Raw genomic sequence first — 56,925 nt, 5'->3', positions numbered from 1 at the left:
GATGCGTACCGTATGCCCGCGTTCCAGAGCCGCTTCTTCAAGGCGTTTGGTGGAATACAGCGAGCGATTGCGAGACAAGATAGCGATATGCATGGTACGTCTCCTGCAAATGGACGCCTGTCAGGGCGAGCCATGGAGAAAAGAAGCGCCGGGCGCCACTAAAAGACGGCGCATGGCGCGCCGGCCCAATAACATTGGGTGCCGCATGTCCTGACGGTCGACCAGGGTCAGTTCGATATCGTAGGAAAGCTCGCCCAATTCCATCAGAGTGCGAATAACGCAGCGATTTTCGCTGTGGCCATTCGAGCTTTTAACCTGACGTCGATCGTAAAGCGGCAGTTCGAAATGGCGAGATGCGCCTTCTCCATCGCCGCTCCAGCTGTCGAAACGGACATACCAATGGCCATTGCGTTCAAACGGCGTAATGTTTTCGGCATGGAGCGCCGAGGTGCGTGCACCGGTATCGACCTTACAGGGTAGGCGAAGCTCAAGCTCGGGGAGCGTGACTATTTCCCTGCGTCCAACAATGGCACGGGGCTCATAGGGCAGTGAAGTCATGGCGATCTCACATCGTCAATTGATCAAGTCGGCGTGCCAGCAAAGAGTCATCTGGTGCGTTTTTCAGCATCATTAACAGCGGTAAGCGAAGTCTTGGCAGTAGAGCAAGCGATTTGAGCCACTGTGCCATATCCAGTGTAGACGACTTGCTCAACTGGTCGAGGAACCGGTGAAGTCTCGTCTCATGCTCAAGATGATGCCAGCCGCGTACGGCAAAGACAGCGAGTGTTTCATCGTCTACTGACGTTTTCTCGAGCAGGTCATTGGCCCACTCGGCCGCCTCGGGTCGTGCGCTTGCAAGTCCCGCTCGGAGACAGCTCTGTCTTACTTCCGAAGACGAGGCGCTGACGCTTTGCTGCTTCAAGGCCTCGATCAGTTCGCCGCTTAGTGGGGGGCAAAATTCGAGACAGGCATTGAGCGCAACCAGTGCCGGGTCGGGTAGAGTATCGAGGCGGGTCGCGAGGTGACGTTCACTGGCGCCGTCTCGGCGTATGACGTAATCAGCCACGCCCTGCCAACCCAAGACTTCCCAGTGCCTATCGGGCATAGAGCCGTTAAAATAGGCCTCGGCCATTTCACAGTGACTACTGGCTGGGCGGTGTTGCGCTCGGGCAACCAGCGCATGAAAGAGGGCAAGCGATAGGTCGCTGGGCTCGAAGGCAAGTGGGTTGTCTTTCATCAGCGGCACGACCTCCTCGGAGGCGGCCAGCGTATCCAGCGGCTGCTGGCCAAGAGTATGCAGCAGACGGTGGATAAACCCATCGCGCATCGCCGGGTCGAGAAAGCCTTGCTCATCCAGCGGAAACGCCAGGAACCAGACCACGGTAGTTGACGCAGTGGCGCCTTCAAGCTCGAAGACGATGCCAAGATGAGCGCGCTGTTGCCAGGGTGAGGGCCAGGGGGCCTGTTGGGTCTCGAACGCTTCAAACGTTGCGTGATCGCATCGGCTGATCTCGCGGCCCAGGTGAATGTAGAGCGGCTCGATGCCAGCCTGGTCGAACAGGCTGCCAAGCGTCACAGGGGCGGAACTCATGATGCATGCTCCTGTAGTGATGAAGCGCCGGTCGCGGCGTTCATTGAGTGTTTAAAAAATGACCAGATCGCGCCAAGGGCCATCAGAACTCGCCTGAGACCGGTTTTCCCCGAGTTATCCACACGCTCATTCAGGATAACTGTGAATGGTTCATGACAGTGCATAACTTTCTATTTAAAGGACAATGATGACTCAACAGGATTCAATGAAGCAGGCCGTTGAGACGCTTGAAGCGGCTATGAAGGCAGCTGATCTATGGCGTCTTGAGCAACCTGCTGCACAGGCGTTCGCAAGCCAGACACCGTTTTGCGTCGACACCATGTCGCTGCCGCAATGGCTTCGTTTTGTACTGATTCCAAAGCTCAATGCGCTGTTGGACGCCAACGCCGCGCTTCCGGCCTCATCAAGCATTGCGCCTGCAGCGGAACTGTACCTCAAGGAGTACCGCTACAGTACTCGTATTTCATTGATTCAGGCGTTGGAGCGTATCGACGGTGTCATGAACGGCACGCATTAACGGTATTCAGGGCCACCCTAGGCCCGTTTCTGTAGAGCCAGGCCCAGGCCAATACCGATAAGTGCGGGAAGAAGCCATACGGTCTGATCGTCGCTCAATGGCAGTGCCTCATACATCGAGGCCAGCCCAAGCGTTGAAAGCTTGCCTGCAGCGTGAAGGCCTTCCAGGACACCGAAGGGCAATGTGATCGCCAGCGCCGCGTTAAACATCCGAGCGGGGTGCGATAGCCATGGGCGAATCAGAGACAGCGCAATAACGACGATGGCCAGTGGATAGAGTGCGCTCAATACCGGAACCGACACCTGAATCAAGGTGCCAAGCCCCTGGAGTGCCACTGCGATACCCGAAATTCCCAGCGCAACGATAATGACACGGTAGGGCACGGCAGGAATCAACCGATTGAAGTACTCGCCACAGGCCGTTAGAAGGCCGATCGCGGTTGTCAGGCAGGCCAGTGTAATCACTACCGCCAGGATAATGCCGCCAGTAGGGCCAAGCAGCGCGTCGACGTAGGCGGGAATCAGGGCGCCGCTTTCTGCGTTGGGGGCCACCTCATGGCTGGTTGCGCCCATGAATGCGAGCGGCAGATAAACCGCGGCCAGGCACACGCCTGCGATCGCGCCGGCCGAGAGGGTATACCGTGTTATCCGAGCCGGCGCTTCAATGCCCTTGTTTCGAATGGCATTGGTGATCAGGATACCGAACACCATGGAGGCCAGCATATCCATGGTCAGATAACCGCTTTGTACCCCCTTGGCAAATGGACTTCTATGCCAGTCGGGAGAGGGCAAGCCGAAATCACCCTGTGGGAAGAGAAGCGTGGCACCGGCGAGAATTGCGAGAAGCGCAATCAGAATAGGTGTTATCCATTTGCCGACGACGTCTACCAATCGCCCGGGCATCAGGGAGAGTGAAACCGCGATCAGGAAGAAAACGCCGACGTACAAAGGCTGGACGTAAGCTGAAGGATCTTCCAGAAAAGGGGCTGCGCCCATGTTATAGGCAACGGTTGCTGTGCGTGGCATGGCGAACATTGGGCCGATGCTTAAATAAATGCACAGCCCGAAAAGCGTAGCTGCCGCCTTGGGGATGGGTGACAGAATACGATCAAGCCCACCGCCGGCCACAGCGACGGCTACGATGCCAAGCACGGGCAGGCCGACACCGGTGGTTAAAAAGCCAAGCGCGGCTGGCCAGAAGTCTGTACCGGCCTGTTGGCCGACCTGGGGTGGAAAGATAAGATTTCCAGCCCCGAGAAACAGGGCAAACGTCATTAACCCCAGGGCTAGAGTATCTGTTGGTTTTAGAGCGGTTTTCAAAGCAGTATCAGGCATATCGGTAATCGTTCATGCGCCTAAGGTCGTAGGGGCCGCGATTATTTCAGATTGCCGTAACGCTGACAAAAAAGGCGCTGATATTCAGCGCCTCATAACATGCAATGCCGTCTTAAAAGCGGTAGCTGACCCCACCCATGACGACGATCGGATCAATATTTACCGTTGTGTCATAGCTCTGGCCGCCGATGGTTGCGGTTGTATCGGAGTCAATGTCCAAATACCAGGCTGCGGCGTTGAAGGCCCAGTGCTCGTTGACCAGCAAATCGACGCCGACCTGAGCTGCGTATCCCCAGGAGTCGTCCATGTCCAGATCGCCGCCCTCGAGCTTCTCGCTTGAGAACCGTGTGTAATTGACGCCTCCACCGACATAGGGCTGAACGCGTGCATCTGTGCCACCAAGCGGGTAGTACTGAAGCGTCAGCGTTGGCGGCAAGTGTTTGGTAGAGCCGACCTTGTCGCCATTTAAGTTGATGTCGTGCTCGAAGCGCTCTGCAGCCAGAAGTTCCACGCCCCATTTATCAAGGAATCGATAGCCAAGTGTGAAGGCAAAGCCGGATTCATCGTCGACATCCAGGTCGCTGCCGGGCGCCAGTTCATTGAAGTTACCGTTATCGCTTTTAGGTGACACCTTGGCCACACCGACGCGCGTGTAAAGATCACCCTGGCCATAGGCCATGACAGGCTGAGATACGACGGCTGCGCCAATGGTCACGGCCAGAGCCGGTACGATAGAACCGATTTTCACAATATATTCCCCTTGAATGACAGGCCATTTTTTAAGAACGCTGTTCAAAAATAACCTTACTGTTTAGGGGGAATTATGTCGTGAGGCATTTTGTCGCATTTTTCTAAATTAAATTTAATTAAGATAGTTGAGCATTCTACTCAAGCTTTTTCTCTGAGCAAGTCCCGGTCAAAATATACGCATAAAAAAAGGCTGCCCAAGGGCAGCCTTTGATCGATAACCGATGTGACCGGCTTAGAAGCGGTAAGTAACACCGCCGCCAACGGTAACCGGGTCGATGTCGATGTGGTTGCCAGTGCTGCTGGCAGTCGCATCTACGTCTGTGTACTGAGCGAAACCGTTCAGAGCCCAGTTGTTGGTGATGTTGAGGTCAACACCTGCCTGACCAGTCCAGCCCCACTCGGAGTCGTCCAGAGCAGCCTGGCCATTTTCTTCGCCGTTAAAGCGAACGTATGTGGCGCCGCCACCAACATAAGGCTGAACCTTGGCATCAGTGCCGCCAAGCGGATAGTACTGAACCAGCAGGCTATAAGGACGCGCCTTGAAGCTGGAACCGCTTTCCTTGTTCTCGAACTTGGTGCGGTCGCTGGTGCTCAGAGCCACGCCCAGTTTGTCCATCGGCATGTAGCCGATTGAACCTGTCCAGCCGGTGTCGTCTTCGTAGTTACCAGTTGCAGTTGCGTCGGTCTTGGAAACATCACCACGAACAAAGATGTCGCCTGCGCCGTAGGCGAGTGCTGATTGCGCAGCAACGGTAGATGCACCGGCGAGGATGGTTACAGAAATAATTTTAGAAAGTTTCATGTCGTTCTCCTTGAATGCTGGTCACCGTCATCGTGTTTGCGAACGGTGTTTCCAAACGATGTGTGCATCATAGGAAACAGTGTTCGTGCTGTCACGTATTATTTCTAAGATTTTGACTATCAGGTTGATAGCTTTTGATGATCGAGGTTATTTCTTACGTTTACGTGCCAAGCGCGCGTCGAGTTTCTGGCGCCACTGGGGCCCTTCGGGCCCGGCGTAATGCTCGAAAAAGCGCTGCCACTCGTTTTCTTGCCATTGATCAAGGCGGCGAGCGAACACATCAAGATCACGTACACGCTCTGCTGAGCGCCGAAAGAAGGGCCTGGATTTCTCGAGGTCGATGAAGCGGGCGAACCAGCCTGAGGGTGTTTGCGTCAAGAACACATGCTTGGCGTAAAGGCTGCCATGCAGCAAGCCGCTGTCATGAAGAGTGCGCAGCAGAGTTGCACTGGCATCGATGATACCGTGTTGGGTCTCATTGGAGAGCGTTTGCCAGCGCGCGTTCAAATCGATGAGATCTTCATGCCCATCCAGGGCAGGTGTGATCAGAATGGCACGCCAGGATTTGCCCGAGCGGCGCTCACCGAACCAGGCCGCATCCAGCGCCGGGATGCCCCGCTTTTGAAAGAGTTGAATGTTTCTAAATTCACGCGCGAAGGTCGGTTCGCCAAAAGGGCGCTGAACGCTTCGACCGAGATGGTTTGTTTGGCGCTTGACGAAAAAACGCTGATTCTCAAGCGTCAGCAAGCATACTTCAGAGTGGCCGCCACGCTCGAGGTTGGGAGCATCGACCGGTGTGAGAGACAGTGCCCACAAGGCTTCGAAATCGTCGAGTTTATGGCGCTGAAACAGGTCGGCGTAGGCCGGGGAATGGTAATCGTTCATGAGGGCAATCTAGTAAGGTAGATAATAAGGGGTGGCTAAATCATGAGCCTTGACCATCGCGCGGTAAGCAAGGTTACGTGCCTGCCGCGCTGTCACCTAACGCCAGGGGGCTGACCTAAAGCCAGGTGGAGATGGTCAATGAGCCGAACTTGTCGCTGTCGTCCTGCGCTTCAAACTCATGTGTCCGCCAGACGGCAGTGAAGGCGACATTCCAGCGGTCGTAGGTTAACGCGACCCCGGTCAATGCGTCACCTACCCAGGGACGGCGGTCGACCTCGGCACTGTCTTGAAAGGTATTGCCGTCGAGCAGCATGTTATGCGCAACATAGCGCCCCGTGAGCCCGGCAAAGGCGTACCAGCCGCCTCGGTTTGGGGTAAAGAACGTGCGCCCGCTCTGTGACGGTGAAACGTTTGGCATACCATAGACATCGGATAACCCACGCCCGACACGAACCATGTAGCCGGTTTCGGCAAAATCGTACAGATTGCCCAGTGTGACACCCACGTTGGGGCCATATTCGGTTTCAAGGTTACCTATCGAGCCACGGTGCCACCAGGCGCGGTTCCAGCCAACGGCAAGCGTTGGCTCGTTGTTCAATTGGTTATGCCAGCCTTCCGCTCTATCGCTGTCGATCAAATGATGGAAGTTATTTTGAATGAATTTACCGCCTGCTGCCGGCCCGACCACACCGATATCGATGTAGAGCGAATCGCTTTGACGAAGGGTGTCATCACGCTCGTCCTGAAAAAGCGATAGTCCTGCATACAAGTAACCTGCGTAAGGGCGGTCGCTTTCGATCAGTTGGTGCGCGCTGGTGTTCTCAGGGGTATAGATTTGTTGGCCGAATCGGTAACTCGCCATATCAAGCGTGCCGCGCGACCATACAGGAAGGGACTCTGACAATGAGCGGGTCCAGTGGTCGGCAGCGGGCCGAAAGGTCCATTGGCCTTCCAGCCCATTGGTGTAATGACCGTCATCGCCACTGGCAAATATATCGTTATCGATTTTCAGGGTGAGAATGCCGTCGGCAAGAGCCGATGGGGAGGCTGCAAGGAGCAGCAGAGCTAAAGTCTTTGCGCGCATGGGGAGTCCTTTTCCTGCGTGGGCTGATCGTTATGGTTAGGTGGCTAACCAGTATAGGACAAGCCCTACGCAGTCCGCATGTTCCTCAGGCGAAGTTACACCTTGACCCTGATTATTCGGGGGCGACTGAAAGATCGTTCCCGGAGCCGATCAAGCGTACGCGCTGGCCAACTGAATAGGGATGATCCGCCTTTTGGACGACCACGACCTGCTCGCCGTTATCCTGCTGGATCTGGATTTCGTAGGCGTTGACCTGATTGGCAGACTGCTCGATCTTCGAGCCGGCTACTGCGCCGCCGACCGCGCCGACGGCCGATGTTAAAAGGCGTCCGCTGCCGCCACCGAACTGACTTCCAAGCACGCCCCCAAGCAGGGCGCCGCCTATACCGCCAAACCCGCTGTCATTCTGGTTGCCTGCTTGAATCTTGACCGGACGTACCTGCGATACAGTGCCGTAGTGCACATACCGTGCAGTTTTCGCGTCCTGGCCGCTGTATACATCGCCGGAATAAATGTCGCTATTGGCGCAACCGCCGAGTGCGGCAAGACTGATGACAAGGGCTGTAGTCGCCAAGTGTTTCATGAGGTGTGCTCCAGGTCGGATATAAACGATGCATCAGAAGTTAGACGCATCGATTGCTCAATCGTTCACTTCGACAGCGTAGACCATGGTTCGATGCGCTATGCCTGCCTCCAAAAACTCATCGCCGGTCGCGACAAACCCGAGGTGTTCGTAGAAGCCAAGCGCATGCGTCTGTGCTGACAGAACGAGCCTTGAGTGAAGGCGCATTCCATGGTCCATGACGTTATGCATTAAACGGTGACCTAGCCCTCGGCCTCGGCTGTTTTTCAAAAGGGCCACGCGCCCGATGTGACCATCGGGCAACAGGCGCGCCGTGCCGAGTGCTTCGCCCTGATCGAACAAAACGAAATGAACAGCGTTGTGATCGTCGTCATCCCATTCCTCGGCAGGCGGTATCTTTTGCTCATCAACGAATACCGCAGTGCGAATCGGCCGACACCAGTGGCCAAGGGTTGCCCAATCGCCGTGATCGATCGTGACGGTGTCAGGCATCATCGTCATCGGGCCAGTGCAGCGAACCTCGGTTAATCAGTGCGGCCAGAAGCTCGGCAGTTCCATGATCCATTGGCACCAGGTCTTGAGTCAGTGGGTTAGTCGAGGCAACTGCTTCAGCAAGCGTACGATCGCATTCGATCGCATCACCATCGGCAAAAAGCGTTGCGCGCGTCGAATCAAGACCATGAAAGGCGAAGCGTGAGCCAAGACTGCGCTCGATTTCCTCGCCTTGTTCCAGGCGCTTTAGAAGCGTGTCGGCCGTTGTAGTCGTTTCCGGCTCGGCAAGCTGATCCGGGTAGCGGGCCTGGGTCATGTAGCGCCCGAACCAAGCGGCAAGCGTTGACGGCTCATCCAGTGCAGTAAGGATGACCTCGCGGGCGCGAGCGAGGGCCTGTTCATCGATTTCACCGCTGTGCGAGGGCGCCGTGAGGTCAGCATCACCGTAACGCTGTTCCTCGCTGAGCTGCTCGCCTCGAAAATCGGCATAGGAGGTGATCATTTCATCGGCGGAAGGTGCGCGAAAGCCGACTGAAATGGTCATGCAGTCACTGCTTTCGCTGACACCATGATGAGCAAGCCTCGGTGGCAGATACAGCATATCGCCGGGCTCAAGCACCCAGTCCTGTCCTGCGCTTACCTCAAAGTGCTCGAGCATCTTGAGGTCGATGCCCTGAATTACGGGCGCGTTTTCATCGCAGAATTCGCCCAGCTGCCAGCGCCGGGTGCCGCTGGCCTGAAGCAGGAAGACATCGTAATTGTCGACGTGAGGGCCAACGTTGCCGCCTGGTGGCGCGTAGCTGATCATGATGTCATCGAGGCGCCAGGCGGGAATGAACCGGAAATCCGCCATCAACTCGGCAACGTCCGGCACGTAGTGGTCCACGGCCTGTACCAGCAGCGACCAGTCGCGCTCGCCCAGGCGGCTGAACGTGTTCTCATCGAACGGGCCGTGGGAGAGTTGCCACGTCTTGTCCGGGCCGAATTGTTCTACCAGTCGAGCCTCGATGCCATCCTCACAGGCAAGCCCTGCCAGCTCATCGGGAGAGAGCGGGGCCTGAAAATCGGGGTAGGCGCCTCGAATAAGAAGCGGCTTTTTCTGCCAGTACTCGCTCAAGAATTCAGCAGGTGAGCGGTTTCCAAGCAGGGTCAATGGCGCGGTGGCGTCGTACGTCATGGTTTTCGATCGCGTGAAGCCGGGCCTTGATGACCCGGCGGGGTGAAACGTTAAAGCGCTTTTGCCTGGGCAATGGCATTGCCGATATAGCGCTCTGGCGTCAGCGCTTTCAGTTCAAGCTTGACGTCATCAGGCAGCTCGAGCGTATCGATGAAGGCGGCAAAGCCTGCCTGATCGATGCGCTTGCCACGGGTCAGCTCCTTGAGCTTTTCGTAGGGCTTTTCGATGCCGTAGCGCCGCATGACGGTCTGAATCGGTTCGGCCAGTACTTCCCAGCTGTTGTTGAGATCTTCGTTCAGGCGCGCCGGATTGGCTTCGAGCTTGCCGATGCCCTTAAGCGTCGCCTGATAGGCAATCAGACCATGGGCCAGGCCGACCCCGAGGTTTCTGAGGACCGTGGAATCGGTCAGGTCGCGCTGCCAGCGTGAAATGGGCAGTTTTTGCGCCAGATGGCCCAGGATGGCGTTGGAAAGCCCCAGGTTGCCCTCGGAGTTTTCGAAGTCGATGGGGTTGACCTTGTGCGGCATGGTCGAGGAGCCGATTTCGCCTTCGACGGTGCGCTGCTTGAAATAACCGAGTGAAATATAGCCCCAGACGTCCCGATCGAAGTCGATCAAAATGGTGTTGAAGCGGCAGATGCTGTCGAATAGCTCTGCAATGTAATCGTGTGGTTCGATCTGGGTCGTATACGGGTTGAAGGTTAGCCCGAGCGACGTCACGAACGTTTCGGCATTGGCGGCCCAGTCTACATCGGGGTAGGTGGTCAAGTGCGCGTTGTAGTTGCCGACGGCGCCGTTGATCTTGCCGAGCATGCGGATCGACTCGATCTGCTCGAGCTGACGGGCAAGGCGGGCCGCCACGTTGGCCATTTCCTTGCCAAGCGTGGTAGGGCTTGCCGTCTGGCCATGGGTTCTTGAAAGCATTGGCTGTTCGGCGTGCTCATGCGCGAGCGCCTTGATGCGCGTGTAGGTTTCACGCATCGAGGGCAGCAGCACGCTGTCGAGTCCGCCTCTCAGCATGAGTGCGTGCGAGAGGTTATTGATGTCTTCGCTGGTGCAGGCGAAATGGACGAACTCGCTGATGCGTGCGAGTTCATCGTGTTCGGCCAGACGGTCTTTGAGGAAGTACTCGACTGCCTTGACGTCATGATTGGTCGTACGTTCGATGCCCTTGATGCGCGCGGCGGACTCTTCGTCGAACTCTTCGATCAAGCGATTCAAGAAGGCACGGGCATCGTCGGACAGGGGGGTTACCTCGGGGATGTCCGGATGATCGGCCAGTCGTTCGAGCCAGCGTACTTCGACGATGACGCGGGCTCGAATCAAGCCGAACTCGCTGAAATGTTGGCGAAGCGCCTCGGTCTTATCGCCGTAGCGGCCATCGATGGGAGAGAGGGCCGTCAGAGATGAAAGGTGCATGTCTGTTCCATGTCTTGAAAAACGAAAGTCGGCTGGCGCAGTCAATGACTGTCCAGCGCATCGAGTGCGCGCTTGAGCTTGCCACGCTGAAAAAGAAGCGACCAGCGACGTCCGCCGCGCTGATGCCATAAAAGAGCAAATCGAATGCCGGACAGCAGTACCGCGCGCACCCGCTCGGGCATCATGCGACTTTGCAGCAGACTGGGGTCGCCTTGAACAACGATGCGGTAGCTCAGCGTCGACAGGGTTTCCTTGTAAAGCTCCCCAAGGCTTGCCACCACGTTTTCATGGGTCAGCCCGAAGTGGTCGGCCTGACCGCGAATGCGTTCCAGGCGCTGGCCGACCTGATTCATCATTTCGGGGTGCTTTTGAAATTTCTGCATCAGCAGCACCATCGAGAAGGCGTAACGCATCACGTTGGGCGACTGTGGCGCGCGGGTGAAGGCTTCTGACAGCGTTTTGATGCCAAGTCTCAAATTGTTGTGATTACCGCCGTAGACGTCCTCGAACGTATTGGGGTCGGTATTGAGTGTAGCGGTCAGTAGCGTATGCCAGGCGCGCTCGTCGCAGTGCCCGGTCCGGGCCAGTTCGTCGGCGACGGCGGCGGCCTGGAAAACACCGGCAAGCGCCAGAGCCTGTTCTTCGGTAGTCGTCATGCCGCTTGGGTCTCGAGTTTGTACGCGCTCTGGATTACGCCACCACCGAGGCACTGCTCGCCTTGATAAAGCACGAGGGATTGGCCCGGTGTGACCGCACGTTGGGGGGCATCAAATACAACAGTTAAAGTGTTGTCGTCATGGACGCTTACGCGGCAAGGCTGGTCGGTTTGACGGTACCGAACCTTGGCGGTGGCTTCGAAGTTCTCAGAAGGCGCGTGACCTGCAACCCAGTCGATGGATTCGGTGACGATGAGCTGGGTGTACAGCAGGTCATGGTGCTTGCCTTGAACGGCAACAAGCACATTGCGTTCCAGGTCCTTGGCCGCCACGTACCACGGGTCTTCGTTGTACTTGGCGAGTCCGCCGATCCCGAGTCCCTGGCGCTGGCCGAGGGTGTAATACATCAAGCCCATGTGTTCGCCGATGCGATCACCGGTGTCGGTTTCGATAACGCCGGGCTGGGCCGGCAGGTACTGGCTTAAAAAGTCACGAAAGCGCCGCTCGCCGATGAAGCAGATACCGGTCGAGTCCTTTTTGCGAGCGGTGGCCAGACCCTGCTCTTCGGCAATGCGACGAACCTCCGGCTTTTCGAGCTCGCCCACGGGAAAGAGCGTGCGTGCGATGGCGTCACTGCCAACGGCGTGCAGAAAATAGCTTTGATCCTTGTTGGCATCGAGCCCCTTGAGCAGTGCGGCTTGGCCGCCTGCCTCGCCACGGCGGACATAGTGCCCCGTCGCGATCAGGTCCGCGCCCAGAATTTCTGCGTACTCGAGAAAGACCTTGAACTTGATTTCCTTATTGCAAAGGATGTCCGGGTTCGGCGTGCGTCCGGCCTTGTATTCGGCAAGAAAATGCTCGAAGACGTTATCCCAGTAATCGGCCGCAAAATTGGCCGTGTGCAGCGTGATGTCGAGGGTGTCGCACACGCGCTGAGCATCGGCCAAATCTTCCTTGGCAGTGCAGTACTCGGTGCCGTCGTCTTCATCCCAGTTCTTCATGAACAGCCCCTCGACCTGATACCCCTGTTCGAGCAGGAGCCAGGCCGATACGGACGAATCGACGCCGCCGGACATGCCTACGATCACTTTGGTGTGGGCCGGATGAGATGAGGAGCTAGAAGTCATGAGGCACAGATACTCTCGGGTTCGAACGCGAAGTTGGGGCGATTATACCCGATGGCGCGTACGGGCTTAACCCCTCGTCGGCGCGTAGGGCGGTTCATTGATGAGATCCAGCGGATACCGTTTGCCGGCGAGGGCGTCTTGAATGCGCCTCAAGACGAGCGGGCTTCGCAGTCGCCCTTGTTGGTGAAGGGTTTGAATGTCCTGAGGTGTAAACCAGTGTACGCCAACAATGACCGAGTCCAGCGTGTGTGTTTCAACGGCCCTTGGCGTCGCCAGAAAGCTATGGCTGTGGTAGGTAACGCCGTTTGGCGCCTCGTTGATATAAAGCCCGAGATAATGATCGATATCGATCGACCAGCCACTTTCCTCAAGCGTTTCCCGGTGAACGGCGCCGATGAGGGTTTCACCGGCCTCAAGATGCCCGGCCGGCTGATTGAAAACGGTGGGCGCGCCCTGTCGCTCCTCGACCAGAAGAAACCGGCCATCCTGCTCGATGACGGCGGCAACCGTTGTGTTGGGGCGCCAGCGAGTCATCGTTTGGGCCCTTTTTTAGGCGTGTGGGCGCCTCGTTTGGGGGTGGTTGGCATGTGCAGTGTTTCACTGCGCCAGGCGCCCGATGCGAGGCCCTTGATCGACCACGGGCCGATACGGGTTCGAACAAGGCGCAGAGTCGGATGGCCAATCGCAGCTGTCATGCGGCGAACCTGCCGGTTGCGCCCCTCGGTAATGGTGATTTCAAGCCAGGAGGTCGGGATGCTCGCCCGATGGCGGACCGGCGGGTGTCGATCGCCGACCTCGGGGGCAATCAATCGCCGGACCTTGGCTGGGCGCGTCGGCCCGTCCTTCAAAGTCACGCCGTGCTTGAGGGCTTTGAGGGCATGATCGTCGGGCTCACCTTCGACCTGAACCCAATAGGTTTTTTCCTGCTTCTGATCGGGGTGAGTGATGCGATGGTTGAGCTGACCGTCGGCTGTGAGCAGTAAAAGCCCTTCACTGTCGAAATCCAGGCGCCCGGCCGGATAGATGCCAGGCACATCGATCAGCCCGGCAAGTGTTGGTCGGCCTGAGTCGTCAGTAAACTGGCACAGTACCTGAAATGGCTTGTGTAAAAGATAAAGAGTGCTCACTGGTGCGTCCGAATGAAACGGTCCCTTGATAACGTGGTCAAACTGAGTGTTGATCCAGCTTATGTAACGTGTGGGTGTGTGATAAAACGAGCGTCAATCGCGACGAACAAGATCAAGCCTTCGATGTTTATTTCACTCAGAGCAGTTGCATCTTGCAGTGTAGGCCACCATCTTTTAGACAACGCCTGGCAGGATCGACGAATAGGTGCAGCTGAGCGTCATCGGTGCTTGTGTTCAACGATTTTGCCTCTTATGTTCAAAGAAGATACGTTCAAATGCATGACTTTAAAGTTAAGGGCGCTACCTACGCTGCCATGACGACACCCCCTACACCCGGCGGCAACGAAGAAGAGGATGTTGCAGAGCAGTTAAGTGATCCAGAGCTTAAGGAGCCACCGCTTTATAAAGTTGTGTTGCACAATGACGATTATACTCCCATGGAGTTCGTGGTTGAGGTGTTACAGACTTTTTTTGCCATGGATCATGAAAAAGCGGTTCAGATCATGCTGGCCGTCCATACCCAAGGCCAGGCGACCTGCGGAATCTACACGCGCGATGTCGCGGAAACCAAATGTCATCAGGTCAACGAATACGCTCGAGAATGTCAACATCCACTATTGTGCGATGTCGAACAGGTCGAATGAAGCGCCGAGTGCGGCAAGAAGGGGACTGCCATGTTGAGCAAAGAACTTGAACTGACCCTGAATACGGCCTTTACCGTGGCGCGCTCAAAGCGCCATGAGTTCATGACCGTGGAACACCTCCTGCTGGCATTGCTTGATAATGCCTCTGCGTCCGATGTGCTCCGAGCCTGTGGGGCCAACATCGATAAGCTCCGCACGGATTTGCAGGATTTCATCAACTCCACCACGCCGCTGATTCCTGAGGGTCAGGATGACCGTGAAACTCAACCAACGCTTGGGTTTCAACGTGTGTTGCAGCGAGCGGTATTTCACGTCCAGTCGTCTGGCAAGACTGAAGTCACTGGCGCCAACGTTCTAGTGGCCATCTTTTCCGAACAGGAAAGCCAGGCGGTCTACTTCCTCAAGCACCAGAGTGTGGCTCGCGTCGATGCGGTCAACTACCTGGCGCACGGGATTTCCAAGGTTTCCGATCAGGAACAGCCTCAGCCGGGGTCAACTGAATCCAGCGACGACGGTGAAGAAAGCGGCTCCGACAGCAGTTCACATCCGCTGAAAGGGTACGCAACCAACCTCAATGAGCAGGCGAGGCTTGGAAAGATTGATCCGTTGATTGGTCGAGATCACGAGCTTGAGCGTGTCGTGCAGATTCTTGCGCGCCGCCGCAAGAATAACCCGCTGTTGGTGGGTGAAGCTGGTGTCGGAAAAACGGCCATTGCCGAAGGGCTTGCCAAGCGCATCGTTGAAGAAGACGTGCCGGAAGTCATCGCTGATGCTGTGGTGTATTCGCTCGACATGGGCGCACTGCTTGCGGGCACGAAATACCGTGGCGACTTCGAAAAACGCTTGAAAGCCCTGCTCAATGAACTCAAGAAAGAACCAAATTCGATTCTGTTCATTGATGAGATTCATACCGTGATCGGTGCAGGTGCCGCCTCTGGCGGTGTCATGGACGCTTCGAATCTTCTGAAACCGCTATTGTCCTCTGGGGAGCTTCGTTGCCTCGGGTCGACCACGTTCCAGGAATTTCGAGGTATTTTCGAAAAAGACCGTGCACTGGCGCGACGTTTCCAGAAGGTGGATGTACTCGAGCCCTCGGTCGAGGATGCCATTCGTATCCTGAAAGGGTTGCGTGGCCGCTTCGAAGAGCACCATCAGATCAAGTACACCGATGAGTCCATCGAGACAGCCGTGCGTCTGGCGGATCGCTACATCAATGAGCGGCATTTGCCCGATAAGGCCATTGATGTCATCGACGAGGCTGGTGCGCATCAGCGTTTGCTGCCCCAGGAAGCACGCGTCGATACTATTGGCGTAGAACAGGTTGAATCGATCGTTGCCTCGATTGCGCGTATTCCGCCGAAAAGCGTCACCAGCTCCGATCGCAAGCTTCTGGCCAACATTGAGCGTGACCTCAAGATGCTGGTGTTCGGTCAGGATGAGGCCATTACGAGCCTGTCTTCCGCAATCAAGCTGTCTCGTGCGGGCTTGAGCTCACCCGATAAACCCGTAGGCAGCTTCCTGTTTGCAGGGCCTACCGGGGTGGGTAAAACGGAAGTGGCGCGTCAGTTGTCTCATCTGATGGGCATCGAGCTAGTCCGGTTTGACATGTCTGAGTATATGGAGCGCCACGCGGTATCGCGTTTGATCGGTGCCCCGCCTGGGTATGTTGGATACGATCAGGGCGGTTTGCTGACCGAGGCCGTCACGAAAACACCGCATTGTGTGCTTTTGCTCGATGAAATCGAAAAGGCGCACCCGGAAGTTTTCAACCTGCTTCTGCAGGTCATGGACCACGGTAAGCTGACGGACAACAACGGGCGTGAGGCCGATTTCCGTAACGTGATCGTGATCATGACGTCGAATGCCGGAGCCGAAGAATCGTCTCGACGTTCTATTGGTTTCCAGACCCAGGATCATCGAACCGACGCCATGGAAGTAATTCGACGCACCTTTACGCCGGAATTCCGTAACCGTCTGGATGGCATCATTCAGTTCCACGCACTTGATCTGGCCGTGGTTCGTAACGTGGTCGACAAGTTCCTGGTTGAACTGCAGGCGCAGCTCGATGAGAAACGGGTTCAGCTTGATGTGTCGGACGAAGCGCGCTCCTGGCTTGCCGAGCACGGCTATGATCCTGAAATGGGGGCGCGACCCATGGCGCGTCTGATTCAAGACAAGCTGAAAAAGCCTCTGGCAGAAATGATTCTGTTCGGAGAGCTTGCCGACCATGGCGGTACCGTTCATGTAACGGTCGACGACGAAGGGTTGAATCTATCGTCCGAGGTCGAGGTTGCCTGACGCGAAAAAAAGTAGCAGTAAACGACAAAGCGCCCTGTCATTGACGGGGCGCTTTTGCATGCTTTGAAAAAAATGTCAGGCTGCGCCCGGGGCCGGGCTTCGGCGGGGCTTAGCGGGAGCGGTAGACGATGCGGCCCTTGGACAGGTCGTAGGGAGTCAGTTCGACCTTGACCTTATCGCCGGTCAGGATGCGGATGTAGTTCTTGCGCATTTTTCCCGAAATATGAGCCGTTACAACGTGGCCATTTTCCAGTTCGACACGAAACATGGTGTTTGGCAACATGTCGACAACGACACCTTCCATTTCAATATGATCTTCGCGTGCCATGTTTGGCATTTCCTCCAGTAATTGCGTTCATAGTATAGACGCAGCAAACGCTTCATTAAATGAAGAGTATTGAATTATCGTGCGGTATTTTGCCTGATGAGATCAGGTTAGGCAAAAAAGGGGTCAGGTTTCGAGCAATTTTCTCCAGCGCCCACCGTCAAGATACTCAAGCGGCGTGAACTTTTTCTTGTACGCCATTTTGCGGCTTTGCTCTATCCAGTAGCCCAGATAGACGTAGGGGAGCCCCTGGCGTTGCGCCTCATGTATCTGCCAGAGAATGGCGTAGGTGCCAAGTGAGCGCGCTGCATACGCAGGGTCCGGTGTATAGAACGTATAGATCGCAGATAACCCATGCGACAGGCAGTCCATGGCAGCGACCGCTACAAGCACGCCACGATCGCGAAACTCGATGAATGCCGAAAAGGTATGCTCTCGCGCCAAAAAGGAACAGTACTGTTCCACTGACGGTGGAAACATATCGCCGTTGAAATGCTTTTCGCGAATGTACTGATTGTAAAGCGCGTAATGTTCGTTGGTGAACTTTGCCTCGCAAAACTGGACGGTCAGATCCTTGTTGCGACTGATGATCTTTCGCTGCGTGCGATTCGGTGAAAACTCATCGACCGGAACACGCACGGACACACATCCCTGGCAGTTGGCGCAGTGGGGCCGATACAAATGTTGGCCGCTTCGTCGAAAGCCCATCAGAGTCAGGGCGCTATACACGTCCTTGTTGATGGCGTGCTCGGGGTCCATGAACAGCGTGGTCGCTTCCTGCTCGGCCACATAGCTGCAGCTATGGGGTACCGTCAGGAAAAACCGCAGATCGTGAGGTTTGAGTGTGCGGGTAGAATCGGTCACAAGTCGTTGTCCCCTGATCGGCCACTATTGTTGTTGTGATGCCGTGGCAAGAGTTGAGAGCCAGCACGCAGGTCTTTTGGAGGGCGTGCATGAATCAAGGTATCTCAAAAACTCTGGCCGTGCGATTTGGCGTGCGCCCAGCGAGGCCAGGTGGGCGGTATGCATTTGACAGTCGATCAGTTCGAGTCCGTGTGTTTGCCCTTCCTGGGTCAAGTAGGCCAGTGCGATCTTGGAGGCATCTGGCTTGAGCGAAAACATGGATTCGCCGAAAAAACACGTTCCGAGTGCAATGCCATACAGTCCACCAACGAGGCGATCGCCGTCCCATGTCTCAATGCTTGCCGCGATGCCCAGGGTATGAAGCTGCTTGTAGGCAAGGCGCATTTCATCGGTGATCCACGTACCTTCGTTGTCATTTCGGCTTGCGGCGCATGCATCGATGACTTGATTAAACGCTGTATTTATTCGTACCTCGAAGCCTGAATTGCGAATGCGCTTGGCTAGACTGCGTCGAAGCCGAAACTCGCTGGGAAACAGGACCGTTCTAGGCGTGGGTGACCACCACAGGATCGGCTGCCCGTCACTGAACCAGGGAAAGATGCCTTGGCTATAAGCCTCTGTGAGCCAGGCCGGTGTCAGTGCACCGCCTGCGGCCAGTAGCCCATCGGGGTCATCGAGCGCTTGTTCAACCGGCGGAAATTCGATGATGTCCGAATCGAGCCATGGCAACATTGAAACCTCCAGCGTAAGAGACGCCCGGGGCGTCCTCAGTAGTTGTCGGGTGCGTCAACTATTGATAACAGTGTGTATTTATTGCAATAAACCATGTAACCGTTGGGTTGGCAAAGTGAATCAAGCCTGTGCCGTGCGCGGTTGGCTCGGTATCATGACGGTATGAAGACGTTTACGATCCGTTTGATGCATCGTGGTGTAAAGGGGGATGGCCAGGTTGAGCGCCAAGAAACGACAGCAGTCCAGTACCAATCAACGCACGTCGAGCGCGAAGACCCGGGAACGATCGGCGCGCGCACGACAAAAGGCTGAGCGACTTACAGCGCATCTGCACGGGGCAACCAAGGAAGGCATTGTCATTTTATTGCTGTTGGCCTGTGTCTTTCTGCTGTTGTCGTTTTTCAGTTATGCACAGACTGACCCCAGCTGGTCCTACAGCGGAAACGCCGACGACGTCCAGAACTGGATGGGTCACATTGGCGCCTGGCTTTCGGATGTGCTTTATAGCCTGTTTGGCCTGAGTGCTCTCTGGTGGCCGGGTATGCTGGGCTACGCTGCCTGGCGTCTGCTTCGAACGGAGCAGGCACGCATTACCTGGGATCCAACGGCGCTGGCCGCACGAGGGGCGGGGCTTCTGCTGGTGCTTTTGGCCACCTGCACGTTGAGCGCCGTTCACTTCAATACGCTGGAAGCCGATCTGCCCAATGGTGCGGGTGGCATTATCGGTACAGGGCTATCCCAGGGGCTCTACGATCTGGTCGGCCATTATGGCACCACCCTTATCGCAATCGGGTTTTTTCTAGGCGGGTTTCCGCTGTTTACCGGCTTGTCCTGGTGGACCATCATCGATGAAACCGGCAAAAAAAGCATGGCGGTCACTCGGTGGTCCCGGACAAAGCTTGGGCTTTTACAGCAGCGCGCGGCCGAGAAGCGCGAAGCGCGTCGGCTCAAACGCGAAGAGGAAGAGCTTCGTTACGCAAGCTATGCCGAGCGAGATTTCCATGAGGAACTCGAGGAAGCGTACGATCAGATTGACGAGGAAGACGAGCCGGATCTGGCGCCCACCAAGCCTTCTCTATGGCAGCGATTAATACCGCGCCGGGCTGTTCCAAATCTTTATCAGGCTGATGATGGCCACGCCGGTCCTACTCGTGACGAGGCCTTGGCCGATTCGAGTACGACGATGCACGGCGATGATCGCGCTCTGAGCGCGGCGGCAAGCGATTTTGCACAGGAGAGCGCACGAGAGGGCGAGTCCACCCGTGCAAAAGACCTCCAAGACGATATTCCCTGGGATGCGCCGCTTCAAACGCCCTCCGTGCGTCGGGGTGAGCGCGTGGAATCTGTTCACGCACGTTCCGAGAAAGAAGAGGGGCATCCCGATGTTCGCCTGACGGCAACGCGTGATGAGCGTGACACGGCGGTGTTCGACGCACCGATAACCGCACATCGTCATGATCCGGATGGCGCCGAACCGTCAGCCTCGCCGGTTTCGGTTGGCGCACGTGATTCTGACCGCGAACTCAACGCCGAGCCGCCCCGAGAGTCAGCATATACGCTTGATTCAGACCGCAGCGAAGTTGAACGCGCAGAGCCTGAATCCACAGAAGCTCGTGATGTAAAAAGCGATGCCTTCAATGCGTCGCCTGATGAGCCGAACACGTCTTCCTCGGACGCGAGCGCTTCCAGTGACGCGCCTGTCATTCGCCCTCGTCGCGAGCCTGATGCCGATGTGGCGCGCCGGCGTATTCCCGAGGCCATGCTCGCATCGGCGCCAAGCGATGCCAGAGGCAATGAGACAAGCGAGCGCACAGCGGCTGATGAGATCGAGACTGAGGCCGAGAAAGAAGAGCCGCAGGCAAAGACGGCCTCTACTTCTATGTCGCCTGAGCCAGCCCCAGTACCGCCACCCTCAGAGGTGCCCGCTCACCCCGTTGAGCCTCAAGGCGCCGCGAAGGTCGTCGACGAAGACGACTTTACGCATTTCGAGAGTGCGGTACAGGTGTCTGATGACGACGAGGCTTCCTCGATGGTTTCAATGAGTGCCTCTGACGATGAGCCCGAGTTCGCGCCGTTTTCGGTATCGAAAGACGAGGCCGATGAGCCCGGCGACCACCGAATTTCAGTCAGTGCTGCCGATGACGAGGCATCCTCGCCGTTTGAAGCCTCAGCGTCACGCGACCAAGACTTGGCTAAGCCACAGCCACAGCCACAGCCACAGCCACAGCCACAGCCACAGCCACAGCCACAGCCTTTCGAAGAAACACCTCGCGCGGTTGAGCCTGAGCGTGAACCGCTCGATGATCAGCCAACGCTTTGGACGGTCGAGCATCTTCAAAGCCAGCGGCCTACGGTCGATGGGCTGCCTGAACCGACCGGCAAGCTGCCGTCCTATCAGCTTTTGACCACACCGGACAGCCACGAGCCGACCTATACCCCCGAACAGCTTGATGACATGGCCGAGCTTCTTGAGGTAAGGCTCAAGGAGTACGGCGTCAAGGCTGAGGTGGTCGATACGTGGCCGGGCCCGGTAATCACGCGATTCGAGATTCGTCCGGCGGCAGGAGTGAAGGTTTCGAAAATCAGTAACCTTGCCAAGGATCTTGCGCGCTCTTTGATGGTCAAAAGCGTGCGCGTGGTGGAAGTGATCCCGGGGCGTCCGACGGTGGGCATCGAGATTCCGAATCCGAACCGGGCGATGATCCGGCTTCGCGAGGTCATCAATTCCGAGGTTTATACCGACGCGTCGTCGCCGGTCACCATGGCGCTGGGTCAGGATATCGGCGGCGCCTCGGTCGTGACGGATCTTAACAAGATGCCTCACGTGCTGGTGGCCGGTACCACGGGCTCGGGTAAGTCGGTCGGGGTCAATGCCATGTTGATTTCGATGCTTTTGAAGGCCACGCCTGAAGAAGTCCGCATGATCATGGTTGACCCCAAGATGCTCGAGCTGTCGGTTTACGACGGCATTCCGCATCTGCTGGCACCGGTGGTGACCGATATGAAGGAAGCCGCCAACGCGCTGCGCTGGTGCGTTGCCGAAATGGAACGGCGCTACAAACTGATGGCGGCCATGGGCGTACGTAACATTTCAGGCTTCAATGCGAAGCTTGATGAGGCGGAAGCGCATGGCGCCCAGGTCAAGGACCCCTTGTGGGAGCCGCAGCCGTGGGAAATGCACCAGACGCCGCCCACGCTTGAAAAGCTGCCCTACATCGTGGTTGTAATCGATGAATTTGCCGACATGTTCATGATCGTTGGCAAGAAAGTGGAAGAGCTGATCGCACGACTGGCGCAAAAAGCGCGCGCCGCCGGGATTCATTTGATTCTTGCCACCCAGCGCCCGTCGGTGGACGTGGTAACGGGTCTGATCAAGGCGAACATCCCGACTCGAATCGCGTTTCAGGTCTCGTCTCGAATCGACTCGCGTACGATTCTTGATCAGGGCGGCGCCGAGCACCTGCTGGGCCATGGTGACATGCTGTATCTGCCAGCCGGTGCAGGCATGCCCGTTCGTGTCCACGGCGCCTTCGTGGACGATGACGAGGTTCACCGTGTTGTCGAGGACTGGAAGCGCCGAGGCGAACCTGAGTACATCGACGAGATTCTTTCCGGCGGAGTAACGGCCGATGCGCTGACCGGGCTTGAAGCCGACGGTGACAGCGATGACGCCGAGCAGGATGCGCTGTACGACGAGGCGGTCGCGTATGTGATCGAGTCGCGCCGGGCCTCCATCTCGGCGGTTCAGCGCAAGTTAAAGATTGGCTATAACCGCGCCGCTAGACTGGTCGAGGCCATGGAAATGGCGGGCGTTGTTTCGTCGATGGGCACCAACGGCAGCCGTGAAGTACTGTCGCCACCGTCCAGCGGCCACTAAACAATACAAGGAGTGAGAGTTTGAAGCGTACTTTGACCATGGCCGCAGCAGCGGGCCTGATGATGATGTCGTCCGCCTCTTTTGCCGACGACAGCGCTGCCGAGCGTCTGACCACACTGCTCAAACCACTCAACAGCTACTCGGCGGACTTCGAGCAGCATATCGTGAACGAACAAGGCGCGAGCCAGCAGGACTCGTCAGGCCACATGTGGCTGTCCCGCCCGGGTCGGTTCCGCTGGGAGGTCAATTCCCCCTACCGCCAGGTGGTCGTATCCAATGGCCAGAAGGTCTACATGTACGACCCGGACCTGGAGCAGGTCACTATACGTCCGCTTGACGAGCGTGTGACCCATACGCCGGCGCTGTTGCTCTCGGGGCAGGCAAGTGAACTGACCGAAAACTACAGCGTGTCCAGACGCCAGCAGGGCGGCACTGAAATCTTTTCGCTGACGCCGAAATCGAACGATAGCCTGTTCGAAGGCATGGAACTCACTTTCCGTGGCGATACGCTGTCGGGGCTTGATCTTTCAGACAGCACTGGGCAGCGCACCGACATCACCTTCAGCAATCAGACGCCCAATGAGCGCATCTCGCCGGATACGTTCAATTTCAAGGTGCCGGATGGGGCTGATGTGATCCGCGAGGGGCAATGAGCGATCTGTTCGCCGATGCACCGACACCGGGTCAGCCACTGGCGGCCCGGTTGCGCCCGATGCATCTCGATGCCTACATCGGGCAGACCCACCTTCTGGGCGAGGGCAAGCCGCTAAAGCGCGCTCTCGAGCAGGATCAGCTCTATTCCATGATTCTCTGGGGGCCACCCGGCGTCGGCAAGACCACGCTTGCCCGCTTAATGGCCCACTACACACGTGCGCACTTCGAGACCTTGTCCGCCGTTTCCTCCGGGGTCAAGGAAATCCGCCAAGCCGCCGAACAGGCGCAGCAGCGTCGTTATCAAGGTTCACGCACGCTCCTGTTTGTCGATGAAGTCCACCGCTTTAACAAGGCTCAGCAGGACGCGTTTCTTCCCTGGATTGAGGAGGGCGTGTTCATCTTTGTGGGGGCGACCACTGAAAATCCGTCGTTCGAGCTCAATAATGCCCTGCTGTCCCGGGCGCGTGTTCATGTTCTTAAGGCGCTGACACAAGATGAACTGCGGCATGTGATTGACCGCGCTCTTGATGACGACCCCGATCTGGTCGCCGCAGCGGTCGAGGCGTCTGATGATGTTCGTAATGCGCTGGCTCAGGCCGCCGATGGCGACGCCCGACGTGCGCTCAATCTGCTCGAGATCAGCGTCGACATGGCGCGCAGTGAGGCCGGCGCGTCCGTCATCGATCAGTCGGTGCTCGAGGAAGTGCTCAGTGAAAGCACGCGTCGGCTCGACCGTGGCGGAGATCTTTTTTACGACCAGATTTCAGCGCTTCACAAATCGGTGCGCGGAAGCGCCCCTGACGCCGCACTTTATTGGTTTTGCCGAATGCTCGATGGCGGCGCCGACCCCTTGTACATCGCCCGTCGCGTGGTGCGCATGGCCAGCGAGGAGATCGGCAATGCCGATCCTCGAGCACTGACGCTTGCGCTCAATGCTTGGGACGTTCAGGAGCGCTTGGGCAGCCCCGAGGGTGAGCTCACTGTCGCCCAGGCCATTTTGTATCTGGCCTGTGCGCCCAAGAGCAACGCTGCCTACACCGCCTTCAATCAGGCGAAAGCGCACGTGGCGTCCACGAGCGGCTTTGACGTGCCAGCGCATCTTCGAAATGCGCCGACCAAGCTCATGAGCACACTCGGTCACGGCGAGGAGTATCGCTACGCCCACGATGAGCCGGACGCCTATGCAGCAGGGGAGCGCTACCTGCCGCCTGAGCTCTACGGTACCCGGTATTATCAGCCGGTGGATCGGGGGCTTGAAAAGCGCATTCGCGACAAGTTGGCCTGGCTTGAAACGCTTGACAGTCAAAGCCCAAGGCAGCGAACGTCTTAATTAAAAATGATGAGAAAACTCATAACACCCTGTCAGAAAGACTAACGTTAGCCGCCCCTACTAAAAGATAGGGAGCTGTCATGTAGTTTTCATTTTTTCTGGCCTAGACTGGTTCGGACGCCATTAGCCAGGAGACGCTGACATGCTTACGCAACTGCGCCGAGACCACGCCAACATGGCACGCCTGCTTCGCGTGTTATCGATGAAGCAAAAGAAATTGGCCCGCGGTGAACGTCCGGATTTTCGACTGATCAGGGAAGTGGTGGACTACATCCTCGATTATATGAGCGAATTCACAAGCCCCTTGGAAAGCCTTTGCAGTGAACACATCAAGGGATTGAATGCGTCGACCGAAGCCTTGGCAAGTGACATGGCCGATGACTACAAACGCATGTATCGCCATCTTCGCCGCTTAAGCGACGACCTCGACATGATCTTGATGGACGCGGTCATGCCGATGGATAAATTTTCAGACGACCTGAAAGCCTACCTGCAGGAACATCGAAATTACCTGAGTCGTGAGCGTCACGAACTCTTCCCGCTGATCATCGAGCAGCTCGACGAAGCCGATTACGAGCGCCTTCGTGATGCCCTGCCGGAAAACGCCCATCGTTACCTCGAAAAGCTGCAGCAGGACTACCCCGAGCTCTATCACGAGTTCAAGGAAGCGCCCGAGCCCGCCTGATGAATGCTTGAGCCCAGTGGCACTTTCACAATTAAGTGATCATAAAAAAGGCCAGCGATTCGCTGGCCTTTTTCGTGAATACGTAGCTTCGACCGCGCCCCGGGCAGGGCGCATCAGCATTCAGACGCTTAGAGTTGCTCGTAGGCGTACCCTTTGTTGCCGTAGATCGCAAGGGTCGACAGGGCCGCCGGGGCGATGATGACGTTGGAATCGATTTGATCGTCGTCAAGGCGCAGATGATTGAGGGTCTGGCCGCAGACGATCACCTTGATACCGGCATCGGTCAGTGCCTTGATCAAGCCGGTATTGGGGTTTTTCGCGCCTTCACGGGCTTCATAGGTGTCGGCATTGAAGATCGACGGTGCGGCCTTGCTATGCACGATGACCACGAAATCGAGGTGGTCGAGCGGAACGCCGGCGTCGCCGAAGATATTGACCGCACGCGCCACACGTTCCAGGCCACCATGAGGCTTGGTCGCGTCCTTGACGGGGCTGACCACATCAAAAATGACCTTGTAGGTCTTGTCGAGTTCGGGTTGTTCGGCTGCATCCGGGCGCGGGAAGGTGCCGCCGTAGTGTTCGATCAATGAATGACTGAGTTTCGGCGGCTCGTGTGAGGTGCTCGCGTGCTCGACATTCGCTGCGGCAATGATGGCCAGAACGGCCAGAACGGCCATCGCGATGATGATGGCGTATTTTTTCAGAAAGGTCATGCCTGGTCCCTGTAGTCGTGACGGTCGGTGTGCGGCAAACGCGGTGGGTTTGCCGGCGCGCTATCTTGTCACTGCTTGAAAGGCGTACTTGTGCCGTTGTGTGCAGCGCAGCGACAATAGTAGCGCGGATCGAGAACTTTCACCGCCCGGGCGTGGTCGAGGCCCGCATTTCTTTGACTTCTTACGTGACGCGATCGGAACATGGCCAATATCTTGGTGTTCGACTCCGGCATGGGCGGGTGGTCCGTGCTGGAAGCCTGCCGGGCGCACGTGCCGGGCCAGCATTGGCACTACCTCTGCGATAACGCCGCACTGCCCTATGGCACGAAGCCGGACGCCTGGCTTACCGAGCGTATTCTGGCAGTGGTCGGCACCGCCTGTGCTGAGCTTCGAGTCGAGCTGGTGGTCGTTGCCTGTAATACCGCAAGTACACTGGCGCTTGAGTTGCTCAGGGCGAGGCTTTCAGTGCCCGTGATCGGAACCGTGCCTGCGATCAAACCCGCAGCCGAGCAAGTCCACGGGAAACCGCTTGCGCTTTTGGCAACGTCTGCCACACTGTCGCGCCGCTACACCCAGACCCTGATCGAGCGCTTTGCCAGTGACTCGGTCGTGCATCTGATCAATGGCGATGCGCTGGTGTCTGAAGCCGAGGCGTTCATGGCCGGTGCCGCTGTTTCCGCACACACGTTAAAGGCCGTGCTCGCGCCCCTGCAGGCTATCGAGGATTTGCAGGGCGTTGTTCTCGGCTGTACGCATTTCCCGCTGTTAACGCCCCGACTTCGTCTGTTCCTGGATAACCACATTATCTGGTATGACAGCGGGGCCGCGATCGCCCGGCGCGTCGAGGCTTTGCTGCCGCTTTGCCCGCGCGTTGGCGCTGAACGCGTGTCGGTGTATGCAACCGACACTGAGCGCTCGACCGTAAAGGCCGTCTGTCGTCGGTCCGGTCTGGCGCCCCCGTGTGCTCTGAGGCTTTCTGAACCCTGTTTGACGTTTTTCGATTGAGGTTATTGTCCGTGCCCCTTCCCCAAGTTGATCCCGGCCGCTACGAACAGCAGCTCGCTGAAAAAGCGGCGCGCATCGAGGCCCTGTTCCAGCCGTTCGACCCGCCCGAGCTCGAGGTTTTTGCCTCCCCCGATGCTGAGTACCGGATGCGCGCCGAATTTCGGATGTGGCACGAAGGCGACGACCTGTATTACGCCATGTTCGAGGTTGACCCGCTGGACCGCAGTAACAAGACGGTCGTACGAATGGATCAATATCCGGTCGCGAGTCGACGCATCAATGAACTGATGCCGCAGCTTGTCGATGCCGTGCGCGACAATCCGGTGCTGCGGCGCAAGCTGTTTCAGGTCGAATTCCTGACCACGCTCGACGGTGAGGCGTTGATTACGCTGGTCTATCATCGAAAGCTCGAGGATGACTGGACAGAGCAGGCTCGAGCGCTCGAGCAAACCCTCGATGCCGCAATCATTGGTCGCTCTCGCAAGCAGCGCCTGGTGCTGACGCGCGATTATGTGACCGAGCACCTCACCGTCGATGGCAAGACCTTTCACTACCAGCAGGTCGAGAACAGCTTTACGCAACCCAACGCCCGCATCTGCGAGCGAATGCTTGAATGGGCGCGTTCGGTGACGACGTGTGAGCACGGCGCCGACGCAAACGGCGATCTGGTCGAGCTTTACTGCGGCAACGGCAACTTCACGGTGGCGCTTGCCGATAAGTTCAGGCGCGTGCTGGGCACTGAAATTTCGCGCACCTCGGTGGCCTCGGCCCAGGTCAATATTGCGGATAACGGGTGTGAGAACGTGTACGTGGCCCGTATGTCGAGCGAGGACTTCGCCCAGGCGCTTTCCGGTGAGAAGACCGGGCGTCGTGTCAGCGAGATGGCGCTCGATACCTATCAGTTCACCACGGTGTTAGTCGACCCCCCGCGCGCGGGCCTTGACGAGGCAAGCTGTCAGGAAATCGCCCGGTTCGAGCGCATCGTTTATATCTCCTGCAATCCCGACACCCTGCGCGATAACCTGGAGGTGCTTTCAAAAACGCACCGCATCGAACGGATGGCGCTGTTCGATCAGTTTCCCTATACCGATCACTGCGAATGTGGCGTTGCGCTGATTCGGCGCTAGAGCCCATGTCGCCTTGTTATAGGCCATGATAAATCGAATCAATGGTGGGGCTTGACGCCGGTCTGTATTAGGCTGAGGGGCATCGCGTGTTACACGCACCCACAAGCCCTATCGAGGTGACTGATGCAGCATGTCCTGGGGAAAGACAAGGAAGAGTTTTTCAAGGATCTCGAGTCGCGTATTCGGGAGCGACTCCCGGCCGACAAGGCCGAGGATGTCGTTTCCTTCGCTCGGGATTATTACGCCACCATGCCGCTCGACGATCTGTCCGAGCGGCGGATGGACGACATCTACGGTGCGACCGTCTCGCTTTGGCATTTCATTCGGGCCAACGACCCGAATGCGCCGAAGGTTCGCGTTTATAACCCGAACTTCGAAAGCCATGGCTGGCAATCGACCCATACGGTCATCGAGATTCTGCAGCACGACATGCCGTTTCTGGTCGACTCGGTACGCATTGAACTCAATCACCGCAACATCACGGTACACGCCATCCACAACGCGGTGCTCGATGTCGAGCGTGACGCGCACGGCAAGCTCGAGTCACTGACCCGGGCCACGCGCGAAGAGGCAGAAGAGGGTGTGTCGCGGGAATCGGTCATCTACATCGAGATCGACCGCCACAGCAATCACGAAACGCTTGATGATCTGGCGGAAAGCCTCGAAGCCGCGCTCGATGAAGTGCACTGCGCCGTCGATGGCTTCGGCGCCATGCGTGAGCAGGTGAACAAGGCGATCGAGGAAACGCGTGACCGCCACCCAAGCGACATCGACCAAAAAGACGCCGACGAAGCCTGTGCCTTTCTCGAGTGGCTGCTCGATGACCGGTTCACGTTCTTGGGGTATGAAGCCTATGACGTGGTGCGCGATGACCCCGATGCCCCCCACCTTGAAAAGGTTGAAGGCTCCGAGCTCGGCGTTCTGACGCTGGATAAGCCGCATTACAGCGAAGCCCCGCCCAAGGACCCGGACATCGATCAGCGAAGCGCTGAATACGTGCTGATTCCGGAGCTGGTCTCGTTTGCCAAGAGCGCCTTCCACGCCCGCATTCATCGTCCGACCTACCCCGATTACATCACCATCGAGCGCTTCGACGACCAGGGCCGGGTAATCGGTCAGCACCGTTTTCTGGGCCTTTATACGCTCTCGGTCTACAACGAATCGCCGCGCAACATTCCGGTGCTTCGCCGCAAGCTCGATACCGTCATGCGCGAAGCGGGCGTCAATCCCAAGGGCCATAACGGCAAGCAGCTTCTTCAGATTCTTGAAATCTTCCCGCGTGATGACCTGTTCCAGATGTCGGTGCCCGAGCTCTGCGAAACGGCCATGGGCATTCTGAGCATTCGCGAGCGCCGTCGAGTCCGGCTCTTTCTCCGTGAAGACCGCTTCGGCAAGTTCTATTCCTGCCTGGTGTTCGTGCCGCGTGACGTGTTCTCCACCGACCTTCGCGTCAAGATTCAGGAAATGCTGTGCGAGCACCTCGACGCCTCGTTCGGTGATTTCAATACCTACCTGTCGGAGTCGGTCCTGGCGCGCATTCAGCTGATACTGCGCTTCAATGGCGACGAGCCGGCCGAGTACGACATCAGGCAGCTCGAGCAGAAGGTGGTCGACCTGGCCCACAGCTGGCGTGACGAGCTCTATAGCGCCATGGTCGAAAGCATGGGCGAAGAGCAGGCCAACGAGATGATGGGCCTGTATCAGGATGCGTTCCCGCCGGGCTATCGCGACGACTTCAGCCCGCGCGCTGCCGTACTCGACATCAACTACATCAGTGAAGTCGAAGAGGGTGCGCCGGTCGCGATGAGCATCTATCGCCAAGCCGAGGAAGACAATCAGGGCGTCAACCTGAAGCTCTACAACAAGGCGCACCGGGTGCCGCTGTCGGACGTGCTTCCGCTGCTTGAAGACATGGGCCTTCGCGTGCTGGGCGAGCGACCCTACGGCATCGAACGCACCGATCACCCCTATTGGATTCACGATTTCGATCTCGAACGGCCCAAGGATACGCCGGTCGATCTGCACAAGATGCGCGACACCTTCAAGGATGCGTTCACCCGTGTCTGGACCGGTGAAGCCGAAAGCGACCCGTTCAATCGATTGATCATCGCCGCCGAGCTCAACTGGCGGGAAGTGGCGCTTTTGCGCGCGTACGCCCGCTATCTGAAGCAGGTGCGTTTCGGGCTGTCCCAGCTTTACATCGCCAACACCTTGACCAACTACCCGGGCATTACTCGCAAGCTGGTGGCGCTTTTTCAGGTGCGTTTCGACCCTGAAGTCGAGGACCGGGATGAAGTCTCGCTGGTCGAGGACATCGAAGGCATGCTCGACGACGTCGCAAGCCTCAACGATGACCGATTGTTCCGGCGCTATATCGAGCTGATCCAGGCCTCGCTTCGCACCAACTTCTATCAGACCACCGAGGACGGGCAGGCCAAGGATTACATCTCCTTCAAGCTTGAAACACGCAAACTGACCGATGTACCGAAACCGCGGCCGCAGTTCGAGATCTTCGTCTACTCACCGCGAATGGAAGGGGTTCACCTGCGCGGTGGCAAGGTCGCTCGTGGCGGCATGCGCTGGTCGGACCGCTTCGAGGATTTCCGTACCGAAATCCTGGGCCTAGTTAAAGCCCAGCAGGTCAAGAACGCGGTCATCGTACCGGTGGGCGCCAAGGGCGGGTTTGTCTGCAAGCGGCTGCCGGACAGTGGCGACCGCGACGCGATCCAGAAGGAAGGCATCGCCTGCTACAAGACGCTGATTCGAGGCATGCTCGACATCACCGACAACCTGGTCGATCAAAAGGTCACACCGCCCAAGCAGGTCGTGCGCCACGACGATGACGACCCGTATCTGGTTGTCGCGGCGGACAAGGGCACGGCCACGTTCTCCGACATCGCCAACTCGATCTCCGAGGAGTATGGCTTCTGGATGGGCGACGCGTTTGCCTCCGGCGGCGAGCATGGCTACGACCACAAGGCGATGGCGATCACCGCGCGTGGCGCGTGGGAATCGGTCAAGCGTCACTTCCGTGAGCTCGGGCATGACACCCAGTCCAGCCCGTTCAGCGTGCTTGGCATCGGTGATATGGCCGGCGACGTATTCGGCAACGGTATGCTGCTGTCGGATCAGATCGAGCTGGTGGCGGCGTTTAACCACCGCAACATCTTCATCGACCCGAACCCGGACGTCAGCGCCTCGTTCAAGGAGCGCAAGCGCCTGTTCGAACTGGCCCGGTCGAGCTGGGACGACTATGACACCGATCTGATCTCGGACGGCGGCGGCGTGTTCTCGCGTGACGCCAAGTCGATCACGATTACCGAAGAAATGAAGGAACGCTTTGGCATCGAGGCCGACCGGCTTTCCCCGGTGGAGCTGATCAAGGCGCTGCTCAAGGCTCAGATCGACCTGATCTGGAACGGCGGCATCGGCACCTACATCAAATCCAGCGCGGAAACGCATGCCGACGTGGGCGACAAGGCCAACGACGCGCTTCGCGTCAACGGCAACGAGCTCGGCTGTCGCGTGATCGGTGAAGGGGGCAATCTCGGCGTGACGCAGCTTGGCCGTCGTGAGGCCGCCATGCATGGTGTGCGGGTCAATACCGATTTCATCGACAACGCCGGCGGTGTGAACTGCTCTGACCATGAGGTCAACGTCAAGATTCTGCTCGATGACATCGTGGCCTCCGGCGACATGACCGACAAACAGCGCAACTCGCTGCTTGAGGACATGACGGAAGAAGTCGCGGATCTGGTCATTCTGGACAACTATCGCCAGACCCAGGCGCTGTCGCTTGCCAGCAAGATGAGCCGCGACAATCTGGCCCCGTACAAGCGCTTTATTCACGCGCTTGAACGCGAGGGCCTGCTTGATCGTGAGCTTGAAGGGCTGCCAAGTGACGAGATGCTGGATGAACGTGCGGCGCAGGAAGAGGGGCTGACCCATCCGGAGCTGTCGGTGCTGATTTCCTACGCCAAGAGCGATCTGAAAAGCGCACTCAACAAGACCGACATCGCCGAAGACCCCTACATCGAAACGTTTGTTGAGAACGCGTTCCCGGCAACGCTCAAGGAGCGCTATCCGGATCAGATGTACGCCCACCGCCTCAAGAAGGAGATCGTGGCGACGCAGGTGGCCAACGATGTGGTCGATCACATGGGCATCGCCTTCGTGCGTCGGATGATGGAAAGCACCAGCAGCGGCGCCGACGATGTGGTCAAGGCCTACGTCATGGCGCGCGATGGCTTTGAACTGCCTGAGCTGTGGGAAAGCATCGAAGCGCTCGATTATGACGTCTCCAGCGAGATCCAGTACGACGCCATGCGGGATCTGATGGAACTGGTTCGCCGGTCCACGCGCTGGTTCCTCCAGCACGGCAACAGCGGTTTGCCGGTGCAGGATGTAGTCAAGCGCACCTCCTCGAAGCTCAAGGAGCTGCGTCAGGAAGTCGGCGATCATCTGCGCGGCGACGCGCTCGAGCAGTTCGAGCAAAAACGCGAACGCTGCCTCGACAACGGTCTGCCCGAAGAAGTGGCGTCAACGATCGCGGCGATCGATCACCTTTATGCAGGGCTTGGCATCATCGAGGCCTCGCGCCAGAACGACAGCTCCCTCGATCGAGTGGCACGGGCGTACTACCTCATCGGTGAGCGGCTCGAGCTGCCCTGGATGATCGAGCAGGTCCAGAACCTCGAGGTCGAGGATGGCTGGGAAGCCCTCGCCCGCGAAGTGCTGCGTGACGACATGGATCGCCAGCAGCTGACGCTGACCAAGAGCGTGCTGAGTGCTGACGACGCGCCTGAAAACGTCGAGGAGCGGGTGAAGTACTGGATGGAGCGCCATCAGCGCCACGTCCAGCGCTGGTGTCATCTGCTCGAGGAGGTCAAGGCGGGCACCCAGCTTAACTTCGCACTGTTCGCCGTGGCGCTTCGCGCCCTGACGGCGCTGGCTGAAGACAAGTAATCTCCTGGCCCAAAGCGTGAATCGCGTTCGGTATACTGAGCGTCGGTTTACGGAGTGAACAACGGCGCTCATGTGAGCGCCGTTTTTATTGAACGGGAAAATGAGGCGGGTATGGCGGAGGTAGCGGCACTTTATATCTATCCGGTGAAGTCGATGGCGGGCGTAGCGCTTGAATCGGCCGAGCTTACCTGGGAGGGGTTGGCGCTCGACCGACGCTGGATGGTTATTTCTGAGACGTCGGGTCAGTTCATGTCCCAGCGGGTCTGTCCGGCAATGGCCACTCTCACGGCGTCCGTTGGGGGTGAGTGCCTTGTGCTTTCCGACGCCCGAGGCGAAACGGTTGAGCTTTCGACGACAGCCCATGGCCCAACGGTCGAGGCGATGCTCTTCAAGGAGCGGGTGACAGGCATCGACCAAGGCGATGAGGTAGCGCGCTGGCTGACCGAGCGGCTGGGGGCGCACAAGGGGGAAGCGCTCAGGCTCATTCGGGTGCCTGAGAACAATCAACGCCGGGTTGAGCCCGATGTTTTGAAGGCCGACGAAGTGCACCGTACCGGGTTCGCCGATGGCTTTCCCTTTCTGGTGGCGTTCGAGTCCTCGCTCGAGGCACTCAACGCGCGCATCAACGCAGAATCACCCCTTTCGATGAACCGCTTTCGGCCCAACATCGTGCTGAAGGGCGATGAGCTGGCCGCCTGGAGTGAACACGGCGTGACTGGCGTTGCCGCCTGCCACGGCCAGTACGCCCTCAGGCTTTGCAAGCCGTGCAAACGCTGCAAGATCACAACGGTTGATCAGGCGCGCGGTGTGGTTGCTGGAAAGGAACCACTCAAGACGCTCGCGACAATGGGCAACGTCGACCAGCCCGGGGCCTTTTTCGGTGAAAATGCTGTGCTCGAACACGGCGCGGGTGAGGTGATCAACGTGGGCGACGCCATTGTGCTTGATGGGGGAGGCCAGTAAGGTGTCGGCAACGTCATCTGCGGGTGTACGATAAAAACGCCAACCCTTTGGCCCGAACAGTGAGGAAGTCATGAACGTGCGTTATTTTCCATGGATGCTGGGCGCCGGCATGTGCGTATTGAGTGCGACGACACCGGTGTTTGCCGACAGTCCGGCCCTTGAGCGAACCGAGCATGCCGCGAGTCAGGTCGATGTCTCGGGCTATTTGAAACCGTCCAGTGACGCCATGAGTCAGACCATCTTTCTGGGCAATCGCCCCGTGGATCACGACTTCGACGTTGCCAAGGCCGGAGACTACCGAATCAGCAGTCAAAGCTTTCCTGGCGAAAACGGCAACTACCGTATTTCGGCGGTGCTCAAGAACGCAGAGGGCGAGGTGCTGGCCCGCGATGAGGGTTCCGATGACTCAAGCGGTTTCGACATCGCGCATCACCTGACGCCCGGCAAATATACCGTCACGGTCACCGGCAAGCGCTTTAGCCCTGCCCGTGATGGCAATCAGTCGGTCACGGTGTGGGTCCGCAACATGGCGTCAAACGATGGGCGCACTCAGGGGCTTTCCGACAGTAATCGGGTCACGCGTCTGGCGCCGGCGGCTACAGCGGCTTCGTCTGCGGCCGTGGCGTCTTCCAGTTCAATGTCTGAACGCTCTGGTGAGGCGGGCGCGCCGTCAGCAAGTGCCGCCGAGGCCGCCTCCGTTGAGCGCGAGCGCGCGAGTGCCCCTGTTCAGTCAGAAGGTGCGCAGCCTGCGAATGCCCAGGCAGAGCCCGCGCAGCGCACCATCGTTCGCGAAGTGCCGATTCGAACCAACGGCGATGTGCTCAAGTTCGAAGTCGTCAAGGCCGGTCAGGTGCACGTCGAAAGCGCCACGTTCGGCGGTTACCGTGGCACTTACCGCCTCAAGGTGCGTCTGCTCGACCAAGACGGTCGCGTGGTGGCCGAGGATGCAGGTACCGGGGGCGATGGCGATTTCGATCTGACGACCCGTCTCGAGCCCGGTGTCTATACCGTTCACGTCGAGGGCCAGAAGTACGGCTCGGCGCAATCCGGCACCAACTCCTTCACATTGCGCATTCGTCAACAAGACGCGTCCTGACAGGGCGTACCCGGGGCCGGCTCGATGATGACGTCGGGCGTTCGGCCCCGTATACTCCAGCGCTCGTTCAATGAACCGAGAGTTTCCCGCCATGTATTCGCTGGCACGCCCCTGGCTATTTCGTCTGGACCCTGAAGTCGCGCACGGTCTGACCCTGTCGATGCTCGATCAGGCGCATCGTTTCAACATGAGTCACCGTCTGGCAGGCGTCGAATCTGACGGTACGCCGGTCGAACTCATGGGACTGCGCTTTCCGAACCGAGTCGGGCTGGCCGCTGGCCTCGACAAGAATGCCGATCATCTGGACGGCCTCGGCGCGCTCGGCTTCGGGTTCGTCGAAGTTGGCACGGTGACGCCCAGACCGCAGGCGGGCAACTCGAAACCCCGGCTGTTTCGGCTGCCAGAGCGTCAGGCGATCATCAATCGAATGGGGTTCAATAACGCAGGCGTTGCGCATCTGGTGCGCCAGGTCGATGCCAGCCGCTACGACGGCGTCATCGGCATCAACATCGGCAAGAACCTCACCACCGAGGTCGAGGACGCTGTCCACGATTATTTGACCGCCTTGAACGCGGTTCATGGCAGCGCCGATTACGTTACGGTCAATATCTCATCGCCCAATACGCCCGGGCTTCGAACACTTCAGTTCGGCGATCATCTGGACCGCTTGCTGGGTCAGCTGCGCGAGCAGTGTGCTCGACTGGACCAGGCGGCCGGCCGGCGAGTGCCGCTGGTGGTCAAGATCGCGCCGGATATGACTGACGAGGAAGTGGTACTGGTTGCACAGTGTCTCAAGGCGCAGGCGATCGATGGGTTGATCGCGACCAATACCACCGTCGATAAAAGCACGGTGGCAGCGCTTGAGCACGGCAGTGAGCAGGGTGGGCTGTCTGGTGCTCCGGTGCGCGAAGCATCAACGCGGATCATTGAACGATTTCGCTCGGAGTTGCCTGACATGCCGATCATCGGTGTGGGTGGGATTCTCTCAGGCGCAGACGCGCTCGAAAAGCGTCGGGCCGGGGCCGATCTCGTCCAGCTTTATTCGGGGTTGATCTATCGTGGGCCGGAGCTGGTCGGAGAGTGTCGTCGCGCACTGGGTGAGTGATCAGCGCGATTAATGACGCAGGTCAGGCCGTGCTGTGCAAGTGCGCTTAAGGCTTTGCAAGTGCACTCAACAAGAAAGGGCCCGCTGACAGGCGGACCCTTGTTTGGCGTTCACTTGCGTGCCGGTGTACGGGTAGAGGTTCAGGGAATCAATACGCCATCGGGGTTTTATGAATACCGGAAATACCGGTCATGCCGGACCACTGGTCACCTCGGCCCTCACGCCAACCGCTCATCCACTGCTCGCGAATGTTGACGTCCTGGCTCGGGCAATAATCTTTAGACCGTCCGGTCACACCGACCTTGTAGCCCTGGAAAAAAGCACGCTGTAGCCGATCTCGTTTCTGACGTTTCATCGGATAACCTCTTGTGTCACCAAGAAAGTGATCGCCTCAGGGCGATCGCGTGGTTCGTCGCGACTTGCGTTTGGGTAGCTACCTCTTTCATCTTTAGCGAAAATGATAACCAGTGTCGAACATTAAATTGTCATATGAATATGCCCGTTTACTTCTTTTTGTAATATACGTGCGGTCGACATCGATAAACTCTTTCTCAGCCGGTAACTTAGCACCATGACATCAGACGCCTCGATCGACTCTAACACTTACTGCGTGACCTGCCCCTGGGGGTTGGAATCACTGCTGTCCGATGAACTGACTGCATTGGGCGCAACCGTTGAGCGTACAGCTCCTGCGGCGGTCTTTGCCCAGATGGCGCAGGCAACGCTCTACAGGGCGCTGCTCGGCTCATACCTGGCCAACCGAATCATTTTGGTGCTTGTCCATGGCGACGCCGTGACCGGTGATGACCTGACAGCGCTCAGCAGTCAGATTCCATGGGAAAACGTCCTGCTGCCCGGACGGCGAATTCGCGTCGATTTTCATGGCAAGAGTGATGAAGTTCGACACACCATGTTCGGCGCACAAAAGATCAAGGACGGCGTCAATGACCGCTGGAGCGCGCATTTCGACGAGCGCCTTGAGGTCGATCCAAAGCATGCCGACAGCCGAATCTACGCCCATTTTCATCGCGAGCGTCTGATGATCGGCCTCGATATGGCCGGAGACAGCCTGCACCTTCGCGGCTACCGACTTGATGGTGGCCAGGCCCCGCTCAAGGAGAATCTGGCAGCAGCGCTTCTAGTGCGGGCGGGTTGGCCGACGCGAAGCGAGGAAGACACCTTGCTCGACCCGCTGTGTGGTTCGGGGACGCTGGTGATCGAGGCTGCGCTGATGGCGGCCCGAGCCGCCCCCAATGCGTTTCGAGAGCGGTTTGGCTGTCTTGAGTGGGCAGGCCATGACGCGACGCTCTGGACCGAGATCGTGACTGAAACGCGGGCCAGCACCTCGCGTAATTTAAAGCGTTCCCGATTTACACTGCACGGCGCGGATCGCGATCCTCGTGCGGTCGAGGCCGCCCGTACAAACGCCAAGCGCGCCGGGGTCAGTCACCTGGTAGCGTTCGAGCGCGGCGCGCTTGCCGATTGGACTCCGGATCGGCTCGAGGAACGCAGTGGCTGGATAATGACCAACCCGCCTTACGGCGAGCGTATCGGTGACGTGCCCGAGCTGATTCCGCTGTATGAAACACTGGGGCAGTTGGCCAAGGCGCTCGGAGAGCACTGGCGGCTGGCAGTCTTTACCGGCAATCCTGAGCTTGGCCACCGCATGGGGCTCAAGGCCGACAAGCGCTACAGCTTTCGAAACGGCGCGCTCGAGTGCAAGCTGCTGCTGTGCTCCGTGCGCCCGCAGCCTGTTCAGACAGACGGCGAGGCTCAAGAAACCGAGACGCCACGCCTGCGTCTGAGCGAGCAGGCGCAGATGTTTGCCAATCGGCTGATCAAGAATCGCAAGCAGCTTTCGAAGTGGGTTCGCACGAAGGAGATCGGCTGCTACCGGCTGTATGACGCCGATATGCCCGAATTCGCGGTGGCCGTGGATATCTACGGCGATCACGTGCACATCCAGGAGTACGCCCCGCCCAAGAGCATTGATGCGGCTCAGGCCGAGCGCCGGTTGCTGGACGCCGTCAGCGCCGTGACGCAGGTACTCGAGGTGGCGCCTGAAAACGTCCACTTGAAGACCCGCAAACCCCAGAAAGGCCGCGAGCAGTATGAGCGTCAGGGAAAGAGCCGTCACAGTGTGATTGCAACCGAAGGCCCTGCGCGATTCAAGCTCAACTTGAAGGACTTTCTGGATACAGGGCTTTTTCTGGACCACCGTCCGGCCAGGCGCTGGCTGCGCGAGCACGCCGACGGCGCGCGCGTGTTGAACCTGTTCTGCTATACGGCTACCGCGACTGTGCATGCCGCGCTCGGCGGTGCCCGGTCGTCGGTCAGCGTCGACATGTCCAACACCTACCTGAGTTGGGCGGAAGAGAACTACCGCCTGAACCGATTGGATTTGAGGCGCCACGTGCTCGAGCGCGCTGACTGCTTCGAGTGGCTCTCAAGTGCCCGGGCTCAATTCGATGTGATCTTCATGGATCCGCCGACGTTTTCGAATTCCAAGAAAATGGCCGGGGTGCTCGATATTCAGCGCGATCACGGTGAGCTGATCAAGCGGGCGATGGCGCGGCTGGCGCCGGGCGGCGTGCTGCTGTTTTCAAACAACCTTCGCCGCTTCAAGCTCGATGACGCCATCGAGCAGCAATACTCGGTGACGCCCGGTGGGGCTTCAATGCTCGACCCGGACTTCAAGCGCCGGTCGAACATTCATCACGTGTTCTTCATTCGTCATGGGTCGAGCAGTGAGAGCTGACGCATGGCGTCCTGCGCTTCCGGTGTGTGGTCCTGGGTTTCCAGGACCTTCTTGAAGTGGCGCGACAGCTGAATATGATCGATGTCTTCCACCCACAGCATGGCCTGATCGTAGCCGTCGGCGAGCATGTGCTTCAGGCCGCCGAACTGCGTGCCGATCTGGCCCCAGGCGCGGGTGACGATCCAGTCGCCGAACATGTCCTGATGGACATGCACCAGTACGTAGTCATGTTCATTTTCCCAGCGAATAATCACCCAAGTCACTCCACAGGGGCGGGCCGTCAGCGGGTCGCCATCGTCGTTTTGATTATAACCGTCTGAATTGTAACTTCATTGTCGGTCACTCTAAACCCTGAGCTGCCGGCACACCGATTGAAAACCTGCGCATGCAAAGGATGACTTCATGAACATCATTGCCGATCAGAACATGCCCGGCATCGAAGCGACCTTCGGGCGCCATGGTCATGTGACTCGTGTGGATGGTCGCCACGTGAGCCGAGACCAGCTTTTACACGCCGATGTGCTGCTGGTGCGTTCGGTGACGCAGGTCGATCCGGCGCTGCTTGAGGGGACGCCGGTTCGGTTTGTCGGTTCGGCCACGATCGGCACCGACCATCTTGACCTCGAGGGCTTGCACGCCGCCGGTATCCCTGCGGTGCACGCGCCGGGCTGCAACGCGGAAGGTGTGGTGGACTACGTGCTCTCGAGTCTGTTGCTTGCGTGTCAGCGCGAGCAGTGCCAGATCAGCGACAAGACCATCGGGGTGGTCGGCGTCGGGCAGGTCGGTGGGCGGCTGGTGGCGCGCCTTGAAGCGCTTGGGCTTTCCGTGCTGGCCTGCGACCCGCCGAGGGCCGAGCGGGAAGGCGATACGGAACACTTTGTGGCGCTTGATGAGCTTTTGGCGCGCAGCTCGGTGATTTGCTGTCATACGCCACTTGTTCGTGATGGTGCCCATCCGACCCATCATCTGCTGGACGCGGCGCGCATCGAGGCGCTTTCGCCTGGAACCTGGCTTTTGAACGCAGGGCGGGGCAGTTGCATCGATACGGCCGCGCTTGGTGCGCGTCTTGAGCGCGCGGGAGATCTAACGGTCATGCTGGATGTGTGGGAAAACGAGCCCGACATCGATGACGCACTGCGTCAACGGGTCGATCTGGCCACGCCGCACATCGCGGGCTACAGCCTCGAAGGCCGTCTTCGTGGCACGATGATGCTGTATGAGGCGTTTACGGAGTGGGCGGGTGTCACGGCCGAGGTAGAACTTGCCGATGTACTGGCGCCCCCCGTGGTGGCCACTCTGGGCGTCGGACAGGCGGAGGCGTCGCCCCAGAGGCTATGGCAGGCGCTTTCACACGCCATCTTTGATGTGCGCCGGGATGCGGATCTTTTTGACCGCTACTGCCGACGCTTTGGTGTGGCTACAGGCTTTGATCGCTATCGCAAGGAGTATCCAGAGCGTCGCGAGTTCGGATCTACCGTTGTCTATGGATCGCGTGAGCAGGCGGACTCGATTCGTGCGCTCGGGTTTCAATGGGTGGAAGACGGCCTATAAAAACGACCTATAAAAAAAGCGCCCCGAAGGGCGCTTTTTCACGAGGCGTGTTGCCGGATTACTGACGGTATGCGGACTCTTTCAGCGCGTTGATGCGCTGATCCAGCGGCGGGTGGCTGGCAAAAAGCTGCTCCATCAGTTTACGGGTCTGACCGGTTGTAATGGCAAACGCGGTCAGGCTTTCCGGCATCTGGTCGGGCAGCTCGTGTTCACGCTTCAGGCGCGAAAGGGCGTTGATCATCGCGCCGGAGCCGGCCAGACGGGCACCGGCGGCATCGGCGCGGTATTCACGCCAGCGCGAGAACCAGGCAACGATGATCGAGGCGGCGATGCCGAACACGATCTCGAGCACGAACACCACCGCCATATAGCCGAAAAAGCCCAGACCACCGCCTTCGTCGTCACGACGCAGGAAGCTGTCGATCAGGTGGGCGGCAATACGTGCGAAGAACATCACGAAGGTGTTCAAAACGCCCTGAATCAGCGAGAGGGTCACCATGTCGCCGTTGGCGACGTGGCCGATTTCATGGCCGATAACCGCGCGCACTTCTTCCTGTCGCATGTTGTTGAGAAGGCCCGCCGAGACGCACACCAGCGCGTCGTTCTTGTTCCAGCCGGTGGCAAAGGCGTTTGACTGCTGCGCCGGGAAGATGCCGACTTCGGGCGGTTTGATGCCCGCGCCCTGGGAAAGCTCGGCCACGGTATCGACCAGCCACTGTTCGGTGGCGTTTTGCGGTTGGGTGATGATGTGGGCGCCGGTGCTGCGCTTGGCCATCCACTTCGACATCAGAAGTGAAATCAGCGAGCCGGCCATGCCGAAGACAAAACAGAAGATAAGCAGGCTTGTCAGGTTGATGCCCGAGCCTTGCAGATAGCTTTGAACACCCAGCAGCTGGAGTGTCACGCTAGCAACCAGCACGACAGCCAGGTTGGTGGCCAGAAACAGTACAATCCTCATCATGGCGAGGAGCTCCTTTCGATCACGGTCAAGGACGAAGGCGTGTGCGCGCCTTGTATCAGACTATCCATCCAGTAAGACTATCTGTTTAGATAAGGCGCGTCACAAAAGGTTTCAAGCGGTCATTAAGCACCGCTTTAGGCGTCAGCGACGGCGGGCAAGAAAACGTCCGAGGCGGTCGATGGCCTCTTCAAGCTGATCCACCCAGGGCAGGGTCACGATTCGAAGGTGATCCGGCGAGGGCCAGTTGAATGCAGTGCCCTGAACCAGCAGCATCTTCTCTTCAAGCAGCAGGTCGAGCACCAGCTTCTGGTCGTCTTCGATGGCGTAAACCTCGGGATCAAGCCGTGGGAACATGTAGAGCGCGCCCTTGGGCTTGACGCAGGTGACGCCTGGAATGGCGGTCAGTTTTTCCCACGCCATGTCACGCTGTGCAAGCAGCCGCCCGCCGGGCAGTACCAGATCATTGATCGACTGATAGCCGCCAAGTGCGGTCTGGATCGCGTTTTGTGCCGGCACGTTGGCACACAGGCGCATCGAGGCCAGCATGTTGAGGCCTTCGATGAAATCCTGGGCGTGGCGGCGCTCGCCGGAAAGGATCATCCAGCCGGAGCGAAACCCGGCGCAGCGATAGCTCTTCGAGAGCCCATTCATGGTGATCACGAACACATCGTTTGCCAGAGACGCCGTCGAGGTGTGTTCGGTGCCGTCGTAGAGAATCTTGTCGTAGATTTCATCGGAGAACACGATCAGACCGAACTCACGGGCAACGGCCAGAATGTTTTTAAGTACGTGGTCGCTGTAGACCGCGCCGGTCGGGTTATTGGGGTTGATCACCACAAGCGCCTTGGTGCGCGAGGTGATCTTGGCACGAATGTCCTCGACGTCCGGCTCCCAGTCGTTTTCTTCCCGGCAGGCGTAGTGCACGGCGTGGCCGCTGGCCATATTGGTGGCGGCGGTCCAGAGCGGGTAATCCGGCATCGGCACCAGCACTTCGTCGCCGTCATCCAGAAGCGCCTGCAGCGAGATCGTGATCAGCTCCGAGACGCCGTTGCCGATGAAGATGTCCTCGACCCCGACGCCTTTAATGTTCTTGCGCTGACATTCCTGCATGACCGCCTTGCGCGCCGAATAAAGCCCTTTTGAGTCGCTGTAGCCCTGCGCCGTCGGCAGGTTTCGCATTACGTCCTGAAGGATTTCCTCGGGCGCTTCGAAACCGAACGGTGCCGGGTTGCCGATATTGAGCTTGAGGATTCGATGGCCCTCATCTTCGAGCCGTTTGGCGTGCTCAAGGACGGGCCCCCGAATGTCGTAGCAGACGTTGTCGAGCTTATGGGACTTGCGGATCGGGGTTGGCATGGAATGTCGTTCACAAGTTGATGGCTGGAATCGAACGCGCGGTACGCGTTAAGTCAGCATACCGCGATCATTTGCGCCAAAAAAAGAGTCAGTCGCGCTTCTGTGCCGCGTCGCCCTGTTCGGCGGCCTTGGCGGCTTCCCGCTCGGCTCGAAGCTCCTCGAGCGACCGAATGTCTTCCGGGCCCTCAAGCGTCAAGCGCCCGAGCGTGCCATGGCGAAGCTCGTGCAGGAGCACCTCGGCGCCGCGGTGCAGATCGAGTTCACCGCCGCCCTTGAGCCCACCGCGCCTTCGCGCGATGGCGGCCACCACCGCATCGCCACTTTCAAGCTCTGCGTCCTTGAGTTTGTAGCGGGCCTTGAGGGCCTCGGGGTAACGCTTCAAGAGCTCGCCGGCCGTTACCGTGCCGACTTCGACGTAATCAAGTGCGGTATCTCGAATGGCGCCGCTGGCGGCCAGGCGAAAGGCGCTGTCCTGATCCTCGATCTTGGGCCACAGCACCCCCGGCGTATCGGTAAGCGCGATGCGATTGCCGATGCGAATTTTCTGCTGGCGCTTGGTCACGGCAGGCTCATTGCCGACCTTGGCGATCTTGCGCCCGGCGAGGCCGTTGATCAGGGTGGACTTACCAACGTTTGGAATGCCCATCACCATCACGCGCACATCGCGGTCTTCGCGAATGTGGCCGGCAAGTTCGGTGCAAAGCTTGGCAATTGGCTTCAGCTCGCGGGTCTGGGTGGTCGTGATGGCCAGCGCCCGGGTGTCCGGCTGGGCATCGAAATAATCGGTCCATTCGCGGGTGCGCGCAGGGTCGGCGAGATCGGCGCGGGAAAGGATCTTGAGTACCGGCTTGTGCACCGTCAGTTCGGCAAGCATCGGGTTGGCGCTGGAGTAGGGCAGGCGCGCATCGAGGACTTCGATGACAACGTCGATTTCAGGCAGCGCCTCCTTGATCTGGCGGCGCGCTTTGTTCATGTGTCCGGGGAACCAGCCCAGCATAACGTGTCCTTTGAATTGCTCATTGAAAAGGGCAGATCGATGCCGGGCATGGTACCAGAGTTTCGCGAGCCGCCGGATTATTCCAGCGGCCGATCCCTATTCTGCCGGGTGGACCTCATTCCGCCGGATGATAGTCGAGTGCGACCGAATTGATGCAGTAGCGAAGGCCGGTGGTGTCGTGCGGCCCATCTGGAAATACATGCCCCAGATGCGCGTCACAGCGCCGACAGGTCACCTCGATACGGCGCATGCCGTGAGAGGTGTCGTGGTGTTCCTCGACGGCGGCATCGGCCAGTGGCCGGTCGAAGCTCGGCCAGCCGCAGTGCGATTCGAACTTGTGCTCGTTTTCAAAAAGCGGAGCGCCGCAGCAGATGCAGTGATAGATGCCGTGGCCCGGCGTGACCTGATAGTCGCCGGTGTAGGGGCGCTCGGTGCCGGCTTCGCGGGTGACGTGGTACTGGGCATCACTCAACTGCTCACGCCACTGTTGTTCGGTTTTCTTGACCTTATCCATGCAAAAGACCTCATGTGGTGCGTCGGAGATGATGGTCGAGCCGTGACGAAAAAGGCGTAGGTACCGGGCGGTGCGGCCGGTTGCCAACGTCAGGCGCGTTCGCTGTTGGTGTCAGCCGCGCTGGCTCTTGGTGTAAGAGGAGTATGGTCACTGATTTGAAAGACTTAAAGTGATGAAAGTGTTGACACCAGAGCGGCCCGTGGGTAATATGCGCGCCACTCGATGAGCCGAGAGCCACGTCCCATTCGTCTAGTGGTCTAGGACACCGCCCTTTCACGGCGGTAACAGGGGTTCGAACCCCCTATGGGACGCCAACTTGAAGCTTGAGAGTTTGGATCTGCGGGAATAGCTCAGTGGTAGAGCATCGCCTTGCCAAGGCGAGGGTCGGGAGTTCGAATCTCCTTTCCCGCTCCATGTGTCCCATTCGTCTAGTGGTCTAGGACACCGCCCTTTCACGGCGGTAACAGGGGTTCGAACCCCCTATGGGACGCCATCCAGATCCAGGTCAAAACAAGCGGGAATAGCTCAGTGGTAGAGCATCGCCTTGCCAAGGCGAGGGTCGGGAGTTCGAATCTCCTTTCCCGCTCCAATGCGTCCCATTCGTCTAGTGGTCTAGGACACCGCCCTTTCACGGCGGTAACAGGGGTTCGAACCCCCTATGGGACGCCATCTTGACCAGCGCCAGTTCGACCAGCTTAAGCATGCGGGAATAGCTCAGTGGTAGAGCATCGCCTTGCCAAGGCGAGGGTCGGGAGTTCGAATCTCCTTTCCCGCTCCAGCCGGTCACCCCTCTTGTACTGTGCGAAAGCATGCGTAAGAAAGGCACCCGCCCTCAAGCCGGGAATTCTTTGTCCCCATAGTTTTGATCTCATCATGGTTTTGATCTGATTGGCAGATACCGAAACCGCGCCTTTTAAAGCTTGGTTTGCGTGCTATCCTTTGCACCCATCGTATTTCGATAGGCTATCCGTCACGCGCAGTCAATCAAGGGAGAACGTTTCAGCGTAGGCTGCCCACCTTATCCTCCCCGGCGTGTGATGTGCGCTCGACTGAACAATAGGATGCTTTCATGGCCGAACCGGCACTTTCCATCCGTGGACTGACCAAGGTCTACGGAAATGACTTTCATGCGCTGAAAGGCATCGATTTAAACGTTCCCCAGGGCGATTTCTTCGCCTTGCTCGGCCCCAACGGCGCCGGAAAGTCCACGACGCTTGGCATTGTTTGCTCGCTGGTCAACAAGACCGCAGGGCAGGTCAAGGTGTTCGGGGTCGACATCGACACCAACTTTTCGCTGGCCAAATACCACCTGGGCGTCGTGCCTCAGGAGTTCAACTTCAATCAGTTCGAGAAGGTCTATGACATCGTGCTGACTCAGGCCGGCTACTACGGCATGCCGATGCGCGAAGCGCGCCCGCGGGCGCGTCAGCTTCTTGAAGACCTGGGGCTCTGGGACAAGCGCGACAATGTCGCCCGGATGCTCTCCGGTGGGATGAAGCGACGCCTGATGATTGCGCGCGCGCTGATCCATCGCCCCAAACTCCTGATTCTCGATGAGCCCACCGCCGGGGTCGACATCGAGCTTCGTCGAAGCATGTGGGAGTACATGCGTCGGATCAATCGGGAAGAGGGCACCACCATCATCCTGACCACACATTATCTGGAAGAAGCCGAGAATCTGTGTCGCAACATCGCGATCATCAATCACGGTGAAATCGTCAAGAACACCACCATGCGCGAGCTTCTGGCCGAACTCGACACCGAAACCTTCATTCTCGATGTCTCCGGGCCGGTCGAGGCGCTGCCGGATATAGAAGGGCTCGAGCGGGTGGCTCACGACGACAGCCAGCTGCAGCTCTCGGTCAAGAAAGGTCAGCGTTTGAACGACGTGTTCAAGGCGCTCAACGACGCACACGTTGACGTTGTGTCGATGCGCAACCGAGCCAACCGGCTCGAGGAATTGTTCGTCAATCTGGTCGCCGAACAGAATCAGGCAGGGGAGATTCGCTCATGAGCATGCGACAGATCTGGGTCGCGTTCTTTACCATCGTGACCAAGGAAATCCGCCGATTCATGCGGATCTGGCCACAGACGCTTCTGCCGCCATCGATCACCATGACAATGTACTTCATTATCTTCGGCAACCTGATCGGTGCCCGCGTTGGCGAAATGGACGGCGTGCCCTACATCGATTACATCGTGCCGGGGCTGATCATGATGTCGGTCATTACCAACAGCTACTCGAACGTCGCGTCCTCGTTTTTCTCGAACAAGTTCCAGCGAAGCGTCGAGGAAATGGTGGTGTCGCCGATGCCGGACTGGGTGATCCTGCTGGGCTTTATCGTCGGTGGTGTGGCGCGCGGGCTGGCGGTCGGTGCGATTGTCACCGGCGTGTCGCTCTTTTTCACCGACGTTCAGGTGCATCATCCGTTTCTGACCATGCTGGTGGTTCTGATGACGGCGGTGCTGTTCTCGATCGGCGGGTTTATCAACTCGCTGCTTGCGAAGAAGTTCGATGACATCTCGATCGTGCCGATTTTTGTTTTGACCCCGCTGACCTATCTGGGCGGTGTGTTCTACTCGATCAACACATTGCCCGAGCTCTGGCAGAACATTTCGATGATCAACCCGATCCTCTACATGGTGAACACGTTCCGCTATGGCATTCTGGGCGTGTCCGACATCGATGCCGGTGGGGCGATCGCCGCGATTTCCATGTTCATCGTCGTTTTTTACATCTTGGCGCTGTGGCTGCTGAAACGTGGTCAGGGCATTCGAAGCTGAGTTTGCGCAAGGAGCGTTCTCGTGAGTGTTTTCAGTTCAAGTGAGCCGGTGACATCACCGCTTGGCAAGGTCTCCGAGTACCCGGACCGCTACGACCCGACGCTGCTCTTTCCAATCGAGCGCGCCGGCAATCGCGGCCCGCTCGGCATCGAGGAGAGTGCGCTGCCGTTCATCGGCGTCGACGAGTGGCAGGCCTTCGAGCTTTCCTGGCTCAATGCCCGTGGCAAGCCGGTGGTGGCCATCGCGCGATTCAGCGTGCCGGCGCATTCGCCGCGTCTGATTGAGTCCAAATCCTGGAAGCTCTATCTCAATAGCTTCAACCAGACCCGCTTTGGCAGCACGGTCGAAGTGCGCGAGTGCCTGGAGCGCGATTTAAGCCACGCCGCTGGTGAAGAGGTCGGCGTGGCCCTGTTCGGTGTTGATGACGCCCTGATGGCCCCTGGTGCGCTTCCGGGAGTGTGTCTGGATGAGCTTGATATCGAGGTCGCGAACTATGAGCCCGACGCCGGTCTGATTCGTACCGTCCCCGAGTACGCCGAAGAAACGCTTTACTCGCATCTGTTGAAATCGAACTGCCCCGTGACCGGTCAGCCCGACTGGGGCAGCGTCCTGATTCAATACCGCGGGCCGGCGCTCGATCATGAGGCGCTTCTTGCCTATCTGATTTCCTACCGCAGCAAGCAGGAATTTCATGAGCACTGCGTCGAAAGTATTTTCATGGACCTGATGACACATGCCGCGCCTGAATCGCTTCTGGTCATGGCGCGCTACGTACGCCGCGGCGGGCTCGACATAAGCCCATGGCGGGCGACGCAGGGCCACCCGGCGCCAGAGCTTATCCGGCTCGTGCGCCAGTGACAGGTTAGGGAAGGCAATGACCGAAACCGATGACATGAACGCACTGACCCTCCTTCTCGAGCGCCAGTCCATGGGTAAGCTCGCCTGGCCTGAGCCGACGGCGGTGCAGATTGAGACGCTCTACCGCTCGGCCCTTCGGGCGCCGGATCATGGCGCGCTGACTCCCTGGCGCCTGATCGAGATTCGCGGTGAAAACGCGCTCGGCCAGCTTGGCGATCTTTTGGCCGAGGCCGAACGGGCCGACACCCCGGACGTTGATGCTCGGCGCTCCGAGGCCACCCGCGCCAAGGCGCTCAGGGCGCCACTGGTGATCGCGGTGGTCGCCGCCATCAAGCCTGGTCAGCCAAAGATCCCCGATTCCGAGCAGCTGCTCTCCGCCGGCTGTGCGGCCCACGCCATACTCTTGGCCGCGCACGCCCAAGGCCTTGGCGCGATGTGGCGCACAGGCCCCTACGCCCACCATTCGGTCATTCGCAAAGGTCTTGGCCTTGGCGAGCACGACGTGCTGATCGGATTCGTTTATGTGGGGCAACCGGCCGGTCGAATGCGGGACCTGACCCCGAGTTCGCTCGAGGATTTTGTCGAGTCGTGGCCAAGTGCATGACGCGCCTTGCAATTGCGCGTTGAACGCGATAGAGTGTGCGCCGTTCTGAAGGGGCAACCGTTCAGGGCAAAAAATGCGGAGGGGTGTCCGAGTGGTCGAAGGAGCACGCCTGGAAAGTGTGTAAGTCGAAAGGCTTCGAGGGTTCGAATCCCTCCCCCTCCGCCACGAATCTTGAGAAAGCCGCTGATTTCAGCGGCTTTTTTATTTTCTATCGTGCCTCAGCCCATACTCCAGCCCATACTTTGCGTCTGGCTTTCACTGGTCCTCTCAAGGCTCTATTGGACAGTGTGTCCCGTTGTGCACCTCGATTTTCCCTCGCCTCTCTTGAGTTTCTTGCCGCCATCTCCCCCAGCCATATCCTAATTCAGGCATGACAGCAGTACTTCTCTCAGGTACTGTCGGCCTAAGTGTTATGAGCACGAGGCTTGGAGATTAGTGATGACAGCTTCCTCTTCGAGTGCATCCACGACGCGGGCATGCAAGCACTGGAGTTGGCACCCAGGAGCGTCAGGCTTGCCTGGAACTGCTGCACTTAGAGGGGGCTTGCTACTAGTGTACGGCGAGCAGCGCAGCAAGCGCTTGATGCGCGTCGCTGGCGGCCGCCTCAGCGGCTGTTAGGCGAGAGGTCATGATCAGTCGCCCCTCGACACCCCAAGTTGGTTAGGGATTAGCCTGGGTCAGGAACCAGTCGCGGAAGCGGATCAGCGCCTCGTCGTCGGCCTTGTCCTCCCGATAGGCCAGGTAGTGTCGGGTCTCTTCCAGTACCACTTCCTGCTCGACGGGCCTGACGAGTCGACCCTGTTCGACGAGAGGGCCGACCAGGTGATCCCAGCCCAGCGCCACGCCTTGGCCGCTAAGCACCATCTGAATCAGCAGGTTGTAGTCGTTGGCATTGAAGTAGTGAGGGCGGTCGTAGGGCCGATCCTCGATATCCAGGTTATGAATAGCGAGCCAGACACCCCAGTCGACGTGTTCGGCCACCTGGGAGCGGCCATAGGGGCTGAGATTGAGCAGGAGGCCATCGCGTAGTCCCTCGATGGTGCCAGCCTCAAGATGTGCCTCGAGAAAGGCCGGTGTGCATACCGGATAAATGACGTCGTGAAACAGCGGCAAGCTGCGGTAGCCGTCTCGCACCCGAGACATCTTGGTGACGAAGATATCGGGATCCGCGCCGGGCTCCAGAGACAGGAAGTTCTGAGTCGTCACCAGATTGAGGTCTATGTCCGGATGAGTGCTGAAGAAATCGGGTAGACGGTGCGACATCCACTGTGCCGAGAAGGCGGGTGAGCAACATAGCGTCAGCGATCGTCTGGCGCTGGTGCGGTGATCCTGGCGGATGCGTCCCGCTGCCTGAGCGATATTGATGAACGACAGTTGGGCGGCGTCGAAGAAGATCGAGCCTGCCGTGGTCAGCTCCACGGAGCGTCCCGCCCGCCGGAAGAGCGGTGTTCCCAGATAGCTCTCTAGCTCCCTGACCTGTCGGCTGATGGCGGCCTGGGTGACGCACAGGGCCTCGGCCGCGCGGGTGAAGTTCTGATAGCGGGCAGCCGCGACGAAGGCCTTGACGGCTCGCAGCGAGGGCATCTTGATCAGGGTTTGGTCAGGATCGGTGTGCTTGGTCATAACGGGAGGTCATCAACATTCTGAATAAAAAGTTAATTTCGTCCAGGTGACGAGATACCTAGACTCGGTGAACCAACGAACAAGACGGTCAACCAACGAACAAGACGGTCAACCGCTTTACCTAGGCTACTCGAAAGTTTCTGCAGGCGATAGGCGATGCCCCGCGACTTGTGATCGTTAGGGAGCCCATGGCAGAGCATTCGAACAAGCAGCAGGAGTCGATAACAGTGACTAACAAGATCAAGACTCTGGACGTCGTCCAGCAACGCAAGCCCCGTCATGCGCTTCCCCGCGAGCTGTACTCCGATGGCAAGGTGTATCGCGATGACCTGGAGCAACTCTGGCACAAGGAGTGGATCTTCGCTGGGCATACGTTTGAGCTGGAAAAACCGGGACAGTACCTGACCCTGCAGATCGGCGATTACCCGATCGTCGTCGTTCGTGGCGCGGATGGTGAGCTTCGCGCCTTTCACAATGCCTGCCGGCATCGTGGCTCCAAGGTCTGCCAAGCCGCCAGCGGAAAGTCCGCCAAGCTGGTCTGCCCGTATCACAAGTGGACCTTCGACCTGGATGGAAAACTGCTGTTTGCCGGTAACATGGGCAGCGATTTCGATACCAGCAACCACGGCCTGAAGCCCGCCCACTGCGAGGTGGTCGAGAGCTATGTCTTTGTCTGCGTGGCCGAGACGGCGCCCGACTTCGAACCGTTTCGTCAGGCCGTCACGCCGTTCGTCGCCCCCCATGGACTGGAAAACTGTAAGGTGGCTTATGAGTCCAACCTGGTGGAGAAGGGTAACTGGAAGCTGGTCTTCGAGAACAACCGCGAGTGTTATCACTGTGACGGCTCGCATCCCGAGCTGATGAATTCTTTCGTCGAAAACCTGTCGGTGGCAGGCGTGGCCGATGCCGGTGACCCTGAGCTAGAAGCGTTCTGGGATCGCTGTGAAGCGGCAGGGCTGCCCAGCCGTATGGCGATGGATGAAGAGTCCGGTCAGTACCGCATGACGCGCATACCGCTGTCATCGAAGGCCGTCAGCTACACGATGGACGGTAAGCCCGCCGTGTCTCGCCGCCTGGATGAAAGTGGTGTGGAAGATATTGGCGCGTTGCTCTATTTCCACTATCCCAACACCTGGAATCATTTTCTTGGTGACCATGCCCTGAGCTTCCGAATCTTGCCGCTTGGCCCGCACGAGACACTGGTCACCACCAAGTGGCTGGTGCCGAAGGATGCCAAGGAAGGCATCGACTATGATCTCGATCACCTGACTCGTGTCTGGCTAGCGACCAATGATCAGGATCGCCAGCTCGTCGAGGCGACTCAGGCGGGCGTGATCTCGCCAGCCTACGAGCCGGGCCCGTATTCCGATCTGGCCGAGAATGGTGTCTGCCAGTTCGATGACTGGTACTGCGAAACGATGAAAAAAAAGCTGAATTCATGAGTTTCCTGCAACAATGATGGCAATCGCTTAAATCGGGATAGTACTGTTCGTCGGTCCATCCTGTCGCTTCCTCAGTTATCATCATCTTGCCCCCTCCATTCCCGTCTTCGGGGGAGGGGGCTTTTTTATGTCTATAGCCCGAGCCTCTGGTGAGGGGGCATAATGAAAAGTTATCTATTGGACATATGAAAGGTCGTTAGACGCGATGTTTGGATTGGGGATAGCGTTGATTAAGACCAAGTATGTCCCCTTTCTGCGCAACAATAAGTCCAATAATAGTGAGAGGTGAATGATGGAATTGGGAGACGAGATCCTGTCGGTAGAGCATATCTACAAGGTGTTCGGGACGCGGCCAGGCGAGGCTATGGAGATGCTCGAGGCGGGCAAGAACAAGGACGATGTGTTCCAGGAGACTGGTCAGGTCGTCGGCGTCTTCGATGCCAGCTTCTCGGTGAAAAAGGGTGAAATCTTCGTGATCATGGGGCTGTCGGGGTCCGGCAAGTCGACCATGGTGCGCCTGTTCAACCGTCTGATTGAACCGACTTCCGGCAAGATATTTCTCAACGGCAACGAGATCACCGGGCTGACCGACAAGGAGCTGCTCAGCGTGCGGCGCAGGGACATGAGCATGGTGTTCCAGTCCTTCGCTCTGATGCCGCATCTCACAGTACTCGACAATGCCGCCTTCGGCCTCGCTGTCTCCGACGTCGGCGAGCAGGAGCGCAACCGTCGCGCCCGCGAGGCCTTGGAGCAGGTCGGCCTCAAGGGCCACGAATATAGCTTTCCCCACCAGCTCTCCGGCGGCATGCAGCAGCGCGTTGGCCTGGCCCGGGCGCTCACCAACGACCCCAGCATCCTGCTGATGGACGAGGCCTTCTCGGCCCTCGACCCGCTGATCCGCACCGAGATGCAGGACGAGCTGATCCGCCTCCAGGCCGAACAGCAGCGCACTATCATCTTCATTTCCCACGACCTCGACGAGGCGATCCGCATCGGCCACCGCATCGCCATCATGGAAGGCGGCCGCGTGGTGCAGGTCGGCACGCCCCAGGAGATTCTCAACAATCCCGCCTCGGAGTACGTCGAAGCCTTCTTCAAGGGCGTAGATTCCTCCAAGGTGCTGCGAGCCGGCGACGTGGCGCGCTTCGATGCCGAGGTCGTGGTCGGCGAGCCGCAGCCCGGAGTCGCGCCGCCCGCGCCCTATGCCTTCGTGACCGATGATGACCATCGCTTCGTCGGCCTGATCGACAGCACCGTGAACGGGGAGGGCGCGTCGCCCAGGACCTTGGCGCCCGATCAGCTGCGCACCATCACCTTCGATACCCCCCTGCACGAGGTCCTGGATATCGCCGCCTCCGTGCCCTATCCCTTGCCCGTCCTGACCCAGGAAGGCGTCTTGCACGGCACGCTCAGCAAGGACGCGATCCTCAAGTCGCTCAGCCATCACTGAGGCGGTGCGTCCGGCGCCCGGGCGCCACGGTTCCGCGCGGACCGACACAACAACGACAAGCAAGAACACGACAAGAGGGTAAGTAGGCCGCATGTCCGAACTGACGATTCTCGACCCCTTCCAGGTCCTCCATGTCCCGCTCGGCGACTGGGTGGAGGCCAGCCTGCAGTATCTCGTCGACAACTTCCGCGGCGTGTTCCGCGCCGTGCGCTGGCCCATCGATCAGGTGCTCAACGGCATCGAGGGGCTGCTCCAGTCGGTGCCGCCGACCATCGGCATCCTGCTCGGCTCGCTGCTGGGCTGGCAGGTGGCGGGGCGGCGCATGGGCATCTTCTGCGCCTTCACGCTGATCCTGCTGGGCCTGGTTGGCGTCTGGTCCGAGTCCATGACCACCCTGTCGCTGGTGCTGACCGCGGTCTTCTTCTGCGGCCTGTTCGGTGTGCCGCTGGGCATCCTGTGCGCCCGGCACGACCGGCTCGAGAAGGCGGTGCGCCCGGTGCTCGACGCCATGCAGACGCTGCCGGCCTTCGTCTACCTGGTGCCCGTGGTGATGCTGTTCGGCATCGGCAACGTGCCCGGGGTGCTGGTCACCATCGTCTTCGCGCTGCCGCCGCTGGTGCGCCTGACCAATCTCGGCATCCGCCAGGTGCCGGCCGACAAGATCGAGGCCGCGCGCGCCTTCGGCTGCACCCCGGGGCAGATGCTGCGCCGCGTGCAGCTGCCGCTGGCCACCCCGACCATCATGGCCGGCTTCAACCAGACGCTGATGCTGTCGCTGTCGATGGTGGTGATCGCCTCGATGATCTCCGTCGGCGGCCTGGGCCAGATGGTGCTGCGCGGCATCGGTCGCCTCGACATGGGCCTGGCCACCGTGGGCGGCCTGGGCCTGGTGCTGCTGGCCATTTTCCTCGACCGCCTGACCCAGGCGATGGGCGAGCGCAGCGCCGTGGCCGGCGACCATCGCCGCTGGTTCCAGAAGGGCCCGCTGGGCCTCTTCCTGGGCCTGTTCGGCATCGGCAAGATCAAGCCGCAGGCCGAGCAGCAGAGTTGACCGCCGCGCCTGCCGCCCGCGCAGCAGGCGCTTTCGACCCGCATGACACTCCATGCATGACAACAACAGGAACAGCATCATGATGTCACAGCAACGCAAGTCCCGTTGGGGGTACCTCCTGGCCGTCTCCGTCCTCGGCATGCTGCCCGCCGCCGGCGCTTTCGCCGCCGAGCAGCCGGGCGAAGGCGTCACGGTCACGCCGATCTTCCCGACCATCACCGAGGAGCACTTCCGCGGCCAGGTGGCGGTGATCGGCCTGGAGGAACTGGGCTACGAGGTCGAACAGCCCAAGGAGACCGATTATCCGACCATGATGATGGCGCTGTCCTACGGCGACGCCGACTTCACCGTCCACCTCTGGGACAACCTGCACGACAGCTTCTACCAGCGGGCCGGCGGTGACGACACCATGGTCAAGGTCGGCGACGTCATGGACGGCGTCATCCAGGGCTACCTGATCGACAAGAAGACCGCCGAGGAATACGGCATCGACTCGCTGGACGATCTGCGCGACCCCGAGATCGCCGCGCTGTTCGACACCAACGGCGACGGCAAGGCCGACATGACCGGCTGCAACCCGGGCTGGGGCTGCGAGGTCACCGTCGATCACCATCTGGCCGCCTACGACCTGATGGATACCGTCACCCAGAACCGTGGCTCCTACTTCGCGCTGATGGCCGACACCATCACCCGCTACGAGCAGGGCGAGCCGATCCTCTACTTCACCTGGGTGCCGCAGTGGATCACCGCCGAGCTGGTATCGGGCGAGGACGTGGTGTGGCTGGAGGTGCCCTACACCGACCTGCCGGACGGCAACAACGACGTCGACACCGAATACAAGGGCAAGAACCTCGGCTTCGCTGTCGACACCATCAAGGCGGTGCTCAACCGCGACTTCGCCGAGGAGAATCCGGCGGCCCGCGAGTTCCTTTCCCATCTGGCGATCAGCGTCGATGCCGAGAGTGCCCAGAACCTGAAGATGCAGCAAGGCGAGAGCAGCCAGGAAGACATCCGTCGCCATGCCGAGCAGTGGGTCGAGGCACACCGCGAACAGTTCGATGAATGGCTGGCTGAAGCCCGCGCCGCCGCGGAGTAAGCCTCTCGGCCGGTGTCTGCACCGGGCACCGGCAGTTTTCAGCGATCATCTCCTGCGGTGGCAGGGGAAGAGAGGGCTCTTATGATGTCGCTCTTTGCCTTTCAACGGCATTTTCACTTTTCGGAGTTACCTCATTCGACCCAGTAAACCTTAAAACGAAGCCTGCTGGATATCCTGGGCATCGCCGCGGCGGCTCGGGATACCCTCGCCACGCGTGCGCTGACCCGCTATGCGCTCGAACACTATCCGCCAGGGTTGCTAGCCAGCCGGCTGTTTTTCAACGGGCGCCAGGCGCATCTCCTTGGAGCGTCATGGGTCGGAGGATTCTGCGTCGATAGCATCGACGCTCACGAAGGTCATTTCGCCTCCAAGGGGCATGCCGGGGCCACCGTGGTGCCGGCCCTGTTTGCGTTGGTCGATGCCTGCCGGGAACGAGGGCGGACGATCAGCGGCGAGGAGTTCCTGAGTGCCCTGTGCATCGGTTACGAGTCGGCACTGCGGGCCGGTAGTGCCTTGATGGCAACGACGCACGACTACCATGCCTCCGGTGCCTTTTCTGGCGTGGGCGTGGTATGCGCCGGGGCAAGGCTGTTGGGGCTGGATGAGGCTCCCTTTCGCCATGCTCTGGGGATCGCCGAGTACTTTGGGCCGCGCTGCCCGATGATGCGGCTGATCGATTATCCCAGCATGCTGCGTGACGCCCACGGGGCTGGTGCCTTCAGCGGTGTCAACGCTCTGATCCTGGCACAGGCCAGTCTGACCGGTGCTCCGGCCAGCATGGTCGAAGACGAAGTCATGGCGCCTTTCTGGATGGATCTCGGGGAGCGCTGGGAGATCGATGCCCAGTACTTCAAACTCTGGCCGGTTTGTCGCTGGGCGCAACCTGCTCTTACCGCTGTCAGTCAGATGATGTCCTCGTGCCCTGAGGGTATCGAGGCCGATGCGATTGAGCATATTCGAGTCGAGACCTTACATGAGTCGATGCGACTTCAAGGCCATGCTCCAGCTAGTTCGGATGAGGCTCAGTATGGGCTGGCTTTCCCGCTAGCGGCGATGATCATTCGTGGCCGCCTCGGGGCTTGTGAGGTTAGCGGAGAGGCACTGCATGATGAACAGATCCTCTCACTCAGCCAACGTATTGAAATCGTCGAAGTCGCTGATCTCTCGGCACGCTTTCCGGCAGAGATCCTGTCCCGCGTACATCTGACATTCAAGAACGGAAGGTGACTCTCCAGCGATACCGTTACCGCCAAAGGCGATCCTGAGTCGCCCCTGTCGCAAGCTGATATGCTCGAAAAGTTCCGTGATCTGGCCGGCGAACGCCTGGATGATGAGCGTCTCGCGGCCATCATCGAGGCCGTTGAAACGCTTGAGCAGGCTGAGGATTGCGCCGCACTATTGGACCTGGTGCTTGAGGCCTGAGGCCGCGATAGGATGGCATTTGACGTTGGGCCGCATGCGATGCGGCCTTTTTTTCGTACGCAGGTTATCGTGACAAAACAGAGGCTGAAGCAGGCAGTCGGTGCCTCGTAAAACATCGGCATTTTTTGCGAACCACCAATAAAGCCAGAATCCGCTCCAACGATCGAGGCCCGGCGTGAGCCGGGCCTCGGTTGGGTGGGAGGGCGTCAGGCATGAGGCATCAGTCGCCGCGCTCGGGCTCCATCGTCTGAGGCTGGTGGGCGACCGGTACCGCCTTGGCGATGGGTTCATGCTGCAGCGAGCGATACAGGCTGATGGTGATCACCAGGATGAAGATGGCGATGGGAAAGCCGGCGATGATCGAGGCGGTCTGGATCGTTTCCAGTCCCCCGGCATAGAGCAGGGCGCCGGCGATGCAGGCGATGATGACGCCCCATAGCACCCGGATGACCTGTGGAGGCTCCTGGTGACCGCCGCTGTCGAGAATGCACAGTACGAGAGTGCCCGAGTCCGCCGAGGTGATGAAGTAGGT

53 protein-coding genes and 7 tRNA genes (1 of these 60 only partly in view) are annotated in these 56,925 nt (G+C 58.8%); 32 read left to right on the top strand and 28 right to left on the bottom strand.

From position 1 onward, the window contains the following. The 3 genes in view from rimK to NAT23_RS09205 are tightly spaced (at most 27 nt apart) and all read right to left on the bottom strand, a layout consistent with a single transcriptional unit that may run on beyond the window. Positions 1-93, bottom strand: partial view of a 30S ribosomal protein S6--L-glutamate ligase gene (gene rimK, locus NAT23_RS09215; RefSeq protein ID WP_251593753.1) — the start only. Its footprint begins 816 nt before the window's first position; only the first 93 of its 909 coding nucleotides appear in the window; it begins with the start codon at positions 91-93; its stop codon lies off the left edge, out of view. A gap of 27 nt (positions 94-120) precedes the next feature. Next, entirely contained in the window at positions 121-558 is a 438-nt protein-coding gene (locus NAT23_RS09210) for an ATP-dependent zinc protease family protein (protein WP_251593751.1), read from the bottom strand. A 7-nt stretch (positions 559-565) separates the two neighbouring features. Next, on the bottom strand, positions 566-1,591 hold the full coding sequence (locus NAT23_RS09205; RefSeq protein ID WP_251927667.1) for a DUF3549 family protein: 1,026 nt from the start codon (positions 1,589-1,591) through the stop codon (positions 566-568). A 187-nt stretch (positions 1,592-1,778) separates the two neighbouring features. On the opposite strand from NAT23_RS09205, the gene NAT23_RS09200 reads away from it, so the two are divergent. After that, positions 1,779-2,108 (top strand): YqcC family protein, encoded by a 330-nt coding sequence (locus tag NAT23_RS09200; protein WP_251927666.1) that lies wholly within the window; start codon positions 1,779-1,781, stop codon positions 2,106-2,108. A gap of 17 nt (positions 2,109-2,125) precedes the next feature. Here the strand turns inward: NAT23_RS09200 and brnQ are convergent, their stop codons facing one another. The 13 genes from brnQ to NAT23_RS09135 all read right to left on the bottom strand — a co-directional run bounded on the left by brnQ (position 2,126) and on the right by NAT23_RS09135 (position 13,543). After that, a complete protein-coding gene (brnQ, locus tag NAT23_RS09195) occupies positions 2,126-3,442 on the bottom strand; it encodes a branched-chain amino acid transport system II carrier protein (protein WP_251927664.1) in 1,317 nt (438 codons plus the stop codon). A 112-nt stretch (positions 3,443-3,554) separates the two neighbouring features. Then, positions 3,555-4,190, bottom strand: coding sequence for an OmpW/AlkL family protein (locus tag NAT23_RS09190; RefSeq protein WP_433962199.1), 636 nt, complete (start codon positions 4,188-4,190; stop codon positions 3,555-3,557). Between the two features lie 234 nt (positions 4,191-4,424). Beyond that, the gene (locus NAT23_RS09185) at positions 4,425-4,994 is read right to left on the bottom strand and encodes an OmpW/AlkL family protein (RefSeq protein WP_251927663.1); all 570 of its coding nucleotides are present in this window, start codon (positions 4,992-4,994) and stop codon (positions 4,425-4,427) included. 147 nt (positions 4,995-5,141) lie between these two features. Next, complete coding sequence (locus tag NAT23_RS09180) at positions 5,142-5,879, bottom strand: lipopolysaccharide kinase InaA family protein (protein WP_251927662.1); 738 nt, start codon at positions 5,877-5,879, stop codon at positions 5,142-5,144. 115 nt (positions 5,880-5,994) lie between these two features. Continuing rightward, complete coding sequence (locus tag NAT23_RS09175) at positions 5,995-6,963, bottom strand: lipid A deacylase LpxR family protein (RefSeq protein ID WP_251927661.1); 969 nt, start codon at positions 6,961-6,963, stop codon at positions 5,995-5,997. Positions 6,964-7,075: 112 nt separating this feature from the next. Further along, positions 7,076-7,546, bottom strand: a complete 471-nt coding sequence (locus tag NAT23_RS09170; protein WP_251593744.1) for an outer membrane lipoprotein — start codon at positions 7,544-7,546, stop codon at positions 7,076-7,078. Between the two features lie 57 nt (positions 7,547-7,603). Continuing rightward, the gene (locus NAT23_RS09165) at positions 7,604-8,047 is read right to left on the bottom strand and encodes a GNAT family N-acetyltransferase (RefSeq protein ID WP_350028326.1); all 444 of its coding nucleotides are present in this window, start codon (positions 8,045-8,047) and stop codon (positions 7,604-7,606) included. Then, positions 8,031-9,215, bottom strand: a complete 1,185-nt coding sequence (locus NAT23_RS09160; protein WP_251927660.1) for a cupin domain-containing protein — start codon at positions 9,213-9,215, stop codon at positions 8,031-8,033. Before NAT23_RS09160 ends, NAT23_RS09165 begins: the two co-directional genes overlap by 17 nt. A 50-nt stretch (positions 9,216-9,265) precedes the next feature. Next, entirely contained in the window at positions 9,266-10,633 is a 1,368-nt protein-coding gene (gene purB / locus NAT23_RS09155; RefSeq protein WP_251927659.1) for an adenylosuccinate lyase, read from the bottom strand. A gap of 41 nt (positions 10,634-10,674) precedes the next feature. Then, positions 10,675-11,289: a high frequency lysogenization protein HflD gene (gene hflD / locus NAT23_RS09150; RefSeq protein WP_251593739.1), complete on the bottom strand. Its 615-nt coding sequence runs from the start codon at positions 11,287-11,289 to the stop codon at positions 10,675-10,677. After that, on the bottom strand, positions 11,286-12,416 hold the full coding sequence (mnmA, locus tag NAT23_RS09145) for a tRNA 2-thiouridine(34) synthase MnmA (RefSeq protein ID WP_251927658.1): 1,131 nt from the start codon (positions 12,414-12,416) through the stop codon (positions 11,286-11,288). Before mnmA ends, hflD begins: the two co-directional genes overlap by 4 nt. Before the next feature lie 66 nt (positions 12,417-12,482). Continuing rightward, on the bottom strand, positions 12,483-12,950 hold the full coding sequence (locus tag NAT23_RS09140; protein WP_251927657.1) for an NUDIX hydrolase: 468 nt from the start codon (positions 12,948-12,950) through the stop codon (positions 12,483-12,485). Then, the gene (locus tag NAT23_RS09135; RefSeq protein WP_251927655.1) at positions 12,947-13,543 is read right to left on the bottom strand and encodes a pseudouridine synthase; all 597 of its coding nucleotides are present in this window, start codon (positions 13,541-13,543) and stop codon (positions 12,947-12,949) included. Before NAT23_RS09135 ends, NAT23_RS09140 begins: the two co-directional genes overlap by 4 nt. Positions 13,544-13,818: 275 nt before the next feature. Here NAT23_RS09135 and clpS point away from each other — a divergent pair, with 275 nt between their 5' ends. Together clpS and clpA are read left to right on the top strand one after the other, a co-directional pair. Next, a complete protein-coding gene (clpS, locus tag NAT23_RS09130) occupies positions 13,819-14,187 on the top strand; it encodes an ATP-dependent Clp protease adapter ClpS (protein ID WP_374708811.1) in 369 nt (122 codons plus the stop codon). 30 nt (positions 14,188-14,217) lie between these two features. Next, positions 14,218-16,485 carry an ATP-dependent Clp protease ATP-binding subunit ClpA gene (gene clpA / locus NAT23_RS09125; protein WP_251927650.1) on the top strand — a complete coding sequence of 756 codons (2,268 nt, stop codon included), beginning with the start codon at positions 14,218-14,220 and terminating at the stop codon, positions 16,483-16,485. A 109-nt stretch (positions 16,486-16,594) separates the two neighbouring features. On the opposite strand, the gene infA is transcribed toward clpA, so the two are convergent. The 3 genes from infA to aat all read right to left on the bottom strand — a co-directional run bounded on the left by infA (position 16,595) and on the right by aat (position 18,406). After that, a complete protein-coding gene (gene infA, locus NAT23_RS09120; RefSeq protein ID WP_251593728.1) occupies positions 16,595-16,813 on the bottom strand; it encodes a translation initiation factor IF-1 in 219 nt (72 codons plus the stop codon). A 123-nt stretch (positions 16,814-16,936) separates the two neighbouring features. Further along, complete coding sequence (locus NAT23_RS09115; RefSeq protein ID WP_251927648.1) at positions 16,937-17,674, bottom strand: arginyltransferase; 738 nt, start codon at positions 17,672-17,674, stop codon at positions 16,937-16,939. A gap of 24 nt (positions 17,675-17,698) precedes the next feature. After that, on the bottom strand, positions 17,699-18,406 hold the full coding sequence (aat, locus tag NAT23_RS09110) for a leucyl/phenylalanyl-tRNA--protein transferase (protein WP_251927646.1): 708 nt from the start codon (positions 18,404-18,406) through the stop codon (positions 17,699-17,701). A gap of 217 nt (positions 18,407-18,623) precedes the next feature. On the opposite strand from aat, the gene NAT23_RS09105 reads away from it, so the two are divergent. The 4 genes from NAT23_RS09105 to NAT23_RS09090 all read left to right on the top strand — a co-directional run bounded on the left by NAT23_RS09105 (position 18,624) and on the right by NAT23_RS09090 (position 24,952). Beyond that, a complete protein-coding gene (locus tag NAT23_RS09105) occupies positions 18,624-22,283 on the top strand; it encodes a DNA translocase FtsK (RefSeq protein WP_251927636.1) in 3,660 nt (1,219 codons plus the stop codon). 20 nt (positions 22,284-22,303) lie between these two features. Next, positions 22,304-22,936, top strand: a complete 633-nt coding sequence (lolA, locus tag NAT23_RS09100; RefSeq protein WP_286010007.1) for an outer membrane lipoprotein periplasmic chaperone LolA — start codon at positions 22,304-22,306, stop codon at positions 22,934-22,936. Further along, positions 22,933-24,267 (top strand): replication-associated recombination protein A, encoded by a 1,335-nt coding sequence (locus tag NAT23_RS09095; protein WP_251927634.1) that lies wholly within the window; start codon positions 22,933-22,935, stop codon positions 24,265-24,267. The genes lolA and NAT23_RS09095 overlap by 4 nt, the downstream gene beginning before the upstream one ends. Before the next feature lie 142 nt (positions 24,268-24,409). After that, positions 24,410-24,952 (top strand): hemerythrin domain-containing protein, encoded by a 543-nt coding sequence (locus NAT23_RS09090; RefSeq protein ID WP_251927632.1) that lies wholly within the window; start codon positions 24,410-24,412, stop codon positions 24,950-24,952. Between the two features lie 128 nt (positions 24,953-25,080). Here NAT23_RS09090 and NAT23_RS09085 read toward each other — a convergent pair whose 3' ends face one another. Continuing rightward, entirely contained in the window at positions 25,081-25,665 is a 585-nt protein-coding gene (locus NAT23_RS09085) for a DsrE family protein (protein ID WP_251927629.1), read from the bottom strand. Positions 25,666-25,866: 201 nt separating this feature from the next. On the opposite strand from NAT23_RS09085, the gene murI reads away from it, so the two are divergent. The 6 genes from murI (at position 25,867) to NAT23_RS09055 (ending at position 35,926) form a co-directional block, all read left to right on the top strand. Then, positions 25,867-26,670, top strand: coding sequence for a glutamate racemase (gene murI, locus NAT23_RS09080; protein WP_251927627.1), 804 nt, complete (start codon positions 25,867-25,869; stop codon positions 26,668-26,670). 11 nt (positions 26,671-26,681) lie between these two features. Next, positions 26,682-27,797: a tRNA (uridine(54)-C5)-methyltransferase TrmA gene (trmA, locus tag NAT23_RS09075; RefSeq protein ID WP_251927625.1), complete on the top strand. Its 1,116-nt coding sequence runs from the start codon at positions 26,682-26,684 to the stop codon at positions 27,795-27,797. Between the two features lie 123 nt (positions 27,798-27,920). Next, positions 27,921-32,762, top strand: coding sequence for an NAD-glutamate dehydrogenase (locus tag NAT23_RS09070; protein WP_251927624.1), 4,842 nt, complete (start codon positions 27,921-27,923; stop codon positions 32,760-32,762). 111 nt (positions 32,763-32,873) lie between these two features. Next, a complete protein-coding gene (locus NAT23_RS09065; protein WP_251927622.1) occupies positions 32,874-33,725 on the top strand; it encodes an MOSC domain-containing protein in 852 nt (283 codons plus the stop codon). A 70-nt stretch (positions 33,726-33,795) separates the two neighbouring features. Next, positions 33,796-34,821, top strand: coding sequence for a hypothetical protein (locus tag NAT23_RS09060; RefSeq protein WP_251927620.1), 1,026 nt, complete (start codon positions 33,796-33,798; stop codon positions 34,819-34,821). Positions 34,822-34,912: 91 nt separating this feature from the next. Next, on the top strand, positions 34,913-35,926 hold the full coding sequence (locus NAT23_RS09055; protein ID WP_251927619.1) for a quinone-dependent dihydroorotate dehydrogenase: 1,014 nt from the start codon (positions 34,913-34,915) through the stop codon (positions 35,924-35,926). A 148-nt stretch (positions 35,927-36,074) separates the two neighbouring features. Here NAT23_RS09055 and rmf read toward each other — a convergent pair whose 3' ends face one another. Continuing rightward, positions 36,075-36,281: a ribosome modulation factor gene (rmf, locus tag NAT23_RS09050; protein WP_251593694.1), complete on the bottom strand. Its 207-nt coding sequence runs from the start codon at positions 36,279-36,281 to the stop codon at positions 36,075-36,077. 216 nt (positions 36,282-36,497) lie between these two features. Here rmf and rlmKL point away from each other — a divergent pair, with 216 nt between their 5' ends. Continuing rightward, positions 36,498-38,684: a bifunctional 23S rRNA (guanine(2069)-N(7))-methyltransferase RlmK/23S rRNA (guanine(2445)-N(2))-methyltransferase RlmL gene (rlmKL, locus tag NAT23_RS09045; RefSeq protein WP_251927618.1), complete on the top strand. Its 2,187-nt coding sequence runs from the start codon at positions 36,498-36,500 to the stop codon at positions 38,682-38,684. Here the strand turns inward: rlmKL and NAT23_RS09040 are convergent. After that, positions 38,660-38,938: a hypothetical protein gene (locus NAT23_RS09040; RefSeq protein WP_251593685.1), complete on the bottom strand. Its 279-nt coding sequence runs from the start codon at positions 38,936-38,938 to the stop codon at positions 38,660-38,662. The genes rlmKL and NAT23_RS09040 overlap by 25 nt on opposite strands. A 148-nt stretch (positions 38,939-39,086) precedes the next feature. Between NAT23_RS09040 and pdxB the strand changes: the two genes are divergently transcribed. After that, positions 39,087-40,235, top strand: coding sequence for a 4-phosphoerythronate dehydrogenase PdxB (gene pdxB / locus NAT23_RS09035; protein ID WP_251927617.1), 1,149 nt, complete (start codon positions 39,087-39,089; stop codon positions 40,233-40,235). A 58-nt stretch (positions 40,236-40,293) separates the two neighbouring features. Here the strand turns inward: pdxB and htpX are convergent, their stop codons facing one another. From htpX to msrB, 4 genes are all read right to left on the bottom strand, one after another. Further along, complete coding sequence (htpX, locus tag NAT23_RS09030) at positions 40,294-41,196, bottom strand: protease HtpX (protein ID WP_251593682.1); 903 nt, start codon at positions 41,194-41,196, stop codon at positions 40,294-40,296. Positions 41,197-41,337: 141 nt separating this feature from the next. Then, positions 41,338-42,552 (bottom strand): pyridoxal phosphate-dependent aminotransferase, encoded by a 1,215-nt coding sequence (locus NAT23_RS09025; protein ID WP_251927616.1) that lies wholly within the window; start codon positions 42,550-42,552, stop codon positions 41,338-41,340. A gap of 88 nt (positions 42,553-42,640) precedes the next feature. Then, complete coding sequence (gene ylqF / locus NAT23_RS09020; RefSeq protein ID WP_251927615.1) at positions 42,641-43,549, bottom strand: ribosome biogenesis GTPase YlqF; 909 nt, start codon at positions 43,547-43,549, stop codon at positions 42,641-42,643. A 115-nt stretch (positions 43,550-43,664) separates the two neighbouring features. After that, positions 43,665-44,063: a peptide-methionine (R)-S-oxide reductase MsrB gene (msrB, locus tag NAT23_RS09015; protein ID WP_251927614.1), complete on the bottom strand. Its 399-nt coding sequence runs from the start codon at positions 44,061-44,063 to the stop codon at positions 43,665-43,667. A gap of 238 nt (positions 44,064-44,301) precedes the next feature. On the opposite strand from msrB, the gene NAT23_RS09010 reads away from it, so the two are divergent. From NAT23_RS09010 to NAT23_RS08960, 11 genes are all read left to right on the top strand, one after another. Continuing rightward, positions 44,302-44,377 (top strand) — tRNA-Glu (locus tag NAT23_RS09010). Positions 44,378-44,402: 25 nt separating this feature from the next. Further along, positions 44,403-44,477 (top strand) — tRNA-Gly (locus NAT23_RS09005). A 3-nt stretch (positions 44,478-44,480) separates the two neighbouring features. Continuing rightward, positions 44,481-44,556, top strand: a tRNA-Glu gene (locus NAT23_RS09000). A 21-nt stretch (positions 44,557-44,577) separates the two neighbouring features. After that, positions 44,578-44,652, top strand: a tRNA-Gly gene (locus NAT23_RS08995). 4 nt (positions 44,653-44,656) lie between these two features. After that, positions 44,657-44,732: transfer RNA gene (locus NAT23_RS08990), tRNA-Glu, on the top strand. A 34-nt stretch (positions 44,733-44,766) separates the two neighbouring features. After that, positions 44,767-44,841 (top strand) — tRNA-Gly (locus tag NAT23_RS08985). Between the two features lie 291 nt (positions 44,842-45,132). After that, positions 45,133-46,077, top strand: a complete 945-nt coding sequence (locus NAT23_RS08980; protein ID WP_251593673.1) for an ABC transporter ATP-binding protein — start codon at positions 45,133-45,135, stop codon at positions 46,075-46,077. Continuing rightward, positions 46,074-46,847, top strand: coding sequence for an ABC transporter permease (locus NAT23_RS08975; RefSeq protein ID WP_251927613.1), 774 nt, complete (start codon positions 46,074-46,076; stop codon positions 46,845-46,847). Before NAT23_RS08980 ends, NAT23_RS08975 begins: the two co-directional genes overlap by 4 nt. A 21-nt stretch (positions 46,848-46,868) precedes the next feature. Then, a complete protein-coding gene (queF, locus tag NAT23_RS08970; protein ID WP_251927612.1) occupies positions 46,869-47,705 on the top strand; it encodes an NADPH-dependent 7-cyano-7-deazaguanine reductase QueF in 837 nt (278 codons plus the stop codon). Between the two features lie 16 nt (positions 47,706-47,721). Beyond that, a complete protein-coding gene (locus tag NAT23_RS08965; RefSeq protein ID WP_350028325.1) occupies positions 47,722-48,309 on the top strand; it encodes a nitroreductase family protein in 588 nt (195 codons plus the stop codon). 77 nt (positions 48,310-48,386) lie between these two features. After that, positions 48,387-48,474, top strand: a tRNA-Ser gene (locus NAT23_RS08960). Positions 48,475-48,969: 495 nt separating this feature from the next. Here the strand turns inward: NAT23_RS08960 and NAT23_RS08955 are convergent. After that, on the bottom strand, positions 48,970-49,893 hold the full coding sequence (locus tag NAT23_RS08955) for a LysR substrate-binding domain-containing protein (RefSeq protein ID WP_251927611.1): 924 nt from the start codon (positions 49,891-49,893) through the stop codon (positions 48,970-48,972). A 227-nt stretch (positions 49,894-50,120) separates the two neighbouring features. On the opposite strand from NAT23_RS08955, the gene NAT23_RS08950 reads away from it, so the two are divergent. The 6 genes from NAT23_RS08950 (at position 50,121) to NAT23_RS14765 (ending at position 56,393) form a co-directional block, all read left to right on the top strand. Continuing rightward, positions 50,121-51,374: an aromatic ring-hydroxylating oxygenase subunit alpha gene (locus NAT23_RS08950; RefSeq protein WP_286010005.1), complete on the top strand. Its 1,254-nt coding sequence runs from the start codon at positions 50,121-50,123 to the stop codon at positions 51,372-51,374. A gap of 289 nt (positions 51,375-51,663) precedes the next feature. After that, entirely contained in the window at positions 51,664-52,824 is a 1,161-nt protein-coding gene (locus NAT23_RS08945) for a quaternary amine ABC transporter ATP-binding protein (protein ID WP_350028324.1), read from the top strand. A 91-nt stretch (positions 52,825-52,915) separates the two neighbouring features. Continuing rightward, entirely contained in the window at positions 52,916-53,875 is a 960-nt protein-coding gene (gene proW, locus NAT23_RS08940; RefSeq protein ID WP_251927609.1) for a glycine betaine/L-proline ABC transporter permease ProW, read from the top strand. A gap of 79 nt (positions 53,876-53,954) precedes the next feature. Continuing rightward, the gene (gene proX / locus NAT23_RS08935) at positions 53,955-54,971 is read left to right on the top strand and encodes a glycine betaine/L-proline ABC transporter substrate-binding protein ProX (RefSeq protein WP_251927608.1); all 1,017 of its coding nucleotides are present in this window, start codon (positions 53,955-53,957) and stop codon (positions 54,969-54,971) included. Between the two features lie 162 nt (positions 54,972-55,133). Beyond that, entirely contained in the window at positions 55,134-56,198 is a 1,065-nt protein-coding gene (locus NAT23_RS14850) for an MmgE/PrpD family protein (RefSeq protein ID WP_286010014.1), read from the top strand. A gap of 60 nt (positions 56,199-56,258) precedes the next feature. Continuing rightward, entirely contained in the window at positions 56,259-56,393 is a 135-nt protein-coding gene (locus tag NAT23_RS14765) for a hypothetical protein (RefSeq protein ID WP_286010004.1), read from the top strand. Between the two features lie 220 nt (positions 56,394-56,613). On the opposite strand, the gene NAT23_RS08925 is transcribed toward NAT23_RS14765, so the two are convergent. Next, the coding region (locus NAT23_RS08925) for a BCCT family transporter (RefSeq protein WP_251927606.1) at positions 56,614-56,925 on the bottom strand (312 nt) is incomplete at its 5' end.

This window comes from Larsenimonas salina, from assembly GCF_023736155.1.
GTDB classification, from domain to species: Bacteria; Pseudomonadota; Gammaproteobacteria; order Pseudomonadales; family Halomonadaceae; genus Larsenimonas; species Larsenimonas salina.
The sequence above is the reverse complement of the archived record's forward strand: the minus strand, read 5'-3'. Positions and strand labels throughout refer to the sequence as shown.

What these genes read in the sequence shown, in the direction of transcription:
- NAT23_RS09210 (WP_251593751.1), bottom strand. Translation starts at nt 558, where the DNA reads ATGACTTCACTGCCCTATGAGCCCCGTGCCATTGTTGGACGCAGGGAA.
- NAT23_RS09205 (WP_251927667.1), bottom strand. Translation starts at nt 1,591, where the DNA reads ATGAGTTCCGCCCCTGTGACGCTTGGCAGCCTGTTCGACCAGGCTGGC.
- NAT23_RS09200 (WP_251927666.1), top strand. Translation starts at nt 1,779, where the DNA reads ATGACTCAACAGGATTCAATGAAGCAGGCCGTTGAGACGCTTGAAGCG.
- brnQ (WP_251927664.1), bottom strand. Translation starts at nt 3,442, where the DNA reads ATGCCTGATACTGCTTTGAAAACCGCTCTAAAACCAACAGATACTCTA.
- NAT23_RS09185 (WP_251927663.1), bottom strand. Translation starts at nt 4,994, where the DNA reads ATGAAACTTTCTAAAATTATTTCTGTAACCATCCTCGCCGGTGCATCT.
- NAT23_RS09180 (WP_251927662.1), bottom strand. Translation starts at nt 5,879, where the DNA reads ATGAACGATTACCATTCCCCGGCCTACGCCGACCTGTTTCAGCGCCAT.
- NAT23_RS09175 (WP_251927661.1), bottom strand. Translation starts at nt 6,963, where the DNA reads ATGCGCGCAAAGACTTTAGCTCTGCTGCTCCTTGCAGCCTCCCCATCG.
- NAT23_RS09170 (WP_251593744.1), bottom strand. Translation starts at nt 7,546, where the DNA reads ATGAAACACTTGGCGACTACAGCCCTTGTCATCAGTCTTGCCGCACTC.
- NAT23_RS09165 (WP_350028326.1), bottom strand. Translation starts at nt 8,047, where the DNA reads ATGACGATGATGCCTGACACCGTCACGATCGATCACGGCGATTGGGCA.
- NAT23_RS09160 (WP_251927660.1), bottom strand. Translation starts at nt 9,215, where the DNA reads ATGACGTACGACGCCACCGCGCCATTGACCCTGCTTGGAAACCGCTCA.
- purB (WP_251927659.1), bottom strand. Translation starts at nt 10,633, where the DNA reads ATGCACCTTTCATCTCTGACGGCCCTCTCTCCCATCGATGGCCGCTAC.
- hflD (WP_251593739.1), bottom strand. Translation starts at nt 11,289, where the DNA reads ATGACGACTACCGAAGAACAGGCTCTGGCGCTTGCCGGTGTTTTCCAG.
- mnmA (WP_251927658.1), bottom strand. Translation starts at nt 12,416, where the DNA reads ATGACTTCTAGCTCCTCATCTCATCCGGCCCACACCAAAGTGATCGTA.
- NAT23_RS09140 (WP_251927657.1), bottom strand. Translation starts at nt 12,950, where the DNA reads ATGACTCGCTGGCGCCCCAACACAACGGTTGCCGCCGTCATCGAGCAG.
- clpS (WP_374708811.1), top strand. Translation starts at nt 13,819, where the DNA reads ATGCATGACTTTAAAGTTAAGGGCGCTACCTACGCTGCCATGACGACA.
- clpA (WP_251927650.1), top strand. Translation starts at nt 14,218, where the DNA reads ATGTTGAGCAAAGAACTTGAACTGACCCTGAATACGGCCTTTACCGTG.
- infA (WP_251593728.1), bottom strand. Translation starts at nt 16,813, where the DNA reads ATGGCACGCGAAGATCATATTGAAATGGAAGGTGTCGTTGTCGACATG.
- aat (WP_251927646.1), bottom strand. Translation starts at nt 18,406, where the DNA reads ATGTTGCCATGGCTCGATTCGGACATCATCGAATTTCCGCCGGTTGAA.
- NAT23_RS09095 (WP_251927634.1), top strand. Translation starts at nt 22,933, where the DNA reads ATGAGCGATCTGTTCGCCGATGCACCGACACCGGGTCAGCCACTGGCG.
- NAT23_RS09090 (WP_251927632.1), top strand. Translation starts at nt 24,410, where the DNA reads ATGCTTACGCAACTGCGCCGAGACCACGCCAACATGGCACGCCTGCTT.
- NAT23_RS09085 (WP_251927629.1), bottom strand. Translation starts at nt 25,665, where the DNA reads ATGACCTTTCTGAAAAAATACGCCATCATCATCGCGATGGCCGTTCTG.
- murI (WP_251927627.1), top strand. Translation starts at nt 25,867, where the DNA reads ATGGCCAATATCTTGGTGTTCGACTCCGGCATGGGCGGGTGGTCCGTG.
- NAT23_RS09070 (WP_251927624.1), top strand. Translation starts at nt 27,921, where the DNA reads ATGCAGCATGTCCTGGGGAAAGACAAGGAAGAGTTTTTCAAGGATCTC.
- NAT23_RS09065 (WP_251927622.1), top strand. Translation starts at nt 32,874, where the DNA reads ATGGCGGAGGTAGCGGCACTTTATATCTATCCGGTGAAGTCGATGGCG.
- NAT23_RS09060 (WP_251927620.1), top strand. Translation starts at nt 33,796, where the DNA reads ATGAACGTGCGTTATTTTCCATGGATGCTGGGCGCCGGCATGTGCGTA.
- NAT23_RS09055 (WP_251927619.1), top strand. Translation starts at nt 34,913, where the DNA reads ATGTATTCGCTGGCACGCCCCTGGCTATTTCGTCTGGACCCTGAAGTC.
- rmf (WP_251593694.1), bottom strand. Translation starts at nt 36,281, where the DNA reads ATGAAACGTCAGAAACGAGATCGGCTACAGCGTGCTTTTTTCCAGGGC.
- rlmKL (WP_251927618.1), top strand. Translation starts at nt 36,498, where the DNA reads ATGACATCAGACGCCTCGATCGACTCTAACACTTACTGCGTGACCTGC.
- pdxB (WP_251927617.1), top strand. Translation starts at nt 39,087, where the DNA reads ATGAACATCATTGCCGATCAGAACATGCCCGGCATCGAAGCGACCTTC.
- htpX (WP_251593682.1), bottom strand. Translation starts at nt 41,196, where the DNA reads ATGATGAGGATTGTACTGTTTCTGGCCACCAACCTGGCTGTCGTGCTG.
- NAT23_RS09025 (WP_251927616.1), bottom strand. Translation starts at nt 42,552, where the DNA reads ATGCCAACCCCGATCCGCAAGTCCCATAAGCTCGACAACGTCTGCTAC.
- ylqF (WP_251927615.1), bottom strand. Translation starts at nt 43,549, where the DNA reads ATGCTGGGCTGGTTCCCCGGACACATGAACAAAGCGCGCCGCCAGATC.
- msrB (WP_251927614.1), bottom strand. Translation starts at nt 44,063, where the DNA reads ATGGATAAGGTCAAGAAAACCGAACAACAGTGGCGTGAGCAGTTGAGT.
- NAT23_RS08980 (WP_251593673.1), top strand. Translation starts at nt 45,133, where the DNA reads ATGGCCGAACCGGCACTTTCCATCCGTGGACTGACCAAGGTCTACGGA.
- NAT23_RS08975 (WP_251927613.1), top strand. Translation starts at nt 46,074, where the DNA reads ATGAGCATGCGACAGATCTGGGTCGCGTTCTTTACCATCGTGACCAAG.
- NAT23_RS08965 (WP_350028325.1), top strand. Translation starts at nt 47,722, where the DNA reads ATGACCGAAACCGATGACATGAACGCACTGACCCTCCTTCTCGAGCGC.
- NAT23_RS08955 (WP_251927611.1), bottom strand. Translation starts at nt 49,893, where the DNA reads ATGCCCTCGCTGCGAGCCGTCAAGGCCTTCGTCGCGGCTGCCCGCTAT.
- NAT23_RS08950 (WP_286010005.1), top strand. Translation starts at nt 50,121, where the DNA reads ATGGCAGAGCATTCGAACAAGCAGCAGGAGTCGATAACAGTGACTAAC.
- NAT23_RS08945 (WP_350028324.1), top strand. Translation starts at nt 51,664, where the DNA reads ATGATGGAATTGGGAGACGAGATCCTGTCGGTAGAGCATATCTACAAG.
- proW (WP_251927609.1), top strand. Translation starts at nt 52,916, where the DNA reads ATGTCCGAACTGACGATTCTCGACCCCTTCCAGGTCCTCCATGTCCCG.
- proX (WP_251927608.1), top strand. Translation starts at nt 53,955, where the DNA reads ATGATGTCACAGCAACGCAAGTCCCGTTGGGGGTACCTCCTGGCCGTC.
- NAT23_RS14765 (WP_286010004.1), top strand. Translation starts at nt 56,259, where the DNA reads ATGCTCGAAAAGTTCCGTGATCTGGCCGGCGAACGCCTGGATGATGAG.